Annotated in this window: 50 protein-coding genes (2 of these 50 only partly in view); 26 read left to right on the top strand and 24 right to left on the bottom strand. The window is 67.1% G+C overall.

Features of this window, described 5'->3' with window-relative positions:
• Together E2E30_RS06725 and E2E30_RS06720 are read left to right on the top strand one after the other, a co-directional pair.
• Positions 1-586, top strand: the 3' portion of a protein-coding gene (locus E2E30_RS06725) for a methylamine utilization protein (RefSeq protein ID WP_206365652.1). The gene continues 23 nt to the left of window position 1, outside the view; only the last 586 of its 609 coding nucleotides appear in the window; its start codon lies beyond the left edge, outside the window; it ends in the stop codon at positions 584-586.
• 1 nt (position 587) lies between these two features.
• The gene (locus E2E30_RS06720) at positions 588-2942 is read left to right on the top strand and encodes a putative bifunctional diguanylate cyclase/phosphodiesterase (protein ID WP_240699059.1); all 2355 of its coding nucleotides are present in this window, start codon (positions 588-590) and stop codon (positions 2940-2942) included.
• A 58-nt stretch (positions 2943-3000) separates the two neighbouring features.
• On the opposite strand, the gene E2E30_RS06715 is transcribed toward E2E30_RS06720, so the two are convergent.
• The 8 genes from E2E30_RS06715 to cyoA all read right to left on the bottom strand — a co-directional run bounded on the left by E2E30_RS06715 (position 3001) and on the right by cyoA (position 10892).
• On the bottom strand, positions 3001-4110 hold the full coding sequence (locus E2E30_RS06715; protein ID WP_133188411.1) for an NADH:flavin oxidoreductase/NADH oxidase: 1110 nt from the start codon (positions 4108-4110) through the stop codon (positions 3001-3003).
• 75 nt (positions 4111-4185) lie between these two features.
• Entirely contained in the window at positions 4186-4728 is a 543-nt protein-coding gene (locus E2E30_RS06710; protein WP_133188409.1) for a response regulator transcription factor, read from the bottom strand.
• Positions 4725-6008, bottom strand: coding sequence for an ATP-binding protein (locus E2E30_RS06705; RefSeq protein ID WP_133188407.1), 1284 nt, complete (start codon positions 6006-6008; stop codon positions 4725-4727). The genes E2E30_RS06710 and E2E30_RS06705 overlap by 4 nt, the downstream gene beginning before the upstream one ends.
• Entirely contained in the window at positions 6005-6700 is a 696-nt protein-coding gene (locus E2E30_RS06700; RefSeq protein WP_133188405.1) for an SURF1 family protein, read from the bottom strand. The genes E2E30_RS06705 and E2E30_RS06700 overlap by 4 nt, the downstream gene beginning before the upstream one ends.
• A complete protein-coding gene (gene cyoD / locus E2E30_RS06695) occupies positions 6697-7116 on the bottom strand; it encodes a cytochrome o ubiquinol oxidase subunit IV (protein WP_133188403.1) in 420 nt (139 codons plus the stop codon). The genes E2E30_RS06700 and cyoD overlap by 4 nt, the downstream gene beginning before the upstream one ends.
• Entirely contained in the window at positions 7113-7751 is a 639-nt protein-coding gene (cyoC, locus tag E2E30_RS06690) for a cytochrome o ubiquinol oxidase subunit III (RefSeq protein WP_133188401.1), read from the bottom strand. The genes cyoD and cyoC overlap by 4 nt, the downstream gene beginning before the upstream one ends.
• Complete coding sequence (gene cyoB, locus E2E30_RS06685) at positions 7748-9766, bottom strand: cytochrome o ubiquinol oxidase subunit I (protein WP_133188399.1); 2019 nt, start codon at positions 9764-9766, stop codon at positions 7748-7750. The genes cyoC and cyoB overlap by 4 nt, the downstream gene beginning before the upstream one ends.
• 13 nt (positions 9767-9779) lie before the next feature.
• Complete coding sequence (gene cyoA / locus E2E30_RS06680; protein ID WP_133188397.1) at positions 9780-10892, bottom strand: ubiquinol oxidase subunit II; 1113 nt, start codon at positions 10890-10892, stop codon at positions 9780-9782.
• 122 nt (positions 10893-11014) lie between these two features.
• Between cyoA and E2E30_RS06675 the strand changes: the two genes are divergently transcribed.
• Positions 11015-12334 carry an MFS transporter gene (locus tag E2E30_RS06675; protein WP_133188395.1) on the top strand — a complete coding sequence of 440 codons (1320 nt, stop codon included), beginning with the start codon at positions 11015-11017 and terminating at the stop codon, positions 12332-12334.
• 547 nt (positions 12335-12881) lie between these two features.
• Here the strand turns inward: E2E30_RS06675 and E2E30_RS06670 are convergent.
• The 4 genes from E2E30_RS06670 to E2E30_RS06655 form a co-directional block, all read right to left on the bottom strand.
• Positions 12882-13154 carry a DUF1488 family protein gene (locus E2E30_RS06670; protein ID WP_010186626.1) on the bottom strand — a complete coding sequence of 91 codons (273 nt, stop codon included), beginning with the start codon at positions 13152-13154 and terminating at the stop codon, positions 12882-12884.
• A gap of 85 nt (positions 13155-13239) precedes the next feature.
• A complete protein-coding gene (locus tag E2E30_RS06665; protein WP_133188393.1) occupies positions 13240-14283 on the bottom strand; it encodes a rod shape-determining protein in 1044 nt (347 codons plus the stop codon).
• Between the two features lie 163 nt (positions 14284-14446).
• Positions 14447-15700, bottom strand: coding sequence for an MFS transporter (locus E2E30_RS06660; RefSeq protein ID WP_133188391.1), 1254 nt, complete (start codon positions 15698-15700; stop codon positions 14447-14449).
• Between the two features lie 60 nt (positions 15701-15760).
• Positions 15761-16963, bottom strand: a complete 1203-nt coding sequence (locus E2E30_RS06655) for an MFS transporter (protein ID WP_133188389.1) — start codon at positions 16961-16963, stop codon at positions 15761-15763.
• A 197-nt stretch (positions 16964-17160) separates the two neighbouring features.
• Between E2E30_RS06655 and E2E30_RS06650 the strand changes: the two genes are divergently transcribed.
• The 9 genes from E2E30_RS06650 (at position 17161) to E2E30_RS06610 (ending at position 30225) form a co-directional block, all read left to right on the top strand.
• Positions 17161-17718 carry a DNA-3-methyladenine glycosylase gene (locus tag E2E30_RS06650; protein ID WP_133188387.1) on the top strand — a complete coding sequence of 186 codons (558 nt, stop codon included), beginning with the start codon at positions 17161-17163 and terminating at the stop codon, positions 17716-17718.
• Positions 17719-17814: 96 nt separating this feature from the next.
• Complete coding sequence (locus E2E30_RS06645) at positions 17815-18372, top strand: biliverdin-producing heme oxygenase (protein ID WP_133188385.1); 558 nt, start codon at positions 17815-17817, stop codon at positions 18370-18372.
• Positions 18365-20938 (top strand): HWE histidine kinase domain-containing protein, encoded by a 2574-nt coding sequence (locus E2E30_RS06640; protein WP_133188383.1) that lies wholly within the window; start codon positions 18365-18367, stop codon positions 20936-20938. The genes E2E30_RS06645 and E2E30_RS06640 overlap by 8 nt, the downstream gene beginning before the upstream one ends.
• Positions 20939-21311: 373 nt before the next feature.
• On the top strand, positions 21312-22658 hold the full coding sequence (locus E2E30_RS06635) for a carbohydrate porin (RefSeq protein ID WP_133188381.1): 1347 nt from the start codon (positions 21312-21314) through the stop codon (positions 22656-22658).
• Position 22659: 1 nt separating this feature from the next.
• Positions 22660-24405, top strand: a complete 1746-nt coding sequence (locus tag E2E30_RS06630) for an ABC transporter permease (protein WP_133188379.1) — start codon at positions 22660-22662, stop codon at positions 24403-24405.
• A 10-nt stretch (positions 24406-24415) separates the two neighbouring features.
• Positions 24416-25717, top strand: a complete 1302-nt coding sequence (locus tag E2E30_RS06625; protein ID WP_133188377.1) for an ABC transporter ATP-binding protein — start codon at positions 24416-24418, stop codon at positions 25715-25717.
• A 376-nt stretch (positions 25718-26093) separates the two neighbouring features.
• Positions 26094-27239: an HlyD family secretion protein gene (locus E2E30_RS06620; RefSeq protein WP_133188375.1), complete on the top strand. Its 1146-nt coding sequence runs from the start codon at positions 26094-26096 to the stop codon at positions 27237-27239.
• Entirely contained in the window at positions 27236-28753 is a 1518-nt protein-coding gene (locus tag E2E30_RS06615) for a DHA2 family efflux MFS transporter permease subunit (RefSeq protein ID WP_133188373.1), read from the top strand. Before E2E30_RS06620 ends, E2E30_RS06615 begins: the two co-directional genes overlap by 4 nt.
• Positions 28754-28758: 5 nt before the next feature.
• The gene (locus tag E2E30_RS06610; RefSeq protein WP_240699058.1) at positions 28759-30225 is read left to right on the top strand and encodes an efflux transporter outer membrane subunit; all 1467 of its coding nucleotides are present in this window, start codon (positions 28759-28761) and stop codon (positions 30223-30225) included.
• Positions 30226-30251: 26 nt separating this feature from the next.
• On the opposite strand, the gene E2E30_RS06605 is transcribed toward E2E30_RS06610, so the two are convergent.
• The 3 genes from E2E30_RS06605 to E2E30_RS06595 all read right to left on the bottom strand — a co-directional run bounded on the left by E2E30_RS06605 (position 30252) and on the right by E2E30_RS06595 (position 34587).
• Positions 30252-32636 carry a hypothetical protein gene (locus E2E30_RS06605; protein WP_240699096.1) on the bottom strand — a complete coding sequence of 795 codons (2385 nt, stop codon included), beginning with the start codon at positions 32634-32636 and terminating at the stop codon, positions 30252-30254.
• Positions 32637-33153: 517 nt separating this feature from the next.
• The gene (locus E2E30_RS06600) at positions 33154-33777 is read right to left on the bottom strand and encodes a response regulator transcription factor (RefSeq protein WP_133188366.1); all 624 of its coding nucleotides are present in this window, start codon (positions 33775-33777) and stop codon (positions 33154-33156) included.
• 120 nt (positions 33778-33897) lie between these two features.
• Complete coding sequence (locus E2E30_RS06595; RefSeq protein ID WP_133188364.1) at positions 33898-34587, bottom strand: NAD(P)H-dependent oxidoreductase; 690 nt, start codon at positions 34585-34587, stop codon at positions 33898-33900.
• A gap of 223 nt (positions 34588-34810) precedes the next feature.
• On the opposite strand from E2E30_RS06595, the gene cydD reads away from it, so the two are divergent.
• The 4 genes from cydD (at position 34811) to E2E30_RS06575 (ending at position 39673) form a co-directional block, all read left to right on the top strand.
• Positions 34811-36469 carry a thiol reductant ABC exporter subunit CydD gene (gene cydD / locus E2E30_RS06590; RefSeq protein ID WP_133188362.1) on the top strand — a complete coding sequence of 553 codons (1659 nt, stop codon included), beginning with the start codon at positions 34811-34813 and terminating at the stop codon, positions 36467-36469.
• Positions 36466-38130 (top strand): amino acid ABC transporter ATP-binding/permease protein, encoded by a 1665-nt coding sequence (locus E2E30_RS06585; protein ID WP_133188360.1) that lies wholly within the window; start codon positions 36466-36468, stop codon positions 38128-38130. Before cydD ends, E2E30_RS06585 begins: the two co-directional genes overlap by 4 nt.
• A 28-nt stretch (positions 38131-38158) precedes the next feature.
• Positions 38159-38953, top strand: coding sequence for a universal stress protein (locus E2E30_RS06580; protein ID WP_133188358.1), 795 nt, complete (start codon positions 38159-38161; stop codon positions 38951-38953).
• Between the two features lie 81 nt (positions 38954-39034).
• Positions 39035-39673, top strand: coding sequence for an NAD(P)H-dependent oxidoreductase (locus E2E30_RS06575; protein WP_133188356.1), 639 nt, complete (start codon positions 39035-39037; stop codon positions 39671-39673).
• Here E2E30_RS06575 and E2E30_RS06570 read toward each other — a convergent pair.
• Both E2E30_RS06570 and E2E30_RS06565 read right to left on the bottom strand, forming a co-directional pair.
• Entirely contained in the window at positions 39647-40867 is a 1221-nt protein-coding gene (locus tag E2E30_RS06570; RefSeq protein ID WP_133188354.1) for an acetate/propionate family kinase, read from the bottom strand. The genes E2E30_RS06575 and E2E30_RS06570 overlap by 27 nt on opposite strands.
• The gene (locus E2E30_RS06565) at positions 40864-43224 is read right to left on the bottom strand and encodes a phosphoketolase family protein (protein ID WP_133188352.1); all 2361 of its coding nucleotides are present in this window, start codon (positions 43222-43224) and stop codon (positions 40864-40866) included. The genes E2E30_RS06570 and E2E30_RS06565 overlap by 4 nt, the downstream gene beginning before the upstream one ends.
• Positions 43225-43613: 389 nt before the next feature.
• Here E2E30_RS06565 and E2E30_RS06560 point away from each other — a divergent pair, with 389 nt between their 5' ends.
• The gene (locus E2E30_RS06560) at positions 43614-46004 is read left to right on the top strand and encodes a hybrid sensor histidine kinase/response regulator (RefSeq protein ID WP_335925466.1); all 2391 of its coding nucleotides are present in this window, start codon (positions 43614-43616) and stop codon (positions 46002-46004) included.
• Here the strand turns inward: E2E30_RS06560 and E2E30_RS06555 are convergent.
• A complete protein-coding gene (locus tag E2E30_RS06555) occupies positions 46001-46906 on the bottom strand; it encodes a transporter (protein WP_240699057.1) in 906 nt (301 codons plus the stop codon). The two genes, E2E30_RS06560 and E2E30_RS06555, sit on opposite strands and share 4 nt — an antisense overlap.
• Positions 46907-47078: 172 nt before the next feature.
• Between E2E30_RS06555 and E2E30_RS06550 the strand changes: the two genes are divergently transcribed.
• The 4 genes from E2E30_RS06550 to xth are packed head-to-tail and all read left to right on the top strand — an operon-like array spanning position 47079 to position 50119.
• On the top strand, positions 47079-47465 hold the full coding sequence (locus tag E2E30_RS06550) for a thiol-disulfide oxidoreductase DCC family protein (RefSeq protein WP_133188348.1): 387 nt from the start codon (positions 47079-47081) through the stop codon (positions 47463-47465).
• Positions 47462-47956, top strand: coding sequence for a DUF427 domain-containing protein (locus tag E2E30_RS06545; protein ID WP_133188346.1), 495 nt, complete (start codon positions 47462-47464; stop codon positions 47954-47956). Before E2E30_RS06550 ends, E2E30_RS06545 begins: the two co-directional genes overlap by 4 nt.
• A gap of 10 nt (positions 47957-47966) precedes the next feature.
• A complete protein-coding gene (locus E2E30_RS06540) occupies positions 47967-49322 on the top strand; it encodes an ABC1 kinase family protein (RefSeq protein WP_133188344.1) in 1356 nt (451 codons plus the stop codon).
• On the top strand, positions 49319-50119 hold the full coding sequence (gene xth, locus E2E30_RS06535; RefSeq protein ID WP_133188342.1) for an exodeoxyribonuclease III: 801 nt from the start codon (positions 49319-49321) through the stop codon (positions 50117-50119). The genes E2E30_RS06540 and xth overlap by 4 nt, the downstream gene beginning before the upstream one ends.
• Here the strand turns inward: xth and E2E30_RS06530 are convergent.
• The 3 genes from E2E30_RS06530 to E2E30_RS06520 form a co-directional block, all read right to left on the bottom strand.
• The gene (locus E2E30_RS06530) at positions 50112-50387 is read right to left on the bottom strand and encodes a hypothetical protein (protein WP_240699056.1); all 276 of its coding nucleotides are present in this window, start codon (positions 50385-50387) and stop codon (positions 50112-50114) included. The two genes, xth and E2E30_RS06530, sit on opposite strands and share 8 nt — an antisense overlap.
• 38 nt (positions 50388-50425) lie before the next feature.
• Positions 50426-50647: a hypothetical protein gene (locus E2E30_RS06525; protein WP_133188340.1), complete on the bottom strand. Its 222-nt coding sequence runs from the start codon at positions 50645-50647 to the stop codon at positions 50426-50428.
• Positions 50648-50746: 99 nt separating this feature from the next.
• A complete protein-coding gene (locus E2E30_RS06520) occupies positions 50747-51772 on the bottom strand; it encodes an alpha/beta fold hydrolase (RefSeq protein ID WP_133188338.1) in 1026 nt (341 codons plus the stop codon).
• Between the two features lie 152 nt (positions 51773-51924).
• Between E2E30_RS06520 and E2E30_RS06515 the strand changes: the two genes are divergently transcribed.
• Positions 51925-52224 carry a putative quinol monooxygenase gene (locus E2E30_RS06515; RefSeq protein WP_133188336.1) on the top strand — a complete coding sequence of 100 codons (300 nt, stop codon included), beginning with the start codon at positions 51925-51927 and terminating at the stop codon, positions 52222-52224.
• 25 nt (positions 52225-52249) lie between these two features.
• On the opposite strand, the gene E2E30_RS06510 is transcribed toward E2E30_RS06515, so the two are convergent.
• Both E2E30_RS06510 and E2E30_RS06505 read right to left on the bottom strand, forming a co-directional pair.
• The gene (locus E2E30_RS06510) at positions 52250-52507 is read right to left on the bottom strand and encodes a hypothetical protein (protein WP_133188334.1); all 258 of its coding nucleotides are present in this window, start codon (positions 52505-52507) and stop codon (positions 52250-52252) included.
• On the bottom strand, positions 52504-53184 hold the full coding sequence (locus tag E2E30_RS06505) for an arylesterase (protein WP_133188332.1): 681 nt from the start codon (positions 53182-53184) through the stop codon (positions 52504-52506). Before E2E30_RS06505 ends, E2E30_RS06510 begins: the two co-directional genes overlap by 4 nt.
• Between E2E30_RS06505 and E2E30_RS06500 the strand changes: the two genes are divergently transcribed.
• Positions 53175-53876 carry an ABC transporter ATP-binding protein gene (locus tag E2E30_RS06500; protein WP_133188330.1) on the top strand — a complete coding sequence of 234 codons (702 nt, stop codon included), beginning with the start codon at positions 53175-53177 and terminating at the stop codon, positions 53874-53876. The two genes, E2E30_RS06505 and E2E30_RS06500, sit on opposite strands and share 10 nt — an antisense overlap.
• Positions 53873-56362, top strand: coding sequence for an ABC transporter permease (locus tag E2E30_RS06495; protein ID WP_133188328.1), 2490 nt, complete (start codon positions 53873-53875; stop codon positions 56360-56362). The genes E2E30_RS06500 and E2E30_RS06495 overlap by 4 nt, the downstream gene beginning before the upstream one ends.
• On the opposite strand, the gene arfB is transcribed toward E2E30_RS06495, so the two are convergent.
• Entirely contained in the window at positions 56359-56781 is a 423-nt protein-coding gene (arfB, locus tag E2E30_RS06490) for an alternative ribosome rescue aminoacyl-tRNA hydrolase ArfB (RefSeq protein WP_133188326.1), read from the bottom strand. The genes E2E30_RS06495 and arfB overlap by 4 nt on opposite strands.
• 84 nt (positions 56782-56865) lie before the next feature.
• On the opposite strand from arfB, the gene E2E30_RS06485 reads away from it, so the two are divergent.
• Positions 56866-57351: a GAF domain-containing protein gene (locus E2E30_RS06485; protein ID WP_133188324.1), complete on the top strand. Its 486-nt coding sequence runs from the start codon at positions 56866-56868 to the stop codon at positions 57349-57351.
• A 285-nt stretch (positions 57352-57636) separates the two neighbouring features.
• On the top strand, positions 57637-57671 hold the start of the coding sequence (locus E2E30_RS06480) for an RcnB family protein (RefSeq protein WP_240699055.1). The gene runs 646 nt beyond the window's last position; only the first 35 of its 681 coding nucleotides appear in the window; it begins with the start codon at positions 57637-57639; the stop codon falls past the right edge of the window.

The following is a 57671-nucleotide window of genomic DNA, read 5'->3' as shown; positions in this document are numbered from 1 at the left end:
CACCGGAGCGGCCGCGGCGCTCGCCTGTGCGTTTCCGGCCTTCGCCGCGACCGTTTCGGTCGACGTGATCGGCGCCGATGGCAAACCGCTCGCTGGCGCGGTGGTGATCGTCGATACGCCCCGCAAATCGGCTGGCGCGATGAAGCCGGGCGGTCCGTACGAGATGGCGCAGCAGAATATCGCGTTCGTCCCGCACGTGCTGATCGTGCCGGTCGGGGCGACGGTCAGCTTTCCCAATCGCGACAAGGTGCGCCACCACGTCTATTCCTTCTCGAAAGCGCGCAAGTTCGACTTGAAGCTGTACGGCAAGGATGAGACTCGCTCTGTCGTCTTCGACAAGCCCGGAGTCGTCGCCCTCGGCTGTAACATCCACGATGCGATGAACGGGTCGATCATCGTCGTCGAAACGCCTTATGCGGTGCAATCGGACGCGAAGGGGCACGCGACGATCGCGGACGTCCCGGTTGGGGGCGCGACGATCCGCGTATGGCATCCATCAATCCGCGCGCCCGACAATATGCTGTCTCAATCGGCCACGGTGACTGCGACCGGGTACACCACCACCTACACCATTCGCGGGCGCTGAGATGACCGTACGGGCCCTGCCACGGTGGCGCTTCCGGCATCTGCGCACGCGGCTCGCGGTGCAATATGGCGTGCTGTTCGCAGCCAGCCTGCTCGTTGTCGCAATCGTCGGGCAGCTCGTGATCTGGGGCCAGGCCCGCGACGCGGTCCGCGCCGAGTTGCGGACGAGCGGCAGCGTCTACGATCGTATTTGGGCGATGCGCGCGCACGCGCTTATGGACAGCGCGTCGGTGTTGACGCGCGATTTCGGCTTCCGCTCGGCGGTCGCGAGCGGCGATCGGCCGACGATCGAGTCTGCTCTCGCGTCGTTGCGCACGCGCGCCGACGTGCCGCAGGCATTCTTCGTAGATCTTCAGGGGCAAGTTTTCGGTACTGGCTCGGGTGACGTTCGGCGTGCGATCGCGAGCGTGCCGACCACCCTCGCGCGCGGCCGGACCGAGGCGGTCATCGCCACGCGAACCGGCGCATTCCGGCTCATCGTCGCACCGGTCCTCGCCCCGAATGAAATCGGTTGGGTCACGTTCGCGCTTCCGCTCGATCGCGCCGAGATGGCGGCGTTGCAGCATCTGTCCGCTATCCCGCTCGCCGCGACGATCCTGACACGCGATGCGAAGGGATCGTGGCACGGCGTATCGAGCGACGTTGCCGGGTCGCGGGCGCTCGACGCATTCGTCGCGACCGCAATCGGCGGACGCAGCGAGCCGGCGTTTCTGGCCCTGCGCGATGGCGATGCGCTGGCGCTCGCCAAGCCGTTGCTCGGGCCGGCGGGCAAGCCGAGCGCGGTCCTGTTGCTGAGCTATCCCTGGGCAGCGGCGATGGCGGCGTATCGCACGATGGAGGTCGGTATCGCGCTCGCCGGCGTGATGGGGCTGCTGCTCGTCCTGCTCGGCAGCCGCCGCTTGGCGAACGGAATCGCCCGTCCGATCGCAGCGCTCGATGCGGCCGCGCGCGCGCTCGAGGAAGGCACGCGCACCGAACTGCTGGTCGAGAGCGACGACGAGGTCGGGCGGCTCGCGCAGAGCTTCAACCGGATGTCGGCGGGTATCGTCGAGCGGGAGCATCGCATCACGCATCTCGCGTTCCACGACACGCTGACCAGCCTGCCAAACCGCACCTATTTCTGCCAGCAGCTCGAGTCCGAATTGCAGCGTTCGCTCAAACGCGGACAGCGCACGACCTTGCTGTGCCTCGATCTCGACGGGTTCAAGGGGATCAACGATTCGCTCGGCCATCCGATCGGCGACGCTTTGCTCCGCCAGATGGGCGACATCCTCTCGCGTATCGCCAGCGATGCAGTCGTCGCGCGGCTTGGCGGCGACGAGTTCGCGATCATCCTCGCCGATCATGACGATGTCGATCGCCCGCGCGCTTTGGCGCAGGCGATCCTCGATGAGATGCGCAGCCCGTTGCTCGTCGATGGGCATCAAATCGCTACCGGGGCCAGCATCGGCATCGCGATCAGCCCGAACGACGGCGCCGACAGCGACGCGTTGCTCAAGAATGCCGACCTCGCACTGTATCGTGCCAAGCAGGACGGGCGCGGGGTCTTTCGCTTCTTCGAGCCCGCGCTCGATGCCGCAGCGCGCAAGCGGCGTGCGCTCGAGCTCGACTTGCGCGAAGCGATCCAGAGTGGCCAGTTCCGGCTCAACTTCCAGCCGATCTTCGATCTCAAGCGCGATCGGATCGGCGGTTTCGAGGCGTTGTTGCGCTGGGAGCATCCGACGCGCGGCAACGTCCCGCCGATCGAGTTCATTTCGGTTGCCGAGGAGACCGGCCTGATCATCGCGATCGGCGATTGGGTGATGCAGGAGGCGTGTCGTCAAGCGACCGCCTGGCCGGCGCATGTCCGCGTCGCGGTCAATGTCTCGCCGCTGCAATTTCGCAATTCGGGCTTCCCGAACGTCATCTTCCAGGCGTTGAGCCATAGCGGGCTCTCCCCCGACCGGCTCGAGATCGAGATCACCGAGTCGGTGTTTCTCGATGGCGAGACGACCGTCGTCACGCTGCTCCACAAATTGCGCGCGATGGGTGTGCGGATCGCGCTCGACGATTTCGGGACCGGCTATTCGTCGCTCAGCTATCTGCGCAGCTTCCCGTTCGACAAGATCAAGATCGACAAGAGTTTCGTCGACGCGGTCGCCGAGGACCGCAGCGCGGCGGCGATCGTCCGCGCGATCGTCGACCTGGCGACCGCGCTCCACATGGAGACGACCGCCGAGGGTGTCGAGGACCGCGACCAGTTGAGCGAGCTGCGCGGGCAGGGGTGCAGCAGCATTCAGGGGTATCTGTTCAGCCGCCCGATCGAAGGCAATATGGTCGCGGCGATGATTGGCAGCGCGATGAGCGCGGCGGCGTAAGGGCCAGCCGCCACGTTCGATTAAAGGTCGGGGGCAGGCCGGCGACGCCTGCGCCCGATCACTGCGGCAGGTCGAACAAGCGGCTGTGCTGGCGCGGCTGCGAGCGCAGATATTGGTTTGGCGCAGCGACACGCGCGCCGAGATGCGCCGCGGCATGCCACGGCCAGCGCGGATCGTAGAGGATCGTCCGCGCCAGCGCGATCATGTCGGCATCGCCGGTTCCGATGATCGCCTCGGCCTGTTCGAACTCGGTGATGAGACCGACCGCGACGACGGGGATCGTCACCGCCTGCTTGACCGCACGCGCGAGCGGGACCTGATAGTTGGGGCCGACCGGGATCGCCTGGCGCGGATCGAGCCCACCGCTCGAGACGTGGATCGCCGCGCACCCGCGCGCCTCGAGCGCCTGCGCGAAGGCGATCGTGCCATCCACGTCCCAACCGCCCTCGACCCAATCGGTACCAGAGACGCGCATCGTGACGGGCTTGTCGGCGGGGAAGGCCGCCCGCACCGCATCGAACACTTCGAGCGGAAAGCGCAGCCGGTTCTCGAGGCTGCCACCATAGTCGTCATCGCGGTGGTTCGACAGCGGCGAGAGGAATTGGTGGAGCAGATAGCCGTGCGCGGCGTGGAGCTGGACCAAATCGATCCCGAGCCGCGCCGCGCGCGTGGCGGATGCGGCAAAGGCATCGCGAATCCGGGCAAGGCCGTCACGATCGAGTGCGAGCGGGGGGTTCTCGCCCTCCGCGAAGGCGGCGGCCGACGGCGCTTCGGTCTGCCAGCCATTCGGCGCCGATGGCGCGATCTGCTTGCCGCCGTGCCACGGCAGGTCGGTCGATGCCTTGCGGCCGGCATGCGACAGCTGAATCGCGATCGGCATGTCGGAATGCCGCCGGATGCTGGCGATGACGCCCGCAAGCGCGGCCTCGGTCGCGTCGTTCCACAGCCCGACATCGCCATAGCTGATCCGCCCCTCGGGCAGCACCGCGCTGGCCTCGATCGTCAGCAGGCCAGCGCCCGAGAGCGCCAGCTGGCCGAGATGGATCAGGTGCCAATCGGTCATCGCACCATCGACCGCGGAATATTGGCACATCGGGGCGATCACGATGCGATTGCGCAGCGCGAGACCGCCGATGGCGATCGGCTCGAACAGTTTTGGGCCTGGCATGAAACACTCCGGGTAAGACGATCGCTGCAACGCACGGATGCGCGTTTGGCCGCACGCCGCCCACAACGGGCAAGGTTATTTGACGGTCTGCTTCTCGAGCTTCCGCGCGAGGGTGCGGCGGTGCATTCCGAGCTGGCGCGCCGTCTCGGAGATGTTGAAATCGTTCGCCGCGAGCGTCTGGTGGATATGTTCCCACTCGAGCGTCTTGATCGAGGTCGGGCGGTTGGTCAGCGGCGTGTCGACATTGCCCGCCGCCGCGCCGTCGGTCTGGCCGAACGCCGCCTCGATATCGTCGGTGTTCGACGGCTTGGCGAGATAGTTGGTCGCGCCGAGCTTGATCGCCTCGACCGCGGTCGCGATGCTCGCATAGCCCGTCAGCACGACGATCCGCGTCGTCGCATCATGCGCGTGGATCGCCTGGACGCACGCCAGCCCAGAGGTCGCGCCGAGCTTGAGATCGACCACCGCGAAATCGGGGGTGCGCTCGGCAAGCGCGGTCGTCACGGCTCCCTGGTCGGCAGCGACCTCGACCTCATACCCGCGGCGCTCGAACGAGCGGCGCAGCGTGCGGGCGAACGCGCCATCGTCCTCGACGATCAACAGATGCTTCTCGCTCATACGCCATCCCACTCCAGTGCCGAGAGCGGCAAGGTCAACGTGACGACCGCGCCGCCACTCGGGCGATTGCGCGCTTCGACCGACCCGCCGAGCTTGCGCATTGCGTTGACGACGAGGAACAGGCCCAGCCCGCTGCCGAGCCGGTCGCGCGTCGAGTGATACGGCTTGCCGATATTGGCGAGCATCTCGGGCGCGAAGCCCGGGCCGGTATCGCTCACCGCGAACAGCAGCGACGGCCCGTCGCGGGCGACCTCGAGCGTGATCGGCTGGCCCGACGCTTCCTTGGCATTGTCGAGCAAATTCCAGATCATCTGCTTGACCGCGGTATCGGCGACGATCGCACGATCGTTGCCGAAGCGGTTGCGGAAGACGATCGCGTCGTCCGAATTCTGCACGCGCCATTCGGCGACCACTTCGTCGCAGAAGCGATGGACGCTGGTGATCGTCGGATGCTCGCCGCGCGCTTCCCCCGCCGCCATCAGGATGCCGGTGACGATCGTCTTGCAGCGGGTCAGCGCGACCCGCATGTCCTCGATTTCCTCGGCGAGCCCCGGCTGTGCACGCAACGCGGGGGAATGCCCCCAATCGTTGACGATCACCGAGAGCGAGGCGAGCGGCGTCCCGAGTTCATGCGCCGCGCCGGTCGCGAGCAGGCCCATCCGGACGATATGATCCTCCTCGGCAGCCTGCTGGCGCATCGTCGCGAGCCGCGCGTCGCGCATCCGCAGGTTTCGGTTGATCCGCGTGACGAAGCCGACGATCAGCACCGCGATCAGCACGAAGCAGATCAGCGAACCGAGCACATACAGATCGCTCCAGTCGTAGGAGAAGCGCTGCGGCAAGAGCAGCGGCATATGCACCTCGGCGAGCAAGGCGAAGGCGGCGATCGTCACCGCGACCAGCGCCCAACTCGACCACGCCTCGAGCAGGATCGCGCCGAGCACGATTTGGACGAGATACAGCGCGATGAACGGGTTGGTTGCGCCGCCGCTTTGATAGAGCAGGGCGGTGAGCGCGCCGACGTCGAGCAACAGGCTGGCGAAGAGTTCGCCATTCGAGATCGCGACGCGGCGCGGCAGTTGCGTGATGCTGACGACGTTGAGCAGGACCAGCCCGCCGACGACCAGTAGCATCGGCGCCAGCGGCAGCGTCAGACCCATGAGGAATTGCGCAACCAGGATCGTCGCGAACTGGCCACCGACCGCGAGCCAGCGCAAATTGATCAATTGCCGCAGATTGTCGCGCCCGGTCGTATCGAGCGGCGGGAGCGGGGCGCTCATGCAGCGTCGCGCCGCTGGCTGCGCACGAGCATCGCTGCGGCACCGGCAACCATCACCGCGAGCGCGAACCAGGTGAGCGCGTAGACGAGATGGTTGTTCGAAAAGCGGATGACGGTCAGCCCGCCGACCGGCACGCGTCCCGGCGGTCCTGCTTCGGCATCGATGAAATAGGGCGCAACCGGACCAAGTCGCCGCGCAGCCGCAATCGCTGCCACGTCGCGCGAATACCAGCGGTTTGCCGCTGGGTCGTTGCTGCGCAAGAAGCCGCCGCCGGGCTCGCTCGGGCGCAGCAGCCCGCCAACGCTCGCAGCGCCGCCCGGCGGCGTCCGGCGATCCGCGACGAAGCCGCGGTTGATGAGAATGGTGAAGCCGCGATCGGAGACGAGCGGGGTCATCGCCCAGAAACCGGGACCGCGTTCGGTCACCGCCTGAACGAACACCGTCGCGTCATCGCGGTAGCGACCGGCGACGCGGACATGACGATAGCCGTCCTGCGTCGCGCTGATCGTGGCCCAACGTTCGGGGCCGGGTGCGGGGATTGGGGCGGCGTGGACGCGCTGTTCGACCGATGCGATCAGCGCGAGTTTCCAACTGAGCCGCTGGATCTGCCAGATACCGAGCCCGATCAGCCCGGCACACAAAACCCCCGCGACGACCAGCAGCGCAGCCATCGTCGCGGGGGACCGTCTCATTGCTGGCTCATCGTCTCGGACGACATGGCGGGGCTCATCGGCATCATGTTGGCGTTCATGTGATACATCACCCAGATCGATCCCGACAGCGTTATGACGATGACGATCAGCGTGAACAGGAGCGCGATGAACGACCAGCCACCCTCGTTGCTCGTCTTCATGTGCAGGAAGTAGATCATGTGGACGAACACCTGGATCAGCGCGGAGCCGAGCACCAGGATCGCGGTCCACGTGTGATCGAGTGCCCCGGTCATGACCAGCGCGAACGGGATCGCCGTCAGGATGACCGAGAGTATGAAGCCGATGACGTAATCGCGCATCGAGCCGTGCGGCATGTCGTCGCCATGCGCGTCATGGTAGCCGCCGGCGCCGGCGTCGTATTCGGGCGCGTGAGCGCTGTGCGTATCGGCGCTCATCCGAGCACTCCCATGAGATAGACGATGGTGAAGACGCCGATCCAGATGACGTCGAGGAAGTGCCAGAACATGCTGAGGCATTGCAGGCGCCGGCGATTGGCCTGGCCAAGGCCGTGCGTCCCGATCTGGATGACGAGCGTGGTCAGCCAGATCAAGCCGCAGGTGACGTGAAAGCCGTGCGTGCCGACCAGCGTGAAGAAGGCCGAGAGGAACGCGCTGCGCGACGGGCCATTGCCCTCCGCGATCAAGTTGCTGAACTCGTACATCTCGACGCCGAGGAAGGTCAGGCCGAACAGGCCGGTGACGACCAGCCAGAACTGCACCTGGCGAACGCTGCCCTTCTCCATCGTCAACATGGCGATGCCGTACGTCAGCGACGAGAACAGCAGCATCGCGGTGTTGAACGCGACCAGCGGGAGTTCGAACAGCTCCTTCGGGCCCTTGCCGCCGCCATAGCCGTGCCCAAGCACCCCGTAGCAAGCGAACAGCACCGCAAAGATGAGGCAATCGCTCATCAGGTACATCCAGAAGCCCAGCATCGTGCTGCCGCCCTCGGGATGATCGTGCTCGTCGAAGTCGAAGAACACCGGCTTCCCGCCGCCGGTGATCTGTTCGTGGGTCAGTTCGGTGCTCATGCCACAACCTTCTGCGCTGCGAGGAGGCGCGTGCGCTCGTCTTCGGTGCGGATCACGTCCTCCACGGGGATGTGGAAATCGCGCTTGTAGTTGAACGAATGCCAGATCGAGACGCCGAGCATCGCTACCAGCGAAGCAATCGCCAGCCACCAGATGTACCAGATCATCGCAAAGCCGAAGCCAACGCTGATCAGGCCGATGATGACGCCGGCGGCGGCGTTCTTGGGCATGTGGATCGCCTTGAAGCCTGCCGTCGGACGCTCGAAGCCGCGCGTCTTCATGTCCCAGAACGCATCATTGTCATAGACGATCGGGGTGAACGCGAAGTTGTAGTCTGGCGGCGGCGACGAGGTCGACCATTCGAGCGTACGGCCATCCCACGGATCGCCGGTCAGGTCGCGCAGCCGCTCGGTGTTGCGATCGCGGATGCTGACGAAGAACTGGATCGCCATGCAGCCGATGCCACCCGCAATCATTGCCGCGCCGATCGCCGCGACGATGAAGTAGGGCTGGTACGAGGCATCGTCGAAGTGGCTCAAGCGACGCGTCACGCCCATCAGGCCGAGCACGTAGAGCGGTGCGAAGGCGGTCCAGAAACCGACGACCCACAACCAGAACGAGCGCTTGCCCCATACCCGGTCGAGCTTGAAGCCGAATGCCTTGGGCCACCAGAAGTTGATGCCCGCGAACATGCCGAACAGCGTACCGCCGATGATGACGTTGTGGAAATGCGCCACCAGGAACAGCGAGTTGTGCAACACGAAGTCGGCTGGCGGCACGGCGAGCAGGACGCCGGTCATCCCGCCGATCGTGAAGGTCAGCATGAAGGCGACCGTCCACATCATCGGCAGCTCATAGCGGATGCGGCCGTGGTACATCGTGAACAGCCAGTTGAAGATCTTCGCGCCCGTCGGGATCGAGATGATCATCGTGGTGATCGCGAAGAACGAGTTGACGCTCGCGCCCGAACCCATCGTGAAGAAGTGGTGGAGCCAGACGAGGTAGGCGAGGATCGTGATGACGATCGTCGCATAGACCATCGACGTGTAGCCGAAGAGGCGCTTCTGCGAGAAGGTCGCGACGACCTCGGAATAGATGCCGAACGCCGGCAGAATGAGGATGTAGACCTCCGGGTGGCCCCAGATCCAGATGAGGTTGACGTACATCATCGGGTTGCCGCCGAGGCCGTTGGTGAAGAACTGCATCCCGAGCAGACGGTCGAGCGACAGGATCGCGAGCACTGCAGTCAGCACCGGGAAGGCGGCGACGATCAGCGTGTTGGTGCAAAGCGCAGTCCACACGAAGATCGGCATCTTGAATAGCGTCATGCCGGGCGCGCGCATCTTGACGATGGTCGCGAGCAGATTGACGCCCGAGAGCAACGTGCCGAGACCGGCGATCTGCAGCCCCCAGATGTAGTAGTCGACCCCGACGTCCGGGCTCGCCTCCATCCCCGAGAGCGGCGGCATCGCGAGCCAGCCGGTGCGCGCGTAGTTGCCGACGAACAGCGAGATCATCGTGATGATCGCGCCCGACGCGGTCAGCCAGAAGCTGAAATTGTTGAGATACGGGAACGACACGTCGCGCGCGCCGATCTGCAGCGGGACGACGAAGTTCATCAGCCCGACGACCAGCGGCATCGCCACGAAGAAGATCATGATCACACCGTGCGCGGTGAAGATCTGGTTATAGTGGTCGGGCGGAAGGTACCCGGCGTTGTCGCCGAACGCCATCGCCTGCTGCGCGCGCATCATGAGGGCGTCGGAGAAGCCGCGCAGGAACATGACCAGCGCGAGGATGACATACATGATGCCGATCTTCTTGTGGTCCACCGAGGTGAACCAGTCGCGCCACAGCCAGCCCCACGCCTTGAAGTAGGTGATGATCGCGAGCAGCGCGAGGCCGCCGACCGTGACGCCGCCAAAGGCGAGCAGCACGGGCAATTCGTGAAGGGGCAACGCATCGAGCGTCAGACGCCCGAGAAGCGGGCTGACCACTGGGTGTACATCTCTCATGGGGGGCATCATGTCAGAAGGTCCTCCGGTCGCCGGGCATCGGCAGACCTGCGCCGGCAAGGCGCGCTGTGCTTTGGGCGGAATTCTTGGCGGTGATCTTGGTTGCTTCTACCACTTCGGGTTTCCCCGAACCGGGCATCGGCATCGCCGACATCTTCATCGCGTCGTCGTTCTTGGCGTGGCCTTCGGCATGCGCGCCACTGTGCGGTCCCGCATCGGCGCGCATCATCGCGTCCATGCAGACTTGCCCAGGCTTGGTGCAATTGTTGGCGGCAGCGTTGAACAGGCCGGGCGCGACGCCCGAATAGAAGGTCGGCGCATGGTTCATGCTCGGTTTGGCGACCTTGAGATAGGTCGCGCGGTCGAGCATGGCGCCGCTCGCACGGACTCGGGCGACCCAGGCGTCGAAATCGCTCTGCGATCCTGCAAGGAAGCGGAACTTCATATACGAGAAGCCGTCGCCGCTGAAGTTGGACGAGAAACCCGCATAGTTGCCGGGCTTGTTGGCAACTGCATGGAGCTTCGTCGTCATGCTCGGCATCGCGTAGATCATGCCGGCAAGGTCGGGAATGTAGAACGCGTTCATCACGTCGGCCGAGGTCAGGTCGAACTCGATCGGCTGATCGATCGGCGCGGCCAGCTGGTTGACCGTGGCGATCCCGTAATCGGGATAGATGAACAGCCATTTCCAATCGAGTGCGATGACTTGCACGCGGATCGGCTTGGCGTTGAGCGCCACCTGGCGTGTCGCGTCGATCCGGCCGATCGGACGATATGGATCGAGCAGATGCGTGCTGGTCCAGGTTACTGCGCCAAGGCAGATGATGATCAACAGCGGCACCGCCCAGATGACCAGTTCGAGCGCAGTCGAATGATGCCACTCGGGGCTGTACGGTGCATCGGTATTGGCCTGGCGATACCGCCACGCAAAGAAGGCGATCAGCGCCATAACGGGCACGATAATGATCAACATCAACAATGTAGCGATGACCACCAGGTCACCCTGCTGCTGTGCAACATCTCCCGCGGGCGACAGCACGACGGTGCTGCACCCTCCGAGCAAGGCGGGCGCTAGCAGCGCGAGGCCCGCGATTGCGGGGCGAAGGGGCGAGGGAGATCGGATCATGTCGCGGAGCTAAGCCTCAATGGCGGCGGCTCCCATTGGACATTTTGTCCAATCCTCGCTGCGCTGCAGCACGCGTAGAAGAACGCCATAAACGGCGATCATGGCCGGGAGTTCGAACACCGATGCAAGCCACCCACACCCCGACGTCGCGCGCGATCGAGGCCGATGCCAGCCGGATCAACCAGGAGCATGTCTCCTCGGGCGAGATCGCGATCGGCGTGGTGATCGGGCGCACGTCCGAGTTCTTCGATTTCTTCGTCTATGCGATCGCCTCGGTGCTCGTCTTCCCGACGATGATCTTCCCCTATGTCGACCGTCTTACCGGCACGCTGTATTCGTTCGGCCTGTTCGCACTCGCCTTCGTCGCCCGGCCGATCGGATCGATGATCTTCCTCGCGATCGACCATCTATATGGTCGCGGCACCAAGCTGACGATTGCGCTGTTCCTGCTCGGCGGATCGACCGTCGCGGTCGGCTTCCTGCCAGGCCATGCCGAGATCGGCGTCTATGCCGCGTTCGTCCTCGGTTTCCTGCGGATCTGTCAGGGGCTGGCGCTCGGCGGGAGCTGGGATGGCCTGTCGTCGCTGCTGGCGCTCAATGCACCGCAAGACAAACGCGGCTGGTATGCGATGATTCCGCAGCTCGGCGCGCCGCTCGGCCTGATGGTCGCGGCGGGGCTGTTCGCATATTTCACCGCGACGCTGTCGTCGGTCGATTTCCTCGACTGGGGCTGGCGCTATCCGTTCTTCGTCGCCTTCGCGATCAACGTCGTCGCGCTCTTCGCCCGGCTGCGCATCGTCAGCACGTCGGATTATCAGGACATGTTCACCAGCCGCGATCTGATCCCGGCGCCGGTGCTCGAGACGGTCCGCAAGCAGGGGCGGACGATCGCACTCGGCGCGTTCGCACCGCTCGCGAGCTTTGCCTTGTTCCACATGGTCACCGTGTTTCCGCTGTCGTGGGTCTTCCTCTATACCAAGAGCAATCCCGAGCGCTTCCTGGCGATCGAAGTGGTCGGCGCAGCGATCGGCGTCGTCGCGATCGTGGCGTCGGGGTATCTCGCGGATCGTATCGGGCGCCGCACCTTGCTGGGGGCGTCGGCGGCGGCGATCGCCGTATTCTCGGGCTTCGCGCCGCAGTTGCTGGCCGCAGGCGAGCTTGGCGAAGTGATCTTCATGGTGCTCGGCTTTGCCTTGCTCGGCATTTCGTTCGGCCAGTCGTCGGGCGTCGTCGCTTCGGAATTCACGGGCGAATCGCGCTATACCGGCGCTGCGCTGACGTCGGACATCGCATGGCTGGTCGGTGCCGGCTTCGCGCCGCTGGTCGCGCTGTTCCTGTCGTCGCACTTTGGCCTGGTCGCAGGCGGCGCGTATCTGTTGTCGGGGTCGCTGGCGACCTTGCTCGCGCTGTGGCTCAACAAGGAGCTGGCGAGCCGCACCTGATCGGCACGTCGCGACATTCTACTTCGATCTTCGAGACGCTCCCTCGGCCTATGCCGGGGGAGCTTTTTTATGCGATCAGCGCGCGCCAACCGCGCCGGCCTTGGTACGGGGAGCGGGAGGGGGGCTCTAAGAATCGCGTTACACGACGCGGGTCCTGTCGATTTGGGTAGGGCGTGCTGGGATCAGCATGGTCCCGCGCTTGGCGGGTGCCGTGGCGACGGTCTTGTCGCGGCCGTAGAGGATCGACGCCTGAGTTTTCACCGGGATGTCGATCTCGTCATGGGCGGTGAAGCGCGGATGGTCGAGACCGATCGTCAGCGCCCAGCGTTACGCGGTCCATCGCGCAGGATCGGGCAACGTACCCTTTGGGCGTCGCTACGTCGGGCGTGGTAGGTGCGGGCCTTATCCCGCCACACGGAGAGCGAGCAGCCAGGCAAGAGCAAGCGGGCACCATACGGAACACCTCACGACGGTTTTCGTGGCCTATCCACGTGAGACCCGCCTCGCGAGGCGCCATGCCGGGACGTTCCCGGCATGGCTACAACGGCTATTCGAGATCGTTTTCGCTGATCACGATCATCGCCTGGTCGCTGTTGCGCGCGAGCGCGACGAGACCGGCTTCGGCGATCGAATCCTCGAAGCGATTGAACTGCTCGATGGCGTCGTCCTCGGGTGCGTCGCCGCTCAGCGCTTCGAGCACGGCATATTGCACCGCGAACTGATATTCCTCGCCATCGACTTCGCCCATGAATTCGACGACGCGCTCGTCATCGTTGTCGAGCAGGCTCGAGTGCAGAATATCCATCTTGTCGGCGGCCATGCAGAATGCTCCAGATCGTGTGAGGGCGCGATGTGCCCGTGCGCTTGACCAAGCGCAAGTACGCGGTGGAGGTTCCCTCGCAGGTTCAGCTTTCGCTGAGCACGCCGCTGAACACCGCATCCTCGAGCGCGCGGCCGGCCCCCGTGACGACGCACGTCAGCGCGTTTTCCGAAACGACGACGGGCAAGCCGGTCGCATCGGCGAGGACAGTGTCGAGCTCGCGCAGCAGCGATCCGCCGCCGGTCATCACGATGCCGTGGTCGACGATGTCGGCGGCAAGCTCGGGCTGCGTCTGCTCGAGCGCGTTCATCACCGCCTCGACGATCTGCGCGACGAGCTCGCCGAGCGCCTCGGCGACTTCGGCCTGGTTGATCTCGATCTCGGTCGGAATCCCGCCGACCAACCCGCGCCCGCGGACGTTCATCGTGAGGCCCACGCCGTTCTCGGGCTTGCGCGCCATGCCGATCGTCATCTTGACGCGCTCGGCGGTCGCCTCGCCGATCATGAGGTTGTATTTGCGGCGGATATACGACGCGATCGCATCGTCCATCTTGTCGCCGCCGACGCGCACCGACGTGCTGTAGGCAAGCCCGCGCAGCGACAGGATCGCGACCTCGGTCGTGCCGCCGCCGATATCGACCACCATGCTGCCGATCGGCTCGGTAACGGGCATGCCGGCGCCGATCGCGGCGGCGAGCGGTTCTTCGATCAGCAGGACGTTCGCCGCGCCGGCATTGGTTGCGGCCTGGCGGATCGCGCGACGTTCGACCTGCGTCGAGCTCGACGGCACGCAGATCACGACCTTGTGGCGTCGCGGCATCCGGCTCGCACCGCCGAGCGCCTTGTCCATGAAATGCTTGATCATCTGTTCGGCGACATCGATGTCGGCGATCACGCCGTCGCGCATCGGGCGGATCGTGCGGATCTCCTCAGGGGTCTTGCCCATCATCAGCTTGGCGTCGGTGCCGACCGCCCGCAGCTTGGTCACGCCATCGATCGTCTCGAGCGCTACGACCGAGGGTTCGTCGAGCACGATCCCTTTGTCGCGGAGATAGACCAGGGTGTTCACCGTGCCGAGGTCGATCGCCATGTCGTTGGAAGAGAAAGTGAAGAGCCGCGCCGGCCACATAAGAGGTCTCGATGATAAGGTCGTGGTCTGGCCGCCGTGAAAGGCTCCCGGCGCAGGCTTTGGCGACTCCGTGGGTGCCGCTGGCCCAGCGGTCAAGCGCGCTTCCGACCCGCCGATCGTTTCGCGCGGCAAGTTGCGCGCCAAGGCCGCGCGTCCGGCCCGCTCAATGCGCCGGTTTGAGCAGCGCCAGGCCGCCAAGGCTCAGCAAGGCTGCGCCAATGAGATAGATGCCGACCAGGTTCAGTCCGCCTGCTTCGGCGAGTTTCTGCGCCGCGATCGGGGCGAGTGCGCCGCCGAGGATCCCGCCGAGATTGAAGGCGATCGACACGCCGGTATAGCGCACCCCCGCGTCGAACAGCGACGGGAGCCAGCCGCCGAGCGGGCCGTAAGCGAAGCCCATCGCGAACAGCGACAGCGCGAGCCACGTGAACACGATCCACAAGGACGTCGCACCGAGCATCGGCCCCATCAGCAGTCCCGACACTGCGCACCCCAGAAACCCCCAGCGCAGCATCGGTCGCGCCCCGGTCCGGTCGGCGAGCGTGCACGAGACGATGACACCGAGCGCGAGGAACAGGATCGCGCCGATCTCGATCCCGAGAAACGCCTGGCGGCTGTGACCGAGCGTCGTCGTGCCATAGCTCAGCGCGAAGGCGGTGGTCAGGTAGAAGAGGGCGAAACAGGCGATCACCGCGCCAGTCCCGGCGAGCGTTGCGCGCAGATGGTGGCGGAAGAGCTCGGCGATCGGCACCGGCGGCAGCGCATCGTGCGCCGCGGCCTCGCGAAATGCCGGCGTTTCGGTGAGCTTGAGCCGCACCCACAGCCCCAGCACGACGAGCACTGCGCTGGCGAGGAACGGAAGGCGCCAGCCCCAAGCGGTGAACTGCGCGGGCGTCAGCGCCGCGCCGAGCAGCAGGAAGAAGCCGTTCGCCGCGATGAAGCCGATCGGCGCACCGAGCGGCGGGAACATGCCCCAGCGATTTTCGTGACCCTTCGGCGCATTCTCGACCGCGAGCAGCGAGGCGCCGCCCCATTCGCCGCCGAGCCCGAGCCCTTGCCCAAAGCGCAGGATGCACAGCAGCAGCGGCGCGATCCAGCCGATCTGTGCATAGGTCGGCAGGAAGGCGATCGCGACGGTCGATCCGCCCATCAGCATCAGCGAGGCAACCAGCGTCGATTTGCGACCGAGCCGATCGCCGAAATGTCCGAACAGCGCGGCCCCAAGCGGGCGCGCGAGGAAGGCGAGGCCAAAGCTCGCATAGGATGCGATCATCTGGACGCCGGGGTCGCTCGCCGGGAAGAAGAGCGGCCCGAATACGAGCGCGGCCGCGGTCGCATAGACGTAGAAGTCGTAAAACTCGACCGAGGTGCCGATCAGGCTGGCGAGAAGGATGCGGCGGGTCGAGGCGGTGGACATGGCTCCTCTTACGCACGCCGGCGGCGCTTGTCGAAATCGCTCGGCGCCGATCTCGGCCGACTAAACGGCGCGTCGACCGCTCGCTTCAAGCAGCACCGAGGCGCACCACACCGCGAACCCACCGAGCGCGAGCGCGCATCCGACCCAGCCGGTCGAGGTCCAGCCCAAGCCGGCCGCGATCGCCATTCCGCCGAGCCATGGCCCGAGGGCATTGGCGACGTTGAAGGCCGAATGGTTGAGCGCCGCCGCGAGTGTCTGCGCGTCGCCCGCGACATCCATCAGCCGCGTCTGCAGCACCGTCCCGAGCGCGCCGCCGAGCCCGATCGCAAAGACATCGAGCGTCACCGCGAGGAAATTGTGCGCGGCAACCGTGTAGAGCGCGAGGACGAGCGCCATGAACAGCAGCAAAACGCCGCCCGTCCGCATCAGCCGCTTGTCGGCGAAGCGCGGTACGACGAGGTTGCCGATCGTCATCCCGATCCCGAACGACGCGAGGACGACCGGGACAAGCGCCGGCGAGATGCGCGTCACTTGGGTCAGCGTCGCGGTGAGATAGGTATAGACCGCGAACAGCCCGCCAAAGCCGATCGCGCCGATCGCGAGCGTCAGCCACACCTGCGGTCGGCGGAGCGCGCCGAGTTCGCGCAACGGGCTCGCGTCTTTTTGCGGGCGGTCCTGCGGGACGATCGCGACCGCGAGGCCTGCGGTGATCAACGCAAGCACCGCGACGATCGCGAAGCCATAGCGCCAGCCGAATGCCTGCCCGAGCCATGTCGCGGCGGGCACGCCGACGATCGTCGCGACGGTCAGCCCGAGCATGACCCGGCCGACGGCTTGAGTCCGTCGCTCGTCTGGCACGAGCGACGCCGCGACGAGCGACGCGACGCCGAAATAGGCACCGTGCGGTAAACCGCTGAGAAAGCGGACGAGCAACAGCATGGTGTACGATTGCGCGAGCGCCGACAGCGCATTGGCGACCGCGAAGACCGTCATCAGCGCGATCAGCAGCGTGCGGCGCGGGACCTTGGCCGACAGGATCGCGATCAGCGGCGCCCCGACGACGACACCGAGCGCATAGGCGCTGATCACGTGTCCGGCGCTCGGCTCGTCGATGTGCAGGTCGCGCGCGAAATAGGGAAGCAAGCTCATCGTCGCGAATTCGGTCGTGCCGATCGCAAAACCGCCGACCGCGAGCGCGGCGTGGACGAGGCCGACGTGCGGCGCAGCGCCGGTGCGCGCGGACGTCGAGGAAGAGGCAGGCATGACAGGCTCCAGGGTCCGTCACCGAACAGCGGCGACGGGCGATTCGGCAGCCTCTCCGTAGCGTGCGGGGGTTGATCCGCGCGTCGCGTGCCATACAAGCCGGGGGCCGTGATGCCACCACAAACTTGCCCGCTTCCGCCACCGACGGTCATCGATCGATGCGATCGCGGCGTGCGCGTCGGTGAGGGGAAGCTGCTGTGACACTCGCCGCCGGGTTCTTCGCGCGCGACGCGGTGAGCGTTGCGCGCGGCCTGATCGGCGCCGAGCTGCAAGTCGGTGGCGCGGGCGGCCGGATCGTCGAGACCGAGGCGTATGACGCGGGCGATCCAGCCTCGCACAGTTTCGGCGGAATGACGCCGCGCAATGCCGTGATGTTCGGCCCCGTCGGGCGAGCCTATGTCTATCGCATCTACGGATTGCATTGGTGCCTGAACTTCGTTTGCGCGGCTGAGCAGCCGGGGAGTGCCGTGCTGATCCGCGCGATCGAACCGTTATACGGTCGTGACGTCATGCAGGCGCGTCGCGGCGACGTCGCCGACCGACTGCTCTGCAGCGGGCCGGGGCGGCTGGCACAGGCGCTCGGGATCGATGCGGAGCTGAACGGAGCGCCGCTCGATGGTCCGCCATTTGCGATCGCGTTGCCCGCGACCGTCCCCAGCATCGTCGAGGGGGTGCGGATCGGAATCAGCAAGGGCGCGACAACGCCGTGGCGCTTCTGTCTCGCGGGGTCGCGCTATCTGAGCAAACCCGTGTGATCGCGCGCTCGCACCATCGCGCACGGCCGGCGTTTGCTGATCCAGCCTATGATAGCGCGCGGTTACATTTGCGTCGAACCGAACTACTATGACGCGATGACGCATCAAATCACCGCGCGAGGCGCATTGCGGGCGGCAACGCACGAGCAGCACGACCGGGTCGATCGCCTATACTCGCAGATCCGGCTCGATGACCGCGACGATTATGGCGCATTTCTCGGGGCGCAGGCGGCTGCTCACATCCCCGTCGAGCAAGCCCTTGTCGAAGCGGGTGTGGGCGCGATCGTCCCGGATTGGGATATCCGCCAGCGCGGCGATCTGGTGCGAGCCGATCTCGCGGTGCTCGGTCTGCCCGTGCCCGACCCCGCCGGACCGATCGTCTTTTCGGATGAAGCGGCGGTGCTTGGTGGCCTCTATGTGCTCGAGGGGTCGCGGCTGGGCGGGACGATGCTCAGGCGATTGGTCCCCGCCGACTTCCCGACGCGCTTTCTTGGCGGCGTCGATTCGGCCGCGTGGCGCAGCTTGCTCCAGATGCTCGACGTGCGGCTCGATACTGGTTTAAAACGCTCCCTCGCGGTCGCCGCGGCGCGTAACGTGTTTGCGTTGTTTGAAACCAGCGGACAACGAATTGTGGAGACCGGGCACCTTGGCTGACGACTTCCGATCGGTCGATCTGACGAACTGTGATCGCGAACCGATCCACATCCTGGGGGCGATTCAGCCGATTGGGTTCCTGCTGGCGCTGACCGCCGACTGGCTTGTCGCGCGCACGTCGGCGAATATCGCCGACTATATCGGCCATACTCCGGAAGATCTGATCGGGCTGCCGCTTGCCGAAATCTTCTCTGCCTCGGTCATCCACGACCTGCGCAACCGTGCCGCGGTCCTGCGGGGCGCCGATGCGGTCGAGCGAGTGTTCGACCTCGTGCTCGTTCCCGGCGGCACTGCGTTCGATGTCGCGATCCATTATTCGGGAGGCCAGGTCGTTATCGAGGCCGAGCCGGCATCGGGGGAATATGGCGATGCGAGTAGCCTTGTACGCTCGATGATCTCGCGGCTCGACCAATGCGCCGACATGGAGAGCTTCTTCCGCGAAGGCGCACGCCAGGTCCGCGCGCTGATCGGCTTCGACCGGGTGATGGTCTATCGCTTCAACGCCGACGATTCGGGCGAGGTCGTGGCCGAGGCGGTCAAGGCCGGGATCGGCAAATTCCTCGGGCTGCGTTATCCGGCAAGCGACATCCCGGTCCAGGCGCGCGCACTCTACAAGCGCAATTTGCTGCGCGTTATCGCCGATGTCGACCATCAGACGGTTCCGATCGTGCCGGCCCGCGACACGCAGGGCCAGCCGCTCGACCTGTCGCTCTCGGTGCTGCGCGCGGTGTCGCCGATCCATATCGAATACCTCAAGAACATGGGCGTCCAGGCGTCGCTGTCGATCTCGATCCTGGTCGACGGGAAGCTCTGGGGGCTGTTCGCGTGCCACCATTATGCGCCGCGTTGCCCGACCTTCGAGCGGCGTTCGGTCAGCGAATTGTTCGCGCAGATGTTCGCGATGCGGCTCGAAAGCCGCGAGCGCCAGGCGACGGTCGAATTCGAGCGCGGGGCGCGCGAGATCGCCGACCAGTTGCTCGGCGCGGTTGCCTCCGACGATACGCTGTTGAGGGATCCAGACTGGCTCGGCGATATCCTGACCAACGCTATCGCAGCAGACGGTGTCGGCGTGTGGATCGGTGGCAACCATGCGTTTTCCGGGGTGACGCCGTCGGTCGAGGAATTCCAGCGGATCGTTCGCGCCCTCAACAGCACGGCTGCGGGGAAGGTTTTTGCGACCGATCATATTGCCTCGATCCTGCCGGGTGCCGAGGCGTTCGTCTCGCAATCCGCCGGCTTGCTGGCGATCCCGATCTCGCGTGCGCCGCGCGACTATGTCGTGCTGTTCCGCTCGGAACTCGTGCGATCGGTGCGCTGGGCCGGCAACCCGGACAAGCCGGTCGAATATGGCGTCAATGGGCCACGCCTGTCGCCGCGCGAGAGTTTTGCCGAGTGGAAGGAGCTCGTCCAGGGGCGTTCGCAGCCCTTTACACCGTCCGAGGTGCGCGTTGCCGAGACGCTGCGCGCGACGTTGATCGAAGTCGTGCTGCGCATGGCCGACGAAGCCTCGACCGAGCGGCAGCACGCCAGCGCGCGGCAGGAGTTGCTGATCGCGGAGCTCAACCACCGCGTGCGCAACGTGCTCGGCGTGATCCGGGGGCTGATCCGCCAGTCGCAGCCGACCGAGAATGTCGTCCAGGATTTCGTCAAGGTGGTCGACGGGCGGATCCACGCGCTGGCGCGCGCGCACAACCAGATTACCGATGACCATTGGGGCCCGGCGCCGATGCAGGCGCTGATCGACGCCGAGGCCGCGGCCTTTCTCGCCGATGGCGACAAGATCATTTCGGACGGCGCGCCGGTGCTGCTCAATCCCCAGGCCTATTCGACGATGGCGTTGGTGCTGCACGAACTCGTCACCAACTCGACCAAATATGGCAGCCTCTCCGTGCCCGAAGGTCGTGTCGCGATCAGCTGGGAGCGCGACGCGGCGCAGGACCTGCACTTTACCTGGCGTGAAACCGGCGGCCCGACCGTCGCCAAGCCGACGCGCAAAGGATTCGGGACGACGATCATCCATCGCTCGGTGCCATACGACATCGGCGGGACGGCAGAGGTTGACTATCGTCCCGAGGGGGTCGAGGCGCGCTTCCGCATTCCCGCGCGACACGTGTCGGAAGCGCCGCCCGGTCTTGCGCCGCCGGTTCGGTATGCAGGGCCCGCGCCGGGGCTGCCCGCGGTGGTGCCCGATCGCATGCTGAAGGGGCGCGACGTCCTCTTGGTCGAGGACAGCTTGATCATCGCGCTCGATGCCGAGGACATCGTAACGCGGCTCGGCGCCGAGACCGTTACGACCGCGGCCACGGTCGACGGTGCGCTCGATGCGATCGAGCAGAATCGGCCCGCGATTGCGATGCTCGACATCCACCTTGGCGATCGCAACAGCTTTGCAATCGCCGATCGCCTCCAGGTGCTTGGCGTACCCTTCCTGTTCGCGACGGGATATGGCGAACAGGCCAAGTTGCCGGCCAACCATCGCGACCGCATGGTCGTGCAAAAGCCGTACACGCTCGAGAATGTCGCGCGGGCGATGGCCGAGATGCTGGGGCCGGTGGCGGCCGATTGAGCCTCGGCACGGCATCGTACCGCACTGCCGCACAAACACTGTGCGAGGGCACGGCAAGCTGCTAGGCGCCGCGCGATATCGCAATCGCCCGTCCGATTCGGTACGACTTTGATGCCTCTATTCCACAGGATCCCAATGCCCCGATCTAGCCCCTTGTCCGGCGACGGCGACAGTAGAAGCCTCGGCTTCTGCGCTGCCGATTGCCGGAATCCTGGGCCCGGCCGGGTCGTCATGGGCGGTATCATGCCGGCCTGAGGCGATATCCGGCGGGCTCGACCACGAGACCCAAGGATTTCGCTGATGACCATGTTTCGCGCCCAAGTGCGCACCATATCCCCCCGTGCGCGTCGCTGACGCGCTGTTTCGGTCGCGCATGCCCAAAGGCGTCGCGGTCCCGTATTTTCCGATCGCGGCACTTGGCAGCGTGCTGCTACTTACTACCAGTCCCGTCGCGGCGCAGACCAGCGGCGCGCGGACGGGCGATCCGCAGACCTTTGCGCTGCACGGCCAGGCGACGTTCGTCGTCCAGGGGGTAGGGGGCTTCGCCTCGCCTTACTCTGGCCCCAACAGCCTGACGCCGCGCCAGGTACAGGAAACTGCCGACGTCACCGCTTATCTCGGCGTGGCGCCTTGGCAGGGGGCGGAGGTTTGGGCCAACCCCGAGATCGATCAGGGCTTCGGCTTGTCGAACACGCTCGGCGCGGCGGGTTTTCCGAGTGCGGAAGCCTACAAGGTCGGCAAGTCCGCACCCTATTTCCGCCTACAGCGCGTGCTCTTCCGCCAGACGATCGCTCTCGGCAGCGAGCGCGAGGCCGTGCTGGCGTCGTCCAACCAGCTGGGCGGAGCGCGGCCGATCGATCGGCTGGTTCTCACCGTCGGCAAGATCGGCGTCGGCGACGTGTTCGATACGAACCGCTACGCGCACGACCCGCGCGCCGACTTCCTCAACTGGTCGGTGGTCGATGCGGGCAGCTTCGATTACGCCGCTGACGCCTGGGGCTATTCGACCGGGGCGGCGCTGGAGGCCTATCGCGGGCCTTGGACCATCCGCGTCGGTGCGTTCAACCTGTCGCGCGTGCCCAATGGCGAAACGCTCGAGCGCGGTTTCGGTCAATATCAGCTCGATGGCGAGGTCGAGCATCGTCACAGCTTCGGCAAGCGCGCGGGCACCGTCCGGCTCGGCGTGTTCCGCAATCGCGGGCAGTTCGGGCGGTTCGACGACGCGCTGGCGCTCGGCGCGGCAAGCGCTGCCCCGGCCGATACGGCGCTGGTGCGTGGTCGGCGGACGCGGGTGGGCGCCTATGCCAATGCCGAGCAGGAGCTGTCGGACACGCTCGGGATTTTCGGCCGTCTCGGCTGGTCGGATGGCGGCATCGAGCCGTACGACTTCACCGATATCGATCGCACTGCGCAAGTCGGCGCGGTGCTGGCGGGCAAGGGCTGGGGGCGGTCGACCGACCGGGTCGGGCTCGCGCTCGTCGTCAACGGCATCTCGGCCGAGCATCAGCGCTATCTCGCGGCGGGCGGGATCGGCGTGCTCGTCGGCGATGCGCGGCTGCCCGATGCGGGGAGCGAGCAGATCGCCGAGCTCTATTACGACGTGCATGTCCTCCCGGGCATCGATGCGACGCTCGACGCGCAGCACATCGCCAATCCCGGCTACAATCGCGATCGCGGCCCAGCGAACATCGCCGCGTTGCGCCTGCATGGAGCGTTCTGACATGCAAACGCCCGGATTTCTCGGCTTCTCGCGGCCGCGCCTGAAAGTGCGGTTCGGCTGGCCCGATGCCGCCTTGTTCGCGATCCTTGCTGCGGCCGGGGTAGCGATCGCGGCGGGGGTCAGTGACGCGACGGAGCCGCTAGCGCGACTTCGGCTCGAGCCGGTCGTGCTCGATGCGTGGCAATTGCCGCGCTACGCGTTGCTGACGACGCTACGGTTGTTCGCGGCGCTGGCGGCATCGTTCGTCTTCACGCTGGTCGCGGCGACCGCTGCGGCCAAAAGCCGGCGGGCAGAACTGGTGATTATCCCCGCGCTCGACATCCTCCAGTCGGTGCCGGTGCTGGGCTTCATGACCTTTACCGTCACCGCCTTCATGGGGCTGTTTCCGGGCAGCCGGGTCGGGGTCGAGTGCGCGGCGATCTTTGCGATCTTCACCAGCCAGGCGTGGAACATGGCGTTCAGCCTGTACCAGTCGCTGCGGCAAGTGCCCGCCGATCTCGACGAGGTTGCGCGCGGTTTCGGCCTTTCGCCGCTGCGCAAACTGATACGGCTCGAACTGCCGTTTGCCGCACCAGGCCTCGTGTGGAACGCGATGATGTCGATGTCGGGCGGCTGGTTCTTCGTCGTCGCGTCGGAGGCGATCAGCGTCGGGCATACGCAGATCATGCTGCCGGGGATCGGGTCGTGGCTGGCGATCGCGATCGAGCAGCGCAATCTCAGCGCGGTCGCGCTCGCGGTCGGGGCGATGGCGGTGGTTATCCTGCTGTACGACCAACTCGTCTTCCGTCCGGTGATCGCCTGGGCCGATCGCTTTCGCGTCGAACAGACCGCGAGCGTCGCCCCGCCGAAATCGTGGCTGTTCGACCTGTTCCGGCGCGCGCGGTTGCTTCCGGCGTTCACTGCGCCGCTGCGCGCGGTCGGGCAGATGGTCTATCGGCTCGAACCCGCGCGCCGCCCGATCGCGCAGGAGCGGCACTTCGCCGCCAGGGCGGTCGCCCCGGCAGCGCGCGGGATGCGGCTTTGGGCGGCGGTGGTCGCGCTCACCGCGCTCGCCGCGACGGGCTATGCGATCGACTTCCTCCACCAGACGCTGTCGCTTGCCGATGCGCTGGCGGCGTTGCGCTTCGGGCTGATCACGCTGCTGCGCGTGATCGTGCTGATCATCCTGGCGAGCTTCGTGTGGGTGCCGATCGGCGTGTGGGTCGGGCTGCGGCCGCGCTGGACCTCGCGGATCCAGCCCGTTGCGCAATTTCTCGCGGCGTTCCCGGCCAACGTGCTGTTCCCGATCGCGGTCGTCGCGATCGTCCATTTTCATGCCGATCCCGATGTCTGGCTGTCGCCGCTGATGGTGCTCGGGACGCAATGGTACATCCTGTTCAACGTCATTGCAGGCGCCAGCGCGATCCCGAGCGACATGCGCGAGGCCGCGCAGATGTTCGGGGTGCGCGGCTGGCAATGGTGGCGGCGCCTGATCCTGCCGGGGATCTTCCCCTATTACGTCACCGGCGCGCTGACCGCCTCAGGCGGATCGTGGAACGCGAGCATCGTCGCCGAAGCCGTGTCGTGGGGCAGCACGCGGCTGCGTGCGCAAGGGCTCGGCAGCTATATCGCCGATGCGACCACCGCGGGCGACGGCGCGCGGGTGCTGCTCGGCATCATGGTGATGTCGGTGTTCGTCATCGCGATCAATCGCTTGCTGTTCCGCCCGCTCTATCGCCTGTCCGAACGCCGCCTGCGTCTGTCTTGAGGACCTTATCATGATCCCGCACACCGCCCGCCCCGTCGTCACGCTCGAGCATGTCAGCCATAGTTATGGCGGCGAGCAGGGCGGCCCGCCGATCCTCGAAGACGTCGCGCTCGCCGTGCGCGAGGGCGAGATCGTCGGGCTGCTCGGCCGCTCGGGATCGGGCAAGTCGACGCTGCTGCGCTCGATCGCTGGTCTCGTCCGCCCGTCGAGCGGCGAGCTTCGCTTCGTCCCTGACGCCGATGGCGCGCCGCGCTCGGTCTCGATGGTGTTCCAATCGTTCGCGCTATTCCCGTGGCTGACGGTGCTGCAGAATGTCGAGCTCGGCCTCGAGGCGCAGCGCGTGCCGGCCGAGGAACGCCGCACCCGCGCGCTCGCCGCGATCGATCTGATCGGGCTCGACGGGTTCGAGAACGCCTTTCCCAAGGAACTGTCGGGCGGGATGCGCCAGCGTGTGGGCTTGGCGCGCGCGCTCGTCGTCGAACCGTCGCTGTTGCTGATGGACGAACCCTTCTCGGCACTCGACGTGCTGACCGCCGAGACGCTGCGCACCGATCTGCTCGACCTGTGGGGCGAGGGGAAGCTCGGCATCGCCTCGGTGTTGATTGTCACGCACAATATCGAGGAAGCCGTGCTGATGTGTGACCGCATTCTGGTCCTGTCGTCCAACCCGGGTCGGATCGCGGCCGAGTTCACCGTCGACCTGCCGCAGCCGCGCGACCGGCTCGATCCCGAATTCCGCGAACTGGTCGAACAGATCTACGCGCGGATGACGCAGCGCGCGGCGGTGCCGGTGGCGCTCCCTGGGACGCAGCCCGAACACGGCCTCGACCGGCCGTTGCCCGATGTGTCGATCAACAGCCTGGCGGGCCTGATCGAGGAGATCGAGGCGGCGCCGTTCGAGGGCCGCGCGCCGCTCGCCACGCTCGCCGACACGCTCCAGCTCGAGATCGACGACCTCTTTCCGATCGTCGAGACGCTGCAGATGTTGCAGTTCGTCGATATCGACGATGGCGATGCGGTGCTCACCAAGCGCGGCGCGGCGTTCGCGCAGGAGGATGTCGACCAGCGCAAGGCCAATTTCCGCCGTACGCTCGAACTGCATGTCCGGCTGGCGCGCCACATCCGCGTCGTGCTCGACGAGCGGCCAAGCCACCAAGCGCCGGCGCGGCGCTTCCGCGACGAGCTCGAGGACCATATGTCGCCCGATTTCGCCGCGACCACGCTGCGCACCGTGACCGAATGGGGTCGCTACGCCGAACTGTTCGCGTTCGACGATGACGGCGATCTGTTCTCGCTCGACGATCCGGCCTGATCACGTGTGCCGCCCGGGGGGCGGCGCAAGCCGCTCGCTCAAGGCGGCGGGTGCCGGCCCTGCTGCGCGGAGGGTGATGGCCTTTGCCGTAAGCGCCTGAAGGTCATCTGGAAGAGCGATCATTGCGAGACGGTCGGGGTTTCCGCATGTTCAAACCCGCCCTCTTACGCGCGCAGTAGGGTCGCCGCGCCGCCTTCCACCGCGCATCCGCGCCGGAGCCTTGTCGCCAAATCGCATTAGCCTCTTTCAAAACATAAGCATGCATATTATCTGCTTGCGTGGTATCGGCGGAAGCGGCAAGGCGCGACCGCGGTTGCACGCGCTATCCGAGTCCGATTTTCGTCTGCGGACCGACTGCTTTTCGAGAGCAAAGTCTATGAGTTTGGAAGATTCACCAGGTCGTTCGGCCGACTATCCCACGGTGGAAGACTCGACCCCGATCGTCGCGCCTGCTCCCGTAGTGCAATCCGCCGACCGCCAGCCCCGCGCCCGGCGTCGCTTGCGGACGCCCTTGCTGCTGCTGGCGCCGATCGTCGCGGTGCTGGCCATCGTATATTTCTATCTCAGCGGCGGCCGCTACGAAGCGACCGACAATGGCTATCTCCAGTCCGGGCTTGTCTCGGTCAGCGCGAATGTCAGCGGCCCCGTCGTCGCGATCGCGGTTCACAATAACCAGCGCGTCAGGGCGGGTGACGTCCTGTTCCGGATCGACCCGGCCCCGTATCAGGCGGCCGTCGACGAAGCCGCCGCCGAACTGGCCAGTGCGCGCACCCAGGTCGCCTCGGTGCGGGCAAGCTATCGCGAAGGCGAAGCGACGCTGCAGGCCGGCCGCGACAAGCTCGCTTACGCGCAGCGCGAGGCGGCGCGCCAGAAGGCGCTGCTCGCCGAGGGCATCTCGTCGCAAGCGCAATACGACCAGGCGGTGCTCGCCGCGCAGACCGCGCGCCAGCAGATCGCGACCTCGGTCGAGCAGAATGCCGGCGTCGCCGCGACACTGACCGGCAGCGTCTCCGCGCCGACCGAGCGCCAGCCGTCGGTCCAGCGCGCACAGGCCGCGCTCGAACGCGCGCGGCTCAACCTCGGCTATACGACGGTCCGCGCCGCGCAGGACGGCATCGTCACCAAAGTCGATCAGCTCCAGCTCGGCAGCTACGTCTCGGCGGCAAAGCCGGTGTTCACGCTGGCGGGGACGCGGCTGTGGGTCGAGGGCAATTTCAAGGAAAATCAGCTCGACCATATGCGCGTCGGCCAGCGCGCGACCTTCAAGATCGATGCCTTTCCCGACCTCAAGCTGACCGGCCGCGTCGCGAGCTTCAGCCCCGGCACCGGCAACAGCTTCGCACTGCTCCCGCCCGAGAATGCGACGGGGAACTGGGTCAAGGTGGTCCAGCGCCTGCCGATCGAGTTCAGCATCGACCAAGTGCCGCGCGATATCCCGCTCCACGCCGGGCTGAGCGTCGAGGTCACCGTCGATACCGGCTATCAGCGTCATCTGTTCGGCGCCGCGACGCCGGTGCGATGACGAGCGCCTATCCGGCCCCTGCCGTCCGCAATCTGATCACCGCCTCGGTGATGGCGGCGACCGTGATGAACTCGCTCGACAGCACGATCGCCAACGTCGCGCTGCCGCACATCCAGGGCAGCGTCTCGGCGTCGAGCGAGGAGATCACCTGGGTCCTGACGTCCTACATCGTTGCGGCGGCGATCATGACGCCACTCACCGGCTGGCTCGCCGGGCGCTTCGGGCGGAAGCGGTTGATGCTGTGGTCGATCGTTGGTTTCACTGTCGTGTCGGGCTTGTGCGGGTTGGCCAACAGCCTCGGCGAACTCGTCGGCTTCCGCTTGCTGCAGGGCGTGTTCGGCGCGGCGCTGGTGCCGATGAGCCAGGCGATCCTGCTCGACATCAACCCACCCGAACGCCACGGCCCGGCGATGGCGGTGTGGGGCATGGGCGCGATCCTCGGGCCGATCATCGGCCCCGCGCTCGGCGGCTGGCTGACCGACAATCTCACCTGGCGCTGGGTGTTCTACATCAATCTGCCGATCGGCATCCTCGCCTTTGTCGGTCTGTCGGGCTTTCTCACCGAGACCAAGGACGCCGCGCGACCGCGGCTCGACGTGTTCGGCTTTGCGATGCTCGCGCTCGCGATCGGCGCGTTCCAGCTGATGCTCGATCGCGGACAGACCAAGGACTGGTTCAGCTCGCTCGAAATCTGCATCGAGGGAGGGCTCGCTCTGTTCTTCGGCTATCTCTTCGTCGTCCATACGCTGACCGCGAAAAAGCCCTTCATCGACATCGGGATGTTCAAGGATCGCAATTTCCTGACGGGTTCGATCTTCGGCTTCTTCCTTGGCACCGTGCTGTTCGGCGTGCTCGCTTTGCTGCCGACGATGCTCGAGACGCTGATGGGCTATCCGGTGGTGCTGACCGGGCTCGTCACCGCGCCGCGCGGGATCGGCACGCTGATCTCGATGATCATCGTCGGGCGGATCATCAAGCGCGTCGATGCTCGGCTGCTGATCTTCGTCGGCTTCGCGCTGGCGGCGGTGTCGCTCTACATCATGGCGGGCTTTTCGCTGCAGATGAGCGAGCGGCTGGTGATCGTCTCGGGCTTCATCCAGGGGCTCGGCACCGGGCTGGTCTTCGTGCCGCTGACGACGATCGCGTTCGCGACGCTCGACGTCAAATATCGCAACGAGGGTGCGGCGATGTTCACGCTGACGCGCAATATCGGTTCGGCGGTCGGCATTTCGGTGCTCCAGGCGCTGACGATCCGCAACGCCGCCGCGGTGCATTCGCGACTGACCGAAGGCGTCCGGCCCGACAATCCCGCGCTGGCGCAAGGCTTCGACTTCAATCTCCCAAGCGCGGTCGCGGCGCTCAATGCCCAAGTCACCCGGCAGGCGTCGATGGTCTCCTATATCGACGCCTTCTGGCTGCTGTTCGTGCTGACGCTCGCGGTGATTCCGCTGCTCCTGCTGATGCGCGGCCCGCGCAAGGGCGCGGCCGACGGCCCAACGATCCATATGGACTGATGCCAATGCGCTTTCTCCCGATCCTCCTCGCCGCGACCGCGCTCGCCGGCTGCACCGTCGGCCCCGACTTCGCGCGCCCGCAGACGCCGGGGGTGAGCGGCTACCAGCCACCGAGCGAGCAACGCGTCGCGGTGCGCGGTGCGCCTGCGGTGACGCTCGGCGCGGGGCCGGCGCAGCGCTGGTGGACGGCGTTCGGATCGCCCGAAATGGATGCGCTGGTCGACCGTGCGATCGCCAACAATCGCAGTTTGGCGGCGAGCAATGCGACGCTTGCCGCGGCGCGCGACGAGTTGCGCGCCGTCGCGGGTCGCCGTCTCCCGCAAATCGACGCGAATGCGCGCTTCGATCAGCAGCAAGTCAATCTCGCGGGCTTCGGCTTTTCGGGCAACAATCCGCTCGCGCCCGGCGGTAATCCCGAATTCCATCTCTATTCGGTCGGCGGCGGGATCAGCTATGATCTCGATCTGTTCGGCGGGCTGCGCCGCCAGGTCGAGCAAAGCGCCGCGCAGGTCGAGGCGCAGCAACGCCAGACCGAGGCGGCGCACCTCTCGATCGCCGGGCAGGTGGTCAACCAGGTGCTCACCGTCGCCGCGATCCGTGCGCAGGTCGCGACCGCCAATGCCTTGCTCGCCGAGGATCTGCGCAACGTCGATCTGACGCAGAAGCGGCGGAAGGGCGGCGAGGGTACGCTGGTCGAGGTGCTCAACGCGCAAAGCCAATACACCGCCGATCGCGGCGACATCCCGCAGCTCGAGCAGCGATTGGCCGAAGCGCGGCATCTGCTCGCGACGCTGGTCGGCATCGCGCCGTCGGAGCTCGGCGAGACCGAGTTCGACATCGCCAAGCTGACCTTGCCCACCGCAATCCCGGTCGCGCTGCCGTCCGAGCTCGTCCATCGTCGGCCCGACATCCTCCAGGCCGAAGCCGATCTGCATGCCGCCGCCGCCGGGATCGGTGTCGCGACCGCGCGGCTCTATCCCGACATCACGCTCGGCGCGACGCTGACGCAGGGCGCGCCCGGGATCGGCGATCTCGTCAAGAACGCGTTCCGGGGCTACGACATCTTTGCCGGCGTGACCGCGCCGATCTTCCATGGCGGGACGCTCAAGGCGCAGCGCTCTGCGGCGATCAACCGCGCCAAGGCGAGCGAGGCGACCTATCAGCAGACCGTGCTGAGCGCATTCGGCCAAGTCGCCGATCTGCTCTCGGCGATCCAGAGCGACGCGCGTTCGGTGGTCAACCAGCGCGAGTCGGTCGCGGTCGCCGAACGATCGCGCCATCTGTCGCAACGCAGCTATCAGGTCGGCAATTCGGGCATCCTCCAGGTGCTCGAGACCGAGCGCCTGTATCAGCGTGCCCGCAATGGCCTGGTGCTGGCGCAGACGCGCCAGTTCCTCAACGTGGCGCGGCTATACGTGGCAACGGCAGGCGGCTGGACCGGACCTGCCCCCGAAGCGCCAGTCGCGGGGTAACCACACCCTTTTCAACCGCCGGATCGTTAGGGCGCGGCTACCGTTGCGGTGGCTTCGGGGGCATCGCGCAGCCGCAGGTAGATCCGCCCTTCGGCGCTCGCGCGCGTGGTGATTTCGGTCGCGACGAAACCGTCGGGGATCGCCTGGCTCGGCTGCATCTCGGCGTTCGTCCCGACCGCTTCGATCAGGAAGAAGCGGTTGCCCGTCAGCTTGCAGGCCTTCCGCGCCGCGCAGCTGATCGTGTGGATCTCCGGGAGTCGCACGACCGTGGCGAGCGGCGTCCAGGATGACCCTGCGCCGTCGCTTGCGATGCGGAAGCGCAGGGCGCCATAGGCCGTGGGCCCGAGCGCTTCGGCCGGGTTGATCGAGACGATCCCCGTCTTGGCGTCCTGCAGATCATAGCCCTTGCCCGCCGCGACCATCGTGCTCGTACGCCCGTCGACCGTCCCGATCTCGATGCTTTCGCGCCCCGAAAGCGGGGGGGCGTCGTTGAGGTGGAAGGCAAAGGTCAGTCGCGCGTCCTGCGCAAAGACCGCGGTGCCGGGCAAGGTGATCGGCAAGGCGCCATCACGCACCGGCGCCCGCGCCGTAACGCGGAGCAGCGTCGCCGAGACGCGGTGCGGTGCGATCGTCACGCTCAGCGATTTGTGGCGTCCGCCGACATAGCTGATGTCGGCGGGAAGCGTTGTGCCCGCAGCGAGCGCCATTGCGCCGGCCGGATTGGCGGCCTGCAGCGCGACGCGATCCTGCTTGCCGACGCGAGTCAGCGCGCCCGGCTGGAAGGCGAGGGTGCCGAGCGTCACTCCGATCACTTGGTCGAGCCGCGTGCCGGTCAGTGTGGCCTGGTCGTCACCCGCGTGGAAGCTCAGTTCATCGACGCTGCCCGCTTGCTGCAGCGCGCGCAGCGGCAGCTCGGTCGGCGTCGCGACGCCCTTTTCCTCGATCACGATCGAGACCGTGCCGGGTTCGGATTGCTCGAGCGGGACGGTCGCGACGATTCCGTGCGTGGCCGATTGCTTCCAGCTGAGCGGCTCGACCGCACCATCGCCGCGCCGCAGCCCGATCTTGGTGACGCACCCTGCGCTGCCGCCGGACAGTTGCAGTTCGTTCGAGCGGCCGACGACCAGCGCGGTGCGATCGGTTGCCTTCCACGTCCCGTCGCCTGGCTTGGTCAGGACGTAGCTCGGGCCATCGAACGACGAAAAGCCCCACGCACCGTGCAGTTGCGCCAAGATCACCGGGCCGAACGGCCCGAACGGAATGTCGCCGGTCGCGACGAAGCCGCCAAGGCTTGGATCGGCGCGGACCGGCATCTCGGCTTGCGTCCCGTCAAGCCGCTTGAGCCGTAAGACCATGTCGTGCGCATAGCCCGTGGCATAGACCAGCGGTGCGCCTTCGACTGGCAATATCACTCCTGGTGCGGCGCACAGCATCGTGGCCGGCAGTGGCTGGCGCAGCGGCGGCGGCTTGGGCGCTTCGATCGCCGGGAGCGCGACGACCATCACCGAGGTCGGCTTGGCGAACGAGACCGGCGTGTTGAGCAATACCGTCACAGTGCCGTTACGCTGTTGCGCGAGCGCCGGAATGAACTGGAGCTGGGTCGACTGGAACGCGCCGAACATCCGGAACAGGTCGCGCACCACGCCGATATAGGAGCTGTACGAGCCATAGCCGGCCTGCGGCGTCGCGCTCAACTGGAAGGCGAGGTCGGTCGGCGCGCCGGCGAGCGTGTCGGCGAGCGCCGAACTGTGCGTGTCGGCGAGCAACAGCGTCTCGCGGTCGCCGGTGAGGCACGCCGATTGGACTTCGGTCGGCTGCGCGAGGCATTCGGCCTTGAGCTTGACCGCTAGGCTGCGCGTCAGGACTGGCGAGACGGCGGCAAGGCTCTCGGGGTTCTTGCGCTCGGCACGCTGCATCTCGAGGAGGAAGGTGTCGAGCCGTGCGCGGTCGAGCGAGGCCTGGTTCAGCTCTTGCGCCGCGCGGACGAACGCACCGGGCTGCTTGCGGACCGCGCTGATCACCGCGTTTGCGCCGCCGCCACGCTCGGGGACGATGAACAGCGCCATCTGCTGTGCGTCCTTGGGGACGACGAGCGACAGGCTGGCGTTCTTCTCCCGCCAACTCTCGGCCTCGCGGAACCAGTCCTTACCGGGGCGATCGACCGCGCCGCGCAGGAACACCGCGATCAGCCGATAATGTTCGTCATGCCCCGCAAGGGGGGCGAGCTTGACCGAGATGTGATCGCCTTCGGCGAGGTTGGGCACGCGCTCGAGCGGGAGCGTAACGCCGTCGCGGACCACGCTGACGTCCAGTCGGGGGCCGACAAGGTCGAACGAGGAGGACGCCGCCTCGACGGCGGGCGCCGCCAGCAACAGACCGAGAAGACCGACGATAGGAGAAAAACGCAACACGGTGTCCACGGCTCAATTTCTGCTTGCCGCGGCCTATGCCGTTGGCGTGTGGCGACAATGCGGCTGAAGCCATGCGGCCGCAACCCCGCATGCGGCCAGCTCGCGGTGGTTAGTGACAATCCCCGGCGCCCGCCTGACCCCGCGATCCTGCCTGCGTCGCGATCCCGTCTTGATCGCAGGGTCCCCGGCCCGGATCGCGCTCATCGCGGGGATCGCGCTCCTTGCGGGGCTTGTGAGGTTCGGCGCTCCGGTGATTCCCGTCGACGAGGAATTCCCATACGGCACCGCGCACGCCGTGTCGCCCGGCGCCTTCGCGCGATATCGACGTCTTGGATCGCAAGCCGATCGGCTTGTTTTCGCGCGACATGCCCGCCGCACGGCTACCGCCGCGCTCGGGGGTGCGCGCCTATGAGGCGATGGCAACGGTTTCGCCGGTCGTGCTCGTGCTGCTCGCGGCGGGCGTCGTGGCAGGTGCGATCGCGTCTGGAGCATTGGATCGGACCGGCGGTCCGGGTACTCAACCCCGCGAGCTGCCCAACCCCGCGGCAAAGGCGATCCGCAGCGCTTCGGACAAACTGCGCGCGTGCAGCTTGGACATGATGTTGGCGCGGTGGACTTCGACCGTGCGCGGCGAGATGCCGAAGTCGTAGGCGATCGTCTTGTTGGGCAGCCCTCTCGCCAGGCCCTCGAGGACCTCGCGTTCGCGCGCCGTCAGTGCGCTGATCGCGATCGCAGCGTCGGCCGCGCGCACGGCATCGGCTTCGGAACGATCGATCCGCTCGAACGCCACGGCGAGCGAGTCGAGCAACAGCGCCTTGGCGAAGGGCTTCTCGATGAAATCGACCGCGCCGGCCTTCATTGCTCGCACTGCGATCGAGACATCGCCGTGCCCGGTCAGCACGACGACCGGCATCGCAATGCCGCGTTCGAGCATGGCCTGTTGGACTGCAAGCCCGTCCATCTCGGGCATGCGGACATCGAGCAGTACGCAGCCCATCGCCGCATGCTTCGCCTCCCGGAGGAAATCGACGCCCGACGCCCAGGTCTCGACCGCGAAGCCCGACGTCTTGAGCATGAAGCTTGCCGACCTGCGGATCGCCTCCTCATCGTCGATGATATGGACGAGTCTCTGTTCAGCCACCTTTTCGACTCCGTCCGCCGCGCAGCAGCCTAGGCCGGATTCGGCGGCGGCGCCATCCCGTGCCTGCCCCCGCTGCTAATTGGCACGATTGACCCGCCACGTTCGAGTTCTGTCTTTTCCTTAGTGTGAAAGCTGCAAGCGGCGCGCGTCGTTCTGGCGGGCATGGCGTTCGCTCAGGACAGCGGCGCACGTCCGCCGCGCGACTTCGCGCACATCGGCGAGGCACTGGCGGACATAGGACTCCGATACGCCCTCGACGATCGAGTCGAAATGGACATGTCCGCCATCGACCAATTCGAAGACCGTCGAGAGATAGCTGTCGATGCCCTGCCGGATCGAGGTCCACTGGCCATGTTCTTCAAGCCAGGGCCGGGTAGAGGCGGAAGCGCTGAAGCTGAGCAAGCGTTTGCCGCGCAGTGTCGATACCCGGTCGCCCGAGCGCCGTTCGGGCTCTTCGAAACCCGCGCCCAGCACGCGATCGATATAGCCCTTGATGATCGCGGGCGGCATGCCGACCCACAGCGGGTACACGAAGCTGATGACCGCCGCGGTCTCAAGCACAGCGAGTTCAGCCGCGACATCTGGCGGCTGCCGGTAATCAGGCGCGGTCGGCCGCTCGGAATTGGCGAGCAGCGCGTTAAACCCCATCGCATAGAGATCGCGGATTTCCGCCACCTGGCCACAGGCGCGTACTTCGTCGCAATATGCCTGCGCGACGGCGGTGGTGAAGCTGCCGGCGCCCGGAGAACCGAGCACGACGACATGGCGAAGGGCGGCCTGTTGGGCAGCGGGCGTCGCGCCGTGTGTCATAGCGAGCCCCGCCCGATCGCTGCGGCTCGCTTTGCCGATCCTGATCTGGGCCAACGGGCGGCGTTGCGGGGTGTGCGGTTTGGCATGGGCTCGCTCCTTTGCTGACCCATCGAAGCACGCGCGTTCATCGGTACGCTATACGGGTCTATACGGATCCGGTGGCCGACGGCGGTGAGGGGTATTGCGTATTCGCCGGTGCGATGACGCTCGCTAGGCTATCGCGATGCACTCGATCCCCACGCAGCCCGATCCCGTCAGTGTTGTGCTGCGGCTCAAGTCGATCGTTCCTCTCACGGTGCGGCTTTGGCCTCCGACGGTTTTGCTGCTTGGCGATACGGTGGCGGGGATCGGGTTCGCTGGCGGTCTCGCGGGCGCGGTGGTGCACGTTCCGGCAGGGCTGAGCGCGATGCTGCCATGGTTGGCGCTGCTCGTCGGCGCAGGCTGCGCGCGCGGGGTATGTGCGCTGCTTGCGGCGCGCGTCGGCGCGGACGCGGCGCGGCGGACCAAGCGAACGCTCCGCGCCGCGCTCGTTACGGATCTGCTGGCGCGCGCGCCGGGCGGGCACGCGACGATGGGCACCCTGCTGGCCACGTGCGTCGATGAGGTCGAAGCGACAGATGGCTATGTCGCGCGCTTCCTTCCGGCACGCGCTACGGCTGGATTGGCGCCGCTCCTGGTGATCGCCGCCGCCGCGCTCGCCAGTCCGATCGCGTCGGCGATCCTCGTCGTCACGCTCATCCCATTCCTTGCTGCGATGATTCTTGCAGGCGGGGCCGCCGCTGACGAATCGCGGCGGCAGTTCGGTGCGATGTCGCGGCTTTCGGGCCTGTTCGCCGATCGCATCCGCGCCTTGCCGATCCTGCTCGCGTTCGGCGGGGAACAGCGTGAAGCCGAACGTCTGGCGCGCGCTTCGGAAGAAGTGGCGCGGCGCACGATGCGCGTCCTGCGTGTCGCGTTCCTGTCGTCTGGCGCGCTCGAATTCTTCGCCGCGCTGTCGGTGGCGCTGGTGGCGGTCTATGCCGGGTTCAACGTGCTTGGATTGCTGCCGTTTCCGGTGCCCGAAAAGCTCGATCTGGCGCGGGCGTTCTTCGTGTTGGCGCTGGCGCCAGAATTCTATTTGCCGATGCGCCGGCTCGCCGCCGCCTATCATGACAAGCAAGCCGCACAGACCGCGGTCGAGCGCTTCCCCGATGCGCTGTTCGCCCCCTCGACCGCGCCGGTCGCCCAGCGCGCGCCCGAAACCGCGCCACGGATCACGCTCACGGATGTGGCGATCGCTTATGCCGGAACCGATACACCGGCGATCCGTGATTTCTCGCTCGATATCGCGCCGGGGACGATCGTCGCAGTGCTCGGCCCGTCGGGGAGCGGCAAGAGCAGTCTGCTGCATCTCCTCCTCGGGCTGGCGCCGCTGAGCGCGGGACGCGTGACGGTCGACGGTGTCGCGCTTGGTGAGGGTGTTACGCTGGCGCCGGCCTCCGCCTGGGTCGGGCAGACGCCGTTGATCATCACGGGGACGCTGCGTGCGAATATTGCGCTCGCCTGGCCGGCCGCGACGGCGCGCGAGATCGAGCATGCAGCGCGGCGCGCGGGGCTCGGGCCGATGCTTGCGGTGCGCGGGCTCGACGCGCCGATCGACGCGCGTGGCGGCGGATTGTCGGGCGGCGAGATCCGGCGCATCGCGCTCGCGCGCGCGCTGCTCAAGCCGAGCACGGTGCTGTTGCTCGACGAACCGACCGCGCATCTCGATCCGGTCGCCGAAGCGACGCTGATCGAAACGATCCGCACGGCGTGCTGCGGACGCACCACGCTCATCGCGACGCACAGCGCTGCGCTCGCGGCGATCGCTGACCGGACGGTCTCGCTGGAGCTGCACGCGTGACCGCGCTCGACGCGTTGCTGGGCGAACAGCGCATCCGCCAGCGGCCGATGCTGGTGCGCGCGGCGGGCTATGCCGCGCTGGTCGCGGCGGCTTCCGTGCTGTTGCTCGGGCTTTCGGGATGGTTCCTTACCGCCGCGGCGATCGCCGGGCTCGCCGGGCCGGTCGTCGCGCAGGGGTTCAACTATATGCTGCCGAGCGCAGGGATCCGTCTGCTGGCGATCGTGCGGACCGGTGCCCGTTATGGCGAGCGTCTCGCCAGCCACGAGGCGGCGTTCGGCGCGCTCGCGCGAGTCCGCCCGGCGCTCTTTCGCGCGATCGCGGCGGCACCGGTGGCGCGCGCGCTGTCCTTCTCGACGGGCGAGGCGACGGCACGGATCGTCCAGGACGTCGCCGTGATCGAGACGCGCTTTGCAATGGCGTCGGCGCCGTGGGGAATGGCTGCGGCGGCGGTTGCAGGGGCGGGCCTGACGGTCCTGGGCGGGTGGGAGGCGGCGGCGGCGACACTCGCGTGCCTCGGCACGCTGCTCCTCGTCGCAGATCGGCTCGCGACCGCGCTGGAGGCACCGGGGCGGGCGGTGCAACGCGCGACCGGGGCGTTGAAGGACGAGCTCGCCGCACAGGCTGCCGCCGCTGCCGAGCTCCGCTGTTACGCCCTCGAAGGCTGGGCCGCGGCGCGAATTGCCGAACGGAGCGAGACACTCGGGGACGCCGTCGAAGCGCAAGCTGCGGTGCTGGGCTGGTTCGAACTGGCGCAGGCAGTGGCAATCGCGGTCGCTGCGGGTGCGGTGGTCGTGCTTGCGCGGGGGCATGGTGCGGCAGTGATGGCGCTCGCCGCGCTCGCCGCGGCGATGACGATCGATGGCGCCGCACCGTTGGTGCGAAGCCTGGCGCAGCGCGGCGCAGTCCGCGAGGCGGAGGCGCGGCTGGGCGCACTGCTCGACGGCGGATCACTATCACCGACACGCCAACTGGCGGTCGCGTGGCCATCGATTACCTTTGCGCTTGCCGATGGCCCGCTGCTTCCCGGCGCACGAGTCCAGCTTGCCGGACGTTCGGGAGCCGGCAAGACACGCTTGGTCGAGACGCTGCTCGGCCTTCGCCCCGCCGAGCGCGGACAGGTCTGGTTCGACGATCGCGACCTCGTCGATATCGCGAGCGACCTCCGCCGCGAGATCTTCGGCTGGGTGCCGCAGGACGCGGCTTTGCTGTCGGGAAGCGTCCGCGACAATCTGCTGCTAGGCTGTGCGCAGGCCGACGAGGCGGCGCTCTGGCAGGCGCTTCACGATGCCGCGCTCGACATGCGGGTACACGGTTTGCCGCAGGGGCTCGACAGCTGGATCGGCGAGAACGGTGCGCGGCTGTCGGGCGGCGAACGGCGGCGGCTTGCGCTCGCGCGGGCCTATCTCCGCCCGGCGTCGTGGCTGGTGCTCGACGAGCCGAGCGAAGGGCTCGACGCCGCGACCGAGGAGGTGGTTATAGCGCGCCTCGCCGCCCGCCTGACGAGAACGCGGCAAGGGCTGTTGTTGGTCAGCCACCGGCCGGCGTTCGCCGCATTCTGCGACCAAGTCGTATCGCTCGACGTGCCAGGGTGGGCGCTGCCGGGCGGTCCGCCGCGCGTATCCGTAGGTTTCCCGATATCGGCGGGTGCCGCCGCCGCATAGCGTCGCATCACCATCAAGGGAGGCGGCGATGAAGAATGTTCTATTGCTCGTGCACGACGATACCGGGCAGGAATCGCGGATCCAGGCTGCGCTCGATCTGACCCGTGCGCTCGACGGCCATTTGTCGTGCGTCGACGTCGTGGTTCCGGCAACGCTCAACGGTGATTATTATGGCATCGCCGCGGTCGGCCTGCTCGAGGACGAACGGACTCGCGAATCCGAAAACAAGACCGAAATCGTCGCTCGGCTCGCCCGCGAGGATGTACGCTGGGATTGGACCGACGCGACTGGGCCGCTCGCGGACTCGGTGCTCGACGTGGCGAAGCTCGCCGACCTGATCGTCCTGAGCCGCAAGCTCACCGATGACCGCGATCCCGACATGCGAGACGTCGCGAGCCGCGTGCTGATGCAAGCGCGCACGCCGATCGTCGCGGTGCCCGACACGCTGACGCGGCTTGCGCTCGCGCGCGTGCTGATCGCCTGGGATGGTCAGGGATCGGCAGCCGCGACGCTGCGGGCGTGCGTGCCGCTGCTGGCGCTTGCCGACGCGGTCGAGATCTTCATGGCGCGCGATGGCGGCGAGCGCACCGAGCCGACCGAGGCGGCGGAATATCTTTCGCGTCATGGCATCCACGCGACCATCCGGACGATCGACGACGGACTAACCGCCCCCGATCGTTTGATCGAGGCCGAAGCCGAACGCTTCAACGCCGATTACATCCTTATGGGCGGCTATACCCACGGTCGCCTGCTCGAGACGTTCGGCGGGGTGACCAAGCGGATGCTGGGCATTTGCAAACTGCCGTTGGTGCTGAGCCACTGAACGCATCCGCGCGGTCCTCCGTAGAATCCCGTAGCGCGCGGTCCGGCACCGCAGGGTATCGCGTTTACAAGGAGATCTCGCATGCCTGACACTCGTTCCAAGCCACCGCGGCACGTCGTCATCCTCTGCCATCCTGAGCAGGACAGCTTCAACGCAGCGATGGCCGCAGCGTATAGCGCGACGGTGCGCGAGCAAGGCCATGAGGTGATCGTCCGCGATCTCTATGCGATGGGGTTCCATCCCGTGCTGAAATCGGCCGAGCGCCCGGGGCCAGGCGAGCGCCAATTTGCAGACGTCGCCGAAGAGCTCGCGGTGCTCAAGGACAGCGACGTCTTCGTCCTCGTCTATCCGATCTGGTTCGGTGGGCCACCGGCGATGCTCAAGGGCTATGTCGAGCGTGTGCTCGGCAGCGGGGTGCTGCCCGATGCGGTCTACGAGGGTACCGCCAAAGGCGTGCTGGCGGGCAAGCAATTGCTCAGTTTCACGACCTCGGGCCTGAAGGAGATATGGCTCGACGAGATGGGCCAGTTGCGCGCGCTCACCCAGGCGTTCGACCATTATATCGAACACGCCTTTGCGATGGCGCCGTCGCGGCACGTGCATTTCGGCCATATCACCCCCGACATGGAGCCGGGCTGGGCGCGGCGCCACCTCGAGGAAGTTCGCGGCCAGGCGCGCGCGATCGTCCGCGCGCTAGACGGGCTCATCGTCGCGGAGTGAGCGGTTGCTCGCGCCGAGCAGGTCGGCACTGTGCAGCGCGATCTGCGCGTCCTCCTGCGCAGCGAGCACGCGGAGCACGACGCGCGAGGAATCGCCGCTGATCGTCTCGGCGCCAGCGGCATTGCGGGCGGGATCGAGCGCGACTCCCATCCAGGCGAGCGCCGTCGCGGCGGTCGCTCGCACCCCGCAATCATGCTCGCCGATCCCGCCGGTGAAGACGATCATGTCGACCCCACCGAGCGAACACGCCATCGCGGCGAGCATCTTGGCGAGCGAGTGCCCGAACATCGCGATCGCAAGCGCGGCGTCCGGCTCGGTCGGCGCGGCGGCGTTGAGCCTGCGCAAGTCACTGTCGATCCCCGATATGCCGAGCATTCCGCTCTCGCGGTCGACCAGCGTGGCCAGCGTCGCGGGCGTGTAGCCGCAGTCGCGGAGCAAATGCAGCAGGATGCCGGGATCAAGGTCGCCGGTGCGCCGCCCCATGATCAGCCCGCCAGTCGGGGTCAGCCCCATGCTGGTGTCGACCGAGCGACCGGCGCGCACCGCGGTGACGCTCGCGCCATTGCCGAGATGCGCGATGATCAGCCGCTCGGGCAAAGCCGGCCCGAGGTGCCGAACGATCGATTCACACGAGAGGCCGTGGAAGCCGTAGCGCCGTACTCCCCGATCGCGCAGTGCCTTGGGGAGCGGGAGCGTGCTCGCCACCGCCGGCATCGTCGTGTGAAAACTGGTGTCGAAACAGGCGATCTGCGGGCAACCCGGGAAATATCCTTGCGCGGCGCTTATCGTCGCCAGCGCGGCGGGGATATGGACTGGCGCGAAGCTACGGACGCTTTCAAGCTGATCGAGCACCGCATCGTCGATCAGCACCGGCGCGAGCAAGCGCGGCCCACCGTGCACGAGGCGATGCCCGATCGCGGCCGGGGCAGGAAGGTCCGAGCGTTCGAGCACATCGACGACATGGCCGATCCAGGACCCCGGCACGGCCTCGCCGAGCGAATGGTCGACATGGAAGCGTCCGGTGGCAGAAGCTGCATGCAGCCGAACTGCGCCGCCGCCCTCGGTCTCGATCTCGCCCGTCAGCAGCGGCTCGGCCTTGCCTCCGGCGACATCGAACAGCCCGAACTTGAGCGACGACGATCCGCCATTGAAGGTCAGGATCACCGTCCCCGCGCTTTCGCCGGCAGCAGTCACGCCGACCAGCGCCAGTCCAGGATCTCGGGCAGATCCTCGCCATGTTCGGCGATGTAGAGCTTGTGGCGTTCGATCGCCGCCCAATAGCGGTCGCGCGCCGCCGGCACTTGCGCCTTCAACCGCGGGATCCGCTCGATCGCGTCGAGCGCGAGGCGATAGCGGTCGAGATCGTTGAGCACGACCATGTCGAACGGCGTCGTCGTCGTGCCCTCCTGCTTGAAGCCGCGGACGTGGATGTTGTGGTGGTTGGTGCGGCGATAGGTCAGCGTGTGGATCGTCGCCGGAAAGCCGTGAAACGCGAAGATCACCGGCGTGTCGGTGGTGAACAGCGCATCGAAGGCGTGATCGTCGAGTCCGTGCGGATGTTGATCGCTCGGCTCGAGCACCATCAGGTCGACGACGTTGACGAAGCGGATGCGGATGTCGGGGACTTGCTCGCGCAGCAGCATCACCGCCGCCAGCGCCTCGAGCGTGGGGACGTCGCCCGCGCACGCCATCACGACATCGGGCGCGTCGTCCTGCACGCCCGCCCAGTGCCAGATCCCCGCACCTGCGGTGCAATGCCGCACCGCCTCATCGATACCGAGCCATTGCCACTCTGGCTGCTTGCCCGCGACGATCAAATTCACATAGTCGCGACTGCGCAAGCAGTGATCCGCCACCGACAGCAGGCAATTGGCGTCGGGCGGGAGGTAGATGCGCGCGATATCGGAGGTCTTGTTGGCAACCTGATCGATAAAGCCCGGGTCCTGGTGCGACAGGCCATTATGGTCCTGCCGCCAGACGTGCGAGGTGAGCAGATAGTTGAGCGAGGCGATCGGGCGCCGCCACGCGATCTTGCGGCTGACCTTGAGCCATTTGGCATGCTGGTTGAGCATCGAATCGACGATGTGGGCGAACGCCTCGTAGCACGAGAAGAAGCCGTGCCGACCGGTGAGAAGATACCCCTCGAGCCAACCCTGGCAGAGATGCTCGCTCAGCACTTCCATCACGCGCCCGCTCGGGCTCAGGTTGACGTCGACCGGTTCGACCTCGCCCATCCACGCCTTGCCCGACACGTCATAGACCGCGTCGAGCCGGTTCGAGGCGGTTTCGTCGGGCCCGAACAGGCGGAAGTTCCGGCTGTCGAGATTGAGCCGCATCACCTCGCGCAGATACTGGCCGAGCACGCGCGTCGCTTCGGCCTCGACCCCGCCGGGAGCGGTGAGCGCGATCGCGAAGTCGCGGAAATCGGGCAGCGACAGCGGCTGGAGCAGTGCGCCGCCATTGGCGTGCGGGTTCGAGCTCATCCGGCGATGCCCGGTCGGGGCGACCGCCGAGATCGCCTCGGTGATCTTGCCGTTCGCGTCGAACAGTTCGGCCGGGCGATAGCTGCGCATCCAGGCGTCGAGCTGGTCGATATGCTCGGGCTTCTTGAAATTGGCGATCGGGACTTGATGCGCCCGCCATGTGCCTTCGACGGGCAAGCCATCGACGATCTTGGGGCCGGTCCAGCCCTTGGGCGTCCGCAGTACGATCATCGGCCAGCGCGGGCGTCCGTGGGAAGTGGCGGGGGCCTCGCGCGCATCGGCCTGGATCGTCTTGATCGCACGCAGCACCGTGTCGAGCGTCGCGGCCATCTGCTGGTGGAGCAACGCGGGGTCGTCGCCTTCGACGAAATACGGTTCGTGGCCATAGCCGTGGAGCAGCTCGGTCAGTTCGCTCTTGCCGATCCGCGCGAGGATCGTCGGGTTGGCGATCTTGAAGCCGTTGAGGTGGAGGATCGGCAGCACCGCGCCGTCGCGCGCCGGGTTGAGGAACTTGTTGCCGTGCCAGCTCGCGGCGAGCGGCCCGGTCTCGGCTTCGCCATCGCCGACGACGCAGGTGACGATCAGGTCGGGATTGTCGAACGCCGCGCCATACGCATGGGCGAGCGAATAGCCGAGCTCGCCGCCTTCGTGGATCGACCCCGGGCATTCGGGCGAGACATGGCTCGGGATCCCGCCGGGCCAGGAGAATTGGCGGAACAGCCGCTCCATGCCACTGCGGCTGCGCTCGATCGCGGGATAATGCTCGGTGTAGGAGCCTTCGAGATAGGCATTGGCGACCAGTCCGGGGCCGCCATGCCCCGGTCCGATGATATAGATCATGTCGAGATCGTCCGCGACGATCAGCCGGTTGAGGTGCGCGTAGATGAAATTGAGGCCAGGCGTCGTGCCCCAGTGGCCGAGCAAGCGCGGCTTGATGTCGGCGAGGCTGAGCGGCTGTTCGAGCAACGGATTGCCGCGCAAATAGATCTGCCCGACCGAGAGATAGTTGGCCGCGCGCCAATACGCGTCGAGCGCCGCGACCTGTTCGGGGGAAAGGGGATCGGACATGAGCGGCTCCGCAAGGGCCCCGGGGCAGGACCAGCTGCCGACGCGGCGGCCCCGCGCGCAACCGCGCGAGATCCGGCGACCGACCCGACGCTCGTCGCCGTTTGAACGCGCGCTCGCTATACGGGCTTACCCGTAGAGCGCTCCATCGGCATCCGCTGCAGCGGCTTGCGGGCATATTCGCAATCGCGGCGAGGACTGACACGTCGGCCCGCGGCACCCATCGCCACAATCGTCGAAATTGCTGGTGTGATCAGAGGTTGCGATGTGCCCTACGAGCACGGTAACGCTACTTTCCGGCATGCGCGCGCATGCCGCTTGCGGAGGTAGGGTTGGTACGCGGAACGCAAGACGGCATGCCGGAACGCAGCGGAACCGCTGCGCGCTCGCGCGTGGCCGACTTGCTGGACGCCGTCGACTGGGCGGCGCATCCGCTGGGCCCGCGTGAGGGCTGGCCGACATCGCTCAAGGCGACGCTTCATCTGCTGCTGGCGTCGCCCGAGTCGATGTACCTGGTGTGGGGCAAGACACGTACCTTCTTCTTCAACGACGCCTATGCGCCGATCCTCGGGCCACGCATCGACGGGGCGATGGGCGCGCGCTTCGACGTGGTGTGGGCCGATGCTTATGCTGCGGTCGAACCGATGTTCCTCGATGCCCTGCGCGGTACGCCGTTTCGCGTCGTCGATCATCCCGTTCCGATGGCGCGCTGGGGCGAGCCCGAGGAAACGTGGTGGACCTTTTCCTTCTCGCCCGTCTTCGATGATCTGGGCGCGATCACCGGGGTGCTGTGCATCACCAGCGAGACGACTGCGACGGTCGTCGAGGTCGAATCGAAGCGCCGCGTCGACCTTGCGCTTCAGCAAGCCGAGCAAAGCCTGCGTCGCGCCGAGGAAGCGGGGCACATCGGCGTCTTTACGGTCGACCTCGCGGAGGGAACGTTCACCGGATCCGCCGAGTTCTACCATTTGTTCGGCCTATCCGATGATCGAACGACCGACGTGACTCGGATCGAGGACATGATCCTGCCCGAGGATGCCGCGATCGGCTCGAATGCCGCGGTGCGAGCCTCGCAGGCGATGGCGTTGCAAGTCGAATATCGCATCCGTCGCGCCGATACGCAGGAAGTGCGCTGGATCGAACGTCGCGCCGAATTCGAATATGATGCGAACGGCACCGCGGTGCGGCTGCTTGGCGTGGTGCAGGATGTGACCGAGCGCCGCGCGGATCGTGACGCGCTCGCCAAGCTCAACGCGACGCTCGCGGCGACGGTGGTCGAGCGCACCCAGGCCCTGCTGCTGCACGAAAACATCATCCAGTCGGACGCCACGGCGATTTGCGCGTTCGACACCGACTATCGTCTCATCGCGTTCAACCAGGCGCATAACGACGCCTTTTTCCGAAGCCACGGTTTCTACACCAAGCTCGGCGACGTGTTCTTCGAACTGTTCGTTCCCGAGCAGCGCGCGGCGATGCACGCCTTGATGACGCGTGCCTTGCACGGCGAAACCTTCGTCACCGAAGCCCAGTTCGGCAATCCAGAGATCGAAGCCCCGAGCTGGGAAATCCGCTATTCCCCGCTGCGCGACGCCGAGGGGCGGATCATCGGCGCGTTTCATCATGCGCGCGACGTGACCGGCCGGCTGCGCGCGAAGGCCGAACTCGCAACCGCGCAGGAGGCGTTGCGCCAAGCGCAGAAGATGGAGGCGATGGGCCAGCTCACTGGCGGCGTCGCGCACGATTTCAACAATCTGCTGACACCGATCGTCGGCGCGCTCGATCTGTTGCAGCGCAAGGGCCTTGGCGGCGAGCGCGAGAAGCGCTTGATCGACGGCGCTGCGCTGTCGGCCGAACGCGCGCGGACGCTGGTCCAGCGGCTGCTCGCCTTTGCGCGGCGGCAGCCGCTGCAGGCGGTTGCGGTCGACGTCGCTGCGCTGGTGCGCGGGATGATCGATCTCGTCGCCAGCACGATCGGTCCGCAGATCCGCGTGCTGGTCGAGGCCCCCCACGACCTCCCCACCGCCACCGCCGACCCGAACCAGCTCGAGATGGCGCTGCTCAACCTGGTGGTGAATGCCCGCGACGCAATGCCCGATGGCGGAACGCTGCGGATCGCGGCGATGCCCGAGACGATCGCGCAGGACGGAGATCTCGCACCGGGCCGCTACATCTGCCTGTCCGTCACCGATACGGGCACCGGGATGAGCGCGGAGACGATGGCGCGCGCGGTCGAGCCGTTCTTTTCGACCAAGGGGGTCGGCAAGGGGACTGGGCTCGGCCTGTCGATGGTCCACGGCCTTGCCTCACAGCTCGGTGGCGCATTGCGGCTGCGCAGCACGGCGGGGGAGGGCACGTGCGTCGAATTATGGCTCCCGCAAGGGCAAGCTGTGGCACCGCTCGTCTCCGCAGCGGTGCCGCCTGTGCTCGAGGCATCGCGCGGGACGGCGTTGCTGGTCGATGATGAGGAATTCGTGCGCTTGAGCACTGCAGCGATGCTCGGCGAGCTGGGATATGACGTGGTCGAGGCGGACTCGGCGGAGGCGGCGTTGGCGCTGATCGACGCCGGTGTGGCGCCTGATCTGGTGGTGACCGACCATCTGATGCCGGGAATGACCGGATCGGACTTCGCGCGGAGGCTGCTGCGCGGCGATCCGGCGCTGCCGGTGCTGGTGATCTCGGGCTATGCCGAGAGCGAAGGAATCGCGCCCGATTTGCCGCGGCTGACCAAGCCGTTCCGGCGCGACGAACTGCTGCGCAGCCTCGTCGCGCTCAGCCACGGCTAGAAGCGGGTCGACAGACCGGTATACAGCTGCAGCCCAGGGGTTTCGCGGTTGAGCCCGATATACGCCGCGGCATCGAGCTGGAGCGTCTTGGTCAGCTGATACGAGGCCGCCACATCGGCCGAATATTGCTGCGTGTTATGCCGCGGCTCGAAGCTCTCCTTGGTCCAAAATTCGGCATAGACCGTCGCATTCTTGCCCACCGGGTGCGACAGGTTGATGAGGTTGACGAGCTCGAAATGATGGCCCGTAACGGGGTCCTGGTTGGGCGAGCCTTGGTTGGCCGAGATATCGAACTCGGGGCTGGTGGTCAGCGTGAACTTGGCGGGCAGGGGAATGTTGACCGGAAGCGCAACGCTGCCCTCCCATTTGCCGTTGCCGACGACCGAGCCGGCCGTCGGCGCCTTCACCGATCCGATCACCGCAACGTGCGTCATCGAGCTGTCGGCGGTCAGTCGCTGCTTCGCGCGGACGAACAGATCGCCGACGCCGCCGTCGGTCGTCACGCTGCCATCGGCCATCCGCGTGCGGACGGTCTGGTACGGGGCGATGTTGACCTCGACATCGGTGTGCTTCCCGACGCCGTATTTGAGCGTGGGGTTGGTGTAGAGGATCGTATCGGTGCGAACGCCGTCGAGCGTCTCGCGCGTCCAGTCGATGAAATCGGTTTCGAGCTGAAAGGCGCCGGCGGGTACGGTGCACGCGACGCTCGCGCGCGTTGGGCGGTCGGTGCAGATCGGCGTCGGACTTGGCGCGACATTGTTTGGGAGCGGCCCGGTGCCCTGTGACGGATCGCCCTGCGCAGGTTCCTGCGCGAGCGCCATGCTCGGCATCGCTGCAAGGGCGAGAAGGATCAGCGCGCGCAGGCGCGGGGTCGAGAGGGCGGTGCCGCAACGGTTGGTCATCGTCGTTCCATGCGATGCGCGCGCGGCCGGAGCAAGCGGCAGTGACATGATCGGGGTCAACCGCGACTGGTGCGTTTCCATCAGCACGGTGTCGATCGCATCGCAACGGACGCATTGCCAGCGCCCGCGTCCGGGTGCATCCGAACGCTGCACTCCGGCGTTAGGCAATCGCATGAACCGTGAAGCCCCCCTTGGATCGAAGCGCGTCACCGTCTGGTTTGACGGCGGTTGCCCGCTGTGTCGGCGCGAGATCGCCGGGATACGGCGGCTCGACCGGGCGCAGCGGATCGAGTTTGTCGACGTTTCGGGCGATGCTCCCGCCGCTTGTCCGATCGACCGCGCCGATCTTCTGGCGCGCTTCCACGCGCGCGAGGAAGGCCAGATCCTGTCGGGCGCCGCGGCGTTCGCCGCGATGTGGCGCGCGATTCCGGTGCTGCGGCCGCTTGGATTGGTGGCGCGCAATCGCCACATATTGGCGATGCTCGAACACGCCTATCGTCTGTTTCTGCGGGTCCGCCCTCGGTTGCAGCGCCTCGCTTTGGGATGGGACCGCCGATGACACCCGAACCGATTCCACCAGCGCCCGGCCAGGAAAGCGTCTGGTCGTTCCCGCGCCCCGCGATCGCCGAGCCGAGTTCGGCGCGGATCGTGATCGAGCATCGCGGCGTCGTGCTCGCCGATACGCGCGCCAGCATTCGCACGCTCGAGACGAGCCATCCGCCGAGCTATTACATCCCGCGCGCCGATATTCTGGAAAGCGCGTTGCGCCGTGGTGCGGGCAGTTCGTTCTGCGAATGGAAGGGGGCCGCGACCTATTGGGACGTCGTGCTCGACGGCGAGACGCTGCCAAGCGTCGGCTGGAGCTATCCGAGCCCAACCCGCCCCTTTGCGCTGCTGAAGGATCATGTCGCTTTCTACGCCGCGCCGTTCGATCGCTGCAGCGTGAATGGTGAGACCGTCGTGCCGCAGCCGGGGGGTTTTTATGGCGGGTGGATCACCTCCGCCTTTGCCGGGCCGTTCAAGGGCGTGCCGGGCAGCAGATTTTGGTGAAGGCGTCCGCATGACCGACGATCGCGACTCTCGCGGAAAATCCGTTCCCAGCGGGCGCATCGCGCGGCTCGGGGTGTTCGGCCGGTTGGCTGGCGGTGTCGCGGGCGGCGTGCTGGCGGAAGGCGCGCGTCGGATCGCCGATGGCCAGCGGCCGAAGATGAGCGACTTGCTGCTCACCCCCGCCAATATTGGGCGCGTCGCCGATCAGCTGTCGCACCTGCGCGGCGCGGCGATGAAGCTGGGGCAAATGATCTCGATGGACTCGGGCGATTTCCTCCCGCCCGAGCTGTCGCAGATCCTCGCGCGGCTGCGCAACAACGCACATCACATGCCGCCGGCGCAGCTCCAGCAAGTGCTCGCGCGCGATTGGGGCAAGGATTGGCGGCGCCGATTCGCGCGCTTCGATGCAGGGCCGCTCGCCGCGGCGTCGATCGGCCAGGTCCACCGGGCGCGCACCCCCGACGGGCGCGATCTGGCGATCAAGGTGCAATATCCCGGGGTGCGCGACAGTATCGATTCGGATGTCGACAATGTCGCGACGCTGCTGCGCGTGTCCGGCGCGCTGCCCAAGTCGATCGACATCGCGCCGCTGCTCGCCGAAGCGAAGCGGCAACTCCACGAAGAGGCGGATTACGTCCGCGAAGGTGAGCAGCTCGAGCGCTTCGGTGCGTTGCTGGCGGAGGATCCCGCCTATGTCGTGCCGGTGCTCGACCGCGAATTCAGCGGGGCGGACGTCCTCGCGATGAGCTTTGTCGAGGGCGTGGCGATCGAATCGCTCGTCGATGCCGAGCAAAGCGTGCGCGATGCGGCGATGGAGTCGCTGATGGCGCTGGTGCTGCGCGAGATGTTCGAATTCGGCCTGATGCAGACCGATCCGAACTTCGCCAATTATCGCTATCAGCCGGCGACCGGAAAGCTCGTGCTGCTCGATTTCGGCGCGACCCGCCCGGTCGCGCCGGAGACGGCAGACGGCTATCGGCGGCTCCTCGAAACCGGGCTTGCAGGCGACCGCGCGGCGGTGCGCGACGCCGCGGTCGGTGCCGGGTTCCTGGGGGATGCAGCGGTCGCGCGGCACGGCGCGCTGGTCGATCGGATGATCGACGTGATCCTTGTCGAGCTCAACCGCGCGGGCCCGTTCGACTTCGGTGACCGCGCATTCGTCGGCGTCTTGCGCGATCAGGGGATGGCGATGGCCGCCGACCGCGACACGTGGCACGTCCCGCCGATCGACACGCTGTTCGTCCAGCGCAAGATCAGCGGCACCGCCTTGCTCGCCGCGCGGCTGAAGGCGCGCGTCGATGTCAACGCGATGGTCGTAAAGGCGCTCGCGCCGGCAAGCGACCGCCCGGCCAGCGAAGCTGCGTGAAGATTGCGACGTACAACGTCAACGGGGTCAACGGCCGCTTGCCGGTGCTGTTGCGCTGGCTCGCCGAGAGTGGCCCCGACGTCGTGGTGCTGCAGGAACTGAAAGCACCGCAAGACAAATTCCCCGAGGCCGCGATCCGCGATCTTGGCTATGACGCGATCTGGCACGGACAGAAGAGCTGGAACGGCGTCGCGTTGCTCAGTCGCGTCGGCGAGATCCACGAGACGCGGCGGGGTTTGCCCGAGGATCCCGACCCTGCGCAGAGCCGCTATCTCGAAGCGGCGGTCAACGGGGTGTTGATCGGCGGCCTGTATCTCCCAAACGGCAACCCGCGGCCGGGGCCGAAATTCGACTACAAGCTGCGCTGGTTCGACGCGCTGATCGCGCACGCCGCGGAGTTGCTCGAGTCCGGCTTGCCCGTGCTGCTGGCGGGCGATTTCAACGTGATGCCGACCGAGCGCGACGTCTACAAGCCCGAGCGCTGGGTCGACGATGCGCTGTTCGCGCCCGAGATCCGCGCAGCGTTCGCACGGCTGGTGGGGCAGGGGTGGACCGACGCGCTGCGGACGATCCACCCCGATGCGACGATCTACACCTTCTGGGACTATTTCCGGAACGCCTATGCGCGCGATGCGGGGTTGCGGATCGATCACTTGCTGCTGAGCCCTGCGCTCGCCGGTCGCCTGGTCGATGCGCAAGTCGATCGCGACGTGCGCGGGTGGGAGAAGACGAGCGATCACGCGCCGGTCTGGATCGAACTTGCCGACGCGCCCGTGCGCAAACGCCGCGCTAGCTGAGACCCGCGAACCAATCGGCGTAGGGCGTGGTGCGCGCCATGTGGCGCGTATAATCGGGCGCGGCGTCATCCCACCAGACCGGGCCGCGTTCGCCGAGCGCGTGTTTGGCGGTATCGACCGCGGCGCGTGCGGTCTGTTCCGCGGTCTTGTCCTTGGCCCGCAGCGCCGCGCCGACCGCGCGGCGTGCATCCATCAAGTCCCCGACCAGCGCCGTGCGGGTCGCTGCGTCGAGCGCGGGATTGCTCTTGCGCCAGAGCCGCCCGCGCACGACGAAATAGCGCCCGTCGGGCGTGGTGGGATAGTCGCTCAGTGCTGTGCGCGCGCAGCAGCCTTTTGCGCGCGTGCCTGCTTGGCGTAGTGGTGGTGTGCGATCGCGCAGCCTGCGACGGCGCCCATCACGGCGTGGCCCTTGCCGACGAAATGGCCCGCAACACCGCCGGCGGCAGCACCGCGGATGCAGCCCTTGGCAAGCACCGGCGAGGCCGAGGCGAGGGCGGCGGAAACGGCAATGAGCGAAACGATACGCATACACAATGTCCTTTGCAGAGGATCTGGAAACACGGGCCTTGCCGTTCTGGTTGCACGCTGTCGCGTGAAATTATCGTCACGTTTCGGCCGTTTCAGGAGTCACGGGCGCGCAAGTTCGGCGCGCAACAGCGGCGCGAAGCCTGCTGGATCCTCGACGTGCGGCGCATGACCGGCGCCCGCGATCCGCACGATCCTGGCATCGCGGAAGCGACGGACCGCGACTTCGGCCGCTTGCGGCACCGTCTGGACGTGCGCTCTGACGGCGACCGGCGCGGTGTTGGCGCGAAACGCGGTCACGTCGCGCTGGCCGATGATGAGCGACACCGGCGCGGCGACGCGGTCGAGTTCGGCCGCGACGGGCTGCGTTTCGAGCATATCCGACAGCCGCGCCTGCGCGTTGCGCACGCGCTCGCCGTCGGGGCCGGCATATTGGCCCGCCAGCATGGCGACCCAACGGTCATACGCCGGGCGCCATTCGCCGTGATAATAGGTGCGCTGCTGATACGCCTTGATCGACGCGGCGTTCGTTTTCGCCTCTTCCTGCCGCAGCGCGCCAAGCTCGGTATAGGGCACGCCTTGCGCCAGCGTGTCGTTGAGGCCGAGCGGATTGACGAGCACGAGCCGCTCGACTCGCTGCGGGTAGAGCAAGGCGAAGCGCACCGCGAGCACGCCCCCGGTCGAATGCCCGACGAGCAGGACCTTGCCCGCGTCGGCCTGGTCGAGCAGCGCTTGCGTCAGCGTCGCGAGCGCGGCGAAACTGTACTGATAGCCGGTCGGCTTCGACGATTTGCAGAAGCCGATCTGGTCTGGCGCGAGGACGCGGTAGCCGTGCGCCGCCAAGTCGACGATCGTGTCCTGCCATGTCGCCGAGCAGAAGTTCTTGCCGTGGAGCAGCACGACCGTCTTGCCGTTCGCCGGGGTGGTGGGCGCGACATCGAGATATGCCATCCGAACGGGCGCGCCTTGCGACTGTGTCGCGTACCAGCGGACCGGGAAGGGATAGGCGAAGCTCTCGAGATTGGCGCCGAGCGGTGTCGTCATGGGCGCGGGCTGAGGCGGTGCCGCATTCTGCGCCGTCGCCGATGAAGCGGTCGCGACCAGGAGGAACGGGAGAAGACGGCGCATGACGGGATTCCTAACCCCCGGGCAGCGGGGGACGACCGTCCAATGACCCGAGATGTCGCGGGTTCCATTGTTTCCCGGCCTCACCCTGCGCATCGCTTGCTTTGTCGCGCGCGAGACCCCAGGTCTGGGCTCACGAAACAGGAGTGAATTTCATGGCCGTCAAGATCGTCGCCTTCATCACCGTCAAACCTGGTTCGGAAGAGGATTTCATTGCCGCCGCCCGCACCTGCGTCGCGGCATCGCGCGCCGAGCCGGGCGTGCTGCATTACGAGTTGTGGCGCGAGACCGAGGGCGCGCAGCGCTTCGTGTTCAACGAGCTCTACGTCGATGACGCCGCCGTGCAGCAGCATATGGCATCGGACCATTTCAAGGCACTCGGTCTCGCCGCGCGCGATATCGCGACGGCGCGGCCCGAGATCATCGTGACGCATGCGATCGACGTCGCCGACTGACACCGCGTCGGGCGGCGGCGTGCGCTCAATCGTCGTGCTGTTCGGTCAGCTCGATGAAGCGTCGCGCCGCCGCCTTGTCCGCGCTCGATGTGAACGCGACGTCGAGTTCGGGTGCCGCGCCGAGCATGTGGAGCAGCGTCCACAGGCCGAAACGCCGATCGCGGTCCTGCTCGAGCCCGAAATCGACGCGCATATGCTCGATCCCGGCCTGAAGCGCGGCGGGCGTGACGGCGGCGAGGTCGCTGCTCCCGAAATAGCGCAGGAACTGGTCGTCGAGGTTCATCGCCGAACACCCAGCGCAAGCGCGCTGCGGACGCTGGGCAGCAAGCGGCCGACGATGATGTCGACGCCGCGGGCGTTGGGGTGAAGGCCATCGGCCTGGATCAGCCGGGGGTTCCCGGCGACGCCGTCGAGGAAGAAGGGGTAGCGCGGGATCGCATGGGCCTTGGCAAGGGCTGGATACACGCCGTCGAACGCGCTGACATAGTCGGGCCCGAGGTTCGGCGCCGCGCGCATGCCGGCGAGCAGCACGGGAATGCGCCGCGCCTGCAGCTCGGTGAGGATCGCGTCGAGGTTTGCCTTGGCCTGCGCGACGGGAAGCCCGCGCAGCATGTCGTTCGCGCCGAGCTCGACGATCACCAGATCGGGCGTCGCACCGAGCCCGCGCAGCCCCCAACGCAGCCGCGCGCGCGCCTGCGCTGCGGTATCGCCGGCGACCCCGCCGTTGCGGACCGTCGCCGCAATCCCGGCGCGTCGCAGCGCGGCCTGCAGCTTGGTGGTGAAGCCCGCTTCGGGGGGCAGGCCATAGCCCGCGGTGAGGCTGTCGCCGAACGCCCAGATCAGCGCCGCCTTGGGCGAGGCGGTCGCCCCGAACGGAACGACGACCGAAAGCAACGCGAGACCGCTGGCGACGATTTGCCGTTGCCAGCGATATCGCCCAAGGAAGACCGATGATGCCATCCACCGTCGATAGCGCGTTGATCGCCGCGCGCAATGTTTCGCTCGTCCTCGGGCGTCCGCCCGCCAGCGTCGAGATCCTGCGCGGGGTCGATCTCGATGTCGCGGCAGGCGACAGCGTCGCCTTGCTCGGGCCGTCGGGATCGGGGAAATCGTCGCTGATGGCGGTGCTGGCCGGGCTCGAGCGCCCGACCGGCGGGACCGTGTCGGTCGCCGGGCTCGATTTCACGACGCTCGACGAGGATGCGCTCGCGGTCGCGCGGCGTGGACGGATCGGGATCGTGCTGCAGGCCTTCCATTTGCTCCCCACGATGACCGCGCTCGAAAACGTCGCGGTGCCGCTCGAACTGGCCGGGGAGGGCGATGCCTTCGCGCGCGCCGCGGCCGAACTCGCGGCGGTCGGGCTAGGCCACCGGATCGGCCATTATCCGGCGCAACTGTCGGGCGGCGAGCAGCAGCGCGTCGCGATCGCGCGCGCACTGGTCGGACGCCCCGCGCTGATCTTTGCCGACGAGCCGACCGGTAATCTTGACACGACGACGGGCGCCTCGATCATGGACTTGCTCTTCGCGCGACATGCGGCGAGCGGGACGACGTTGTTCATCATCACCCACGATCCGGGGCTGGCGGCGCGTTGCGCCCGCGTGATCGAGCTTGGCGACGGGCGGATCGTCGGCGATCGGCGTAGCGCGTGACGCTCGTCTGGCGGCTGGCGCTCCGCGATCTGAGGCGGGGCGGGCGCGGGTTGCTGTTGCTCGCGATCTGCCTGTTCCTCGGGACCGCGGGGCTCGCCGGGATCGGCAGCCTTGCCGCGAGCATGATCGCCGCCCTCGATGTCGATGCGCGCCAGATCCTCGGGGGTGACGTCGAGTTCAACGTCTCGCAGCGCCGCGCGAGCGTCGACGAGCTCGCCGCGTTCGCGCGGATCGGGCGCGTTTCGGAGACGCTCTCGCTGCGCGGGATGGCGAGCGTAGGCGGTGCCCCGGTGCTGGTCGATCTGCGCGCGACCGATGCCGCGTGGCCGTTGCTTGGGCGCTTCCGCCTTGCGCCGGGGGCGCTGGCCGAGCGGCCACATGGGCGCGAGATCGCGATTGCGCCGGCGCTGGCCGATCGGCTCGGCGTGAAGCCTGGCGATACGCTCTCGCTCGGTCGGGCGCGGCTTCGCGTCATCGGCCTGATTGCCAACGAACCCGACCGGCTCGGGGCTGGCTTCGCGCTGGGGCCGCCGGTGCTGGTCGATTTCGCCGGGCTCGACGCGACGGCGCTGCTCCAGCCCGGCAGCTTGTACGAAAGCCATTACCGTATCGTGCTCGCGCAGCCCGGACGGGCGCCGGCTGCTCGCGATGCCGTGCTCCGCCAGTTTCGAGGCGCCGGCTGGTCGGCGAAGCTGAGCGACCAGGCGGCGGGCGGTTTCCGGCGCGGGATCGCGCAGCTCGGGCAATTCCTGCTGCTCGTCGGGCTTGCCGCGCTGGCGATTGCCGGGGTGGGCGTCGGCAGCGGCGTGGCCGCCTACCTTGCCGGCAAGGCGAAGATCATCGCGACGCTGAAGGTGCTTGGCGCGCGGTCGCGGACGATTGCGGCGATCTTCCTGGCGCAGCTCGGCGTCGTCGCGGCGGTCGGCATCGGGGCGGGGCTCATCGTGGGGGCGGCGCTGCCGTGGATCGTCACGGCCTTTGCCGGTTCGGCGTTGCCGGTGCCGCCGCGGCTCGGCGTGTATCCGGTGCCCTTGCTCACCGCGGCGAGCCTGTCGGTGTTGGTCGCGCTGCTCTTCGCGCTGCCTGCGCTGGCACGCGCGCGCTCGGTCCCGGCGGCGACGCTGCTGCGCGATACGCTGTCGGCGCGGCGCTGGCCGAGCCTCGGCGTGTTTGGCGGGATGATCGTTCTGATCGTGGCGCTGATCGCGCTCGCGGTGGCGACGGCGTCAGATCGATTGCTTGCCCTCGGCTTCGTCGGCGCGATCCTCGCGTTGATCGCGTTGTTATGGGGCTGCGGTGTCGCGATCCGCGCGATCGCGGCGCGGCTGCCGCGTGCGCGCCATCCGTTGCTGCGGCTGGCGATCGCCAATTTGCACCGCCCCGGCGCCCAGACCGACCGGCTCGTCGTCGCGCTCGGGCTCGGCTTCTCGCTGTTCGTCGCGCTCGCGGTGATCGATTCGAGCCTTGGCGCCGAGCTGCGCAACGCTGCGCCCGCCAAGGCGCCGCGTTTCTTCGCGATCGACTTGCAGCCCGACGATGCCGCGACGTTCACGCGCGCCGTGCGCAGCGCGGCACCGAGCGCGACGATCGAGGCGCTGCCGTCGCTCCGCGGATCGATCGTCGCGCTGCGCGGGGTGCCGGTGAGCGCGATCAAGACGCTGCCGGCCGATGCGTGGGTGTTGCGCGGCGACCGGACGATCACTTGGGCGGCTCGGCTGCCGCCGCGCAATGCCGTCGTCGCCGGGCGGTGGTGGCCCGCCGACTATCGCGGGCCGCCGCTGGTGTCGCTCGAGGACAAGGCCGCCGCTGCGCTCGGGCTGAAGATCGGCGACACGATCACCGTTTCAGTGCTCGGCGTCGACGTGCCCGCGAAAATCGCGGCGCTACGCAAGATCGACTGGGGCGGGCTCGGGCTCAATTTCGCGATCGTCTTCTCGCCGGGCTATATCGAGGAAGCGCCGCACGGCCTGCTCGCGAGCGTCTATGCCGCTCCGGCAAGCGACGGCGCGATCGCCCGCCAGGTTGCGGCCGCACTGCCCTCGGTCACGCTGATCCGCGTCGGCGACGTGATCGGCCAGGTCAGCGCTATCCTCGGCCAGATCGCGCTCGCGATCCGCGCGGCGGCAGCGGTTACGGTCGCGGCCGGCATCGCGGTGCTGATCGGCGCGGTCGCGGCATCGGGCGCGACGCGGCGCTACGATGCGGTGATCCTCAAGCTGCTCGGCGGCAGTCGCCGGCAGGTGCTCGGCGCGCAGGCGCTCGAATATGCGATCCTGTCGCTCGTCCTCGTCGTCGTGGCGCTGGCGATGGGATCGGCAGCGGGCTGGTACGTCGTCACGCAAGTGTTCAAGATCGGCTGGGCGCCACGCTGGGACGTGATCGCGATGACGCTCGGCGCCGCCGTCGCGCTGACGCTCGGGACCGGGCTGGCGGGAAGCCTCCCGGCGCTGCGCGCGCGGCCCGCGAGCGCTTTGCGCGATCTCTAGTCGGTCACCTTGCCGCGGAGCGACTTGACGCTCGACCGCTTGGTCTTGCCGTCGAGCCGCTTCGCTTTTGCGGCCTTAGACGGCTTGGTGGGGCGGCGCCGCTTTGGGACGATCGTCGCCTCGCGGATCAGCGCGACGAGGCGTTCGCGGACTTCCTGGCGGTTGAGGAGTTGCGAGCGCGCGCCTTCGCTGCGCAACACCAGCACGCCGTCGCGCGTCAGCCGCGATCCCGCCAGCACAGCGAGCCGGTTCTTGACCGCATCCGGCAGAGACGGCGAGGCGCCGACGTCGAAGCGCAGCAACACGGCGCTGTCGGTGGTGTTGACGTGCTGGCCCCCTGGTCCACCGGCGCGGGTGAACGATTCCTGGAGTTCGTCGCCGTCGATGCTGATCGAGCGGGTGATCGGGATGGCGGCCATCGCGCACCCCTAAAAGATAAGCGTGGCGCGGTCGATCATGCAGGCGCGCTTTCACATGCGGTGCGAACGCGGTAGGGGCAGGGCATGTACGACTTCACGATCGACCAGAGCTCGAAGACCGAGCTCTACCGCGACCTCCATTCGGCGCTTGATGCTCTGACCGATGGCGAAAGCGACGCCGTCGCCAATATGGCCAACGCCGCCGCATTGATCTGGCAATATCTGCCAGATCTCAACTGGGCGGGATTTTACCGGCTGGTCGGCGATACGCTCGTCGTCGGGCCGTTCCTCGGCAAGCCCGCCTGCATCCGCATCGCGATCGGCGACGGTGTGTGCGGCGTGGCCGCACAGACGCGTACGACGCAGCTGGTCGAGGACGTCCACGCCTTCCCCGGCCACATAGCGTGCGATGCGGCGAGTCGCTCCGAACTGGTCGTGCCGATCGTCCATGACGGGCGGCTGATCGGCGTGCTCGATCTCGACAGCCCGAGCGCGGCGCGCTTCGATTCGGCCGATGCCGCGGGCTGCGAAGCGCTGATGGCGCTGCTCGCGCCGCGCATTGCCAGCTGATCCGAAACGGGACAGCCGTTAATCTAGAATCGCGATGAGCGAAATGGTAGCTGACGGGTTAACACTTCGTACACACTTTGTGTGCGGCGCGGTTCCGGAGGCTTGACGATGCGACCCTTGATATTGGCCACACTGACGCTGGTCACTGCGTTTGGCGCGGGACAGGCAGATGCGCAGCGCGTCCGTGGTGGGGCTGTTCCGGGGGCGCCGTATCCGGTGCCCAACGGAGCGATGCCAGCGCCGCCCGCGCCAATGCAGATGCAACCGCAGATGCAGCGGCCGCCGATGAACGCACCGCATCCGTCGTACAACGGCGCGCG

Source organism: Sphingomonas sp. AAP5 (genome assembly GCF_004354345.1).
Taxonomy (GTDB): Bacteria; Pseudomonadota; Alphaproteobacteria; order Sphingomonadales; family Sphingomonadaceae; genus Sphingomonas; species Sphingomonas glacialis.
Note: the sequence above shows the minus strand (reverse complement) of the source record. Positions and strands in the feature narration are given on the sequence as shown.

What these genes read in the sequence shown, in the direction of transcription:
- E2E30_RS06705 (WP_133188407.1), bottom strand. Translation starts at nt 6,008, where the DNA reads ATGAGCGCCCCGCTCCCGCCGCTCGATACGACCGGGCGCGACAATCTG.
- E2E30_RS06500 (WP_133188330.1), top strand. Translation starts at nt 53,175, where the DNA reads ATGATGCCATCCACCGTCGATAGCGCGTTGATCGCCGCGCGCAATGTT.
- cyoA (WP_133188397.1), bottom strand. Translation starts at nt 10,892, where the DNA reads ATGATCCGATCTCCCTCGCCCCTTCGCCCCGCAATCGCGGGCCTCGCG.
- E2E30_RS06510 (WP_133188334.1), bottom strand. Translation starts at nt 52,507, where the DNA reads ATGAACCTCGACGACCAGTTCCTGCGCTATTTCGGGAGCAGCGACCTC.
- arfB (WP_133188326.1), bottom strand. Translation starts at nt 56,781, where the DNA reads ATGGCCGCCATCCCGATCACCCGCTCGATCAGCATCGACGGCGACGAA.
- E2E30_RS06720 (WP_240699059.1), top strand. Translation starts at nt 588, where the DNA reads ATGACCGTACGGGCCCTGCCACGGTGGCGCTTCCGGCATCTGCGCACG.
- E2E30_RS06630 (WP_133188379.1), top strand. Translation starts at nt 22,660, where the DNA reads ATGCAAACGCCCGGATTTCTCGGCTTCTCGCGGCCGCGCCTGAAAGTG.
- E2E30_RS06515 (WP_133188336.1), top strand. Translation starts at nt 51,925, where the DNA reads ATGGCCGTCAAGATCGTCGCCTTCATCACCGTCAAACCTGGTTCGGAA.
- E2E30_RS06575 (WP_133188356.1), top strand. Translation starts at nt 39,035, where the DNA reads ATGCCTGACACTCGTTCCAAGCCACCGCGGCACGTCGTCATCCTCTGC.
- E2E30_RS06635 (WP_133188381.1), top strand. Translation starts at nt 21,312, where the DNA reads ATGCCCAAAGGCGTCGCGGTCCCGTATTTTCCGATCGCGGCACTTGGC.
- E2E30_RS06545 (WP_133188346.1), top strand. Translation starts at nt 47,462, where the DNA reads ATGACACCCGAACCGATTCCACCAGCGCCCGGCCAGGAAAGCGTCTGG.
- E2E30_RS06660 (WP_133188391.1), bottom strand. Translation starts at nt 15,700, where the DNA reads ATGTCCACCGCCTCGACCCGCCGCATCCTTCTCGCCAGCCTGATCGGC.
- E2E30_RS06625 (WP_133188377.1), top strand. Translation starts at nt 24,416, where the DNA reads ATGATCCCGCACACCGCCCGCCCCGTCGTCACGCTCGAGCATGTCAGC.
- cydD (WP_133188362.1), top strand. Translation starts at nt 34,811, where the DNA reads ATGCACTCGATCCCCACGCAGCCCGATCCCGTCAGTGTTGTGCTGCGG.
- E2E30_RS06620 (WP_133188375.1), top strand. Translation starts at nt 26,094, where the DNA reads ATGAGTTTGGAAGATTCACCAGGTCGTTCGGCCGACTATCCCACGGTG.
- E2E30_RS06485 (WP_133188324.1), top strand. Translation starts at nt 56,866, where the DNA reads ATGTACGACTTCACGATCGACCAGAGCTCGAAGACCGAGCTCTACCGC.
- E2E30_RS06710 (WP_133188409.1), bottom strand. Translation starts at nt 4,728, where the DNA reads ATGAGCGAGAAGCATCTGTTGATCGTCGAGGACGATGGCGCGTTCGCC.
- E2E30_RS06595 (WP_133188364.1), bottom strand. Translation starts at nt 34,587, where the DNA reads ATGACACACGGCGCGACGCCCGCTGCCCAACAGGCCGCCCTTCGCCAT.
- cyoC (WP_133188401.1), bottom strand. Translation starts at nt 7,751, where the DNA reads ATGAGCACCGAACTGACCCACGAACAGATCACCGGCGGCGGGAAGCCG.
- E2E30_RS06520 (WP_133188338.1), bottom strand. Translation starts at nt 51,772, where the DNA reads ATGCGCCGTCTTCTCCCGTTCCTCCTGGTCGCGACCGCTTCATCGGCG.
- E2E30_RS06555 (WP_240699057.1), bottom strand. Translation starts at nt 46,906, where the DNA reads ATGACCAACCGTTGCGGCACCGCCCTCTCGACCCCGCGCCTGCGCGCG.
- E2E30_RS06525 (WP_133188340.1), bottom strand. Translation starts at nt 50,647, where the DNA reads ATGCGTATCGTTTCGCTCATTGCCGTTTCCGCCGCCCTCGCCTCGGCC.
- E2E30_RS06540 (WP_133188344.1), top strand. Translation starts at nt 47,967, where the DNA reads ATGACCGACGATCGCGACTCTCGCGGAAAATCCGTTCCCAGCGGGCGC.
- E2E30_RS06715 (WP_133188411.1), bottom strand. Translation starts at nt 4,110, where the DNA reads ATGCCAGGCCCAAAACTGTTCGAGCCGATCGCCATCGGCGGTCTCGCG.
- E2E30_RS06565 (WP_133188352.1), bottom strand. Translation starts at nt 43,224, where the DNA reads ATGTCCGATCCCCTTTCCCCCGAACAGGTCGCGGCGCTCGACGCGTAT.
- cyoB (WP_133188399.1), bottom strand. Translation starts at nt 9,766, where the DNA reads ATGAGAGATGTACACCCAGTGGTCAGCCCGCTTCTCGGGCGTCTGACG.
- E2E30_RS06505 (WP_133188332.1), bottom strand. Translation starts at nt 53,184, where the DNA reads ATGGCATCATCGGTCTTCCTTGGGCGATATCGCTGGCAACGGCAAATC.
- E2E30_RS06550 (WP_133188348.1), top strand. Translation starts at nt 47,079, where the DNA reads ATGAACCGTGAAGCCCCCCTTGGATCGAAGCGCGTCACCGTCTGGTTT.
- E2E30_RS06700 (WP_133188405.1), bottom strand. Translation starts at nt 6,700, where the DNA reads ATGAGACGGTCCCCCGCGACGATGGCTGCGCTGCTGGTCGTCGCGGGG.
- cyoD (WP_133188403.1), bottom strand. Translation starts at nt 7,116, where the DNA reads ATGAGCGCCGATACGCACAGCGCTCACGCGCCCGAATACGACGCCGGC.
- E2E30_RS06615 (WP_133188373.1), top strand. Translation starts at nt 27,236, where the DNA reads ATGACGAGCGCCTATCCGGCCCCTGCCGTCCGCAATCTGATCACCGCC.
- E2E30_RS06670 (WP_010186626.1), bottom strand. Translation starts at nt 13,154, where the DNA reads ATGGCCGCCGACAAGATGGATATTCTGCACTCGAGCCTGCTCGACAAC.
- E2E30_RS06645 (WP_133188385.1), top strand. Translation starts at nt 17,815, where the DNA reads ATGACGCATCAAATCACCGCGCGAGGCGCATTGCGGGCGGCAACGCAC.
- E2E30_RS06665 (WP_133188393.1), bottom strand. Translation starts at nt 14,283, where the DNA reads ATGTGGCCGGCGCGGCTCTTCACTTTCTCTTCCAACGACATGGCGATC.
- E2E30_RS06610 (WP_240699058.1), top strand. Translation starts at nt 28,759, where the DNA reads ATGCGCTTTCTCCCGATCCTCCTCGCCGCGACCGCGCTCGCCGGCTGC.
- E2E30_RS06675 (WP_133188395.1), top strand. Translation starts at nt 11,015, where the DNA reads ATGCAAGCCACCCACACCCCGACGTCGCGCGCGATCGAGGCCGATGCC.
- E2E30_RS06655 (WP_133188389.1), bottom strand. Translation starts at nt 16,963, where the DNA reads ATGCCTGCCTCTTCCTCGACGTCCGCGCGCACCGGCGCTGCGCCGCAC.
- E2E30_RS06580 (WP_133188358.1), top strand. Translation starts at nt 38,159, where the DNA reads ATGAAGAATGTTCTATTGCTCGTGCACGACGATACCGGGCAGGAATCG.